The sequence below is a fragment of the Pseudomonas sp. MWU347 genome, assembly GCF_017947305.1.
Classification (GTDB): Bacteria; Pseudomonadota; Gammaproteobacteria; order Pseudomonadales; family Pseudomonadaceae; genus Aquipseudomonas; species Aquipseudomonas putida_A.
Genome location: NZ_JAFGZB010000009.1, coordinates 56,122 through 112,180, shown reverse-complemented (window position 1 = coordinate 112,180; position 56,059 = coordinate 56,122). Strand labels below are relative to the sequence as shown.

Genomic DNA, 56,059 nt, shown 5'->3' with positions numbered 1-56,059 from the left:
ATTTTGCTTTGGCTTGAGCCATGGTGGGACTTCCTTGTTTCAGAGTGGTCAGTGCGTTCGGACCGTGGCGATCTTCTGGCGAGATCGTCCTGTCGCTCGCGTTTCTTAAAGGCCCGACGAACCTGCCATGCCCGGCAAGCGCGGTGCCATTCGATTTCTCGATAGTCGCCCGCGCCGTCCCGGTAATACCGGTCATTCCCGGCAACGTTTTTATCTGTATATCCATACAGATAAAAGTTGCCCCAGGCGCGAACTCCGGCCATTCTGTGCACCTCCAGTGAACTGATTGACGACGGTGGTTATGCGGCTGTACCTCTGTGAAAAACCTTCCCAGGCCAAAGACATCGCGGCCGTGCTCGGCGCCAGACGTCGGGGCGACGGCTGCTGGCTGGGAACGGACGTCACGGTGACCTGGTGCATTGGCCATCTGCTGGAAACCGCACCGCCGGATGCCTACGACGCGCGCTACAAGCGCTGGGTGCTGGCGGATCTACCGATCATTCCGGACAAGTGGAAAATGACCGTCAAGCCGCGCACCGCCAGCCAGTACAAAGCGGTCAAGCGCCTGCTCGGCGAGGCCAGCGAACTGATCATCGCCACCGACGCCGACCGTGAGGGCGAAATGATCGCCCGGGAACTGGTCGAGCACTGCCGCTATCGCGGGCCGATCCGTCGCCTGTGGCTGTCGGCGCTGGATGAGGCGTCGATCCGCAAGGCCCTGGCCGCGCTGAAGCCGGGAGCGGAAACCTTCAGCCTGTACCACTCGGCGCTGGGGCGCTCGCGGGCCGACTGGCTGATCGGCATGAACATGAGTCGCCTGTTTACGCTATTGGGCCGGCAGTCCGGCTATCAGGGTGTGCTGCCGGTCGGCCGGGTGCAGACGCCGACACTGCGGCTGGTGGTGGACCGCGACCGCAGCATCGCCGACTTCGTGCCGGTGCCGTACTGGGCGATCGATGTGCAACTGCTGCACGACGGCACGCCGTTCACCGCGCAATGGCGTGCGCCCTCCGACGTTTGCGACGAGCAGGATCGCTGTCTGAATCAGGCGCTGGCCCAGCAGGCAGCCGCCGCTCTGAACAGCGCCGCCAGTGCGCGAGTGGTCAAACTGCGCACCGAACGCATGCGTGAAGTGGCACCGCTGCCATTCGATCTGGGCACCCTGCAGGAGGTCTGCTCGAAGAAACTCGGTCTCGGCGCCCAGGAAACTCTCGACATCGCCCAGGCCCTCTACGAAACCTACAAGGTCATCACCTACCCGCGCAGCGATTGCGGCTTTCTGCCGCTGAGCCAGCACAGCGAGGCGCCGGGGATACTGGCGGCACTGCGTCAGGCCGACCCGAGCCTTGATGTGTTGAACGGTCACCTCGACCCGCAGCGCCGCTCGCGGGCGTGGAACGACGCCAAGGTCAGCGCCCACCACGGCATCATCCCCACCGCCGCGGCGAAAAATCTCGAACGCCTGAGCGGCAAACACCGGGCGGTCTATACCCTGATTCGTGCGCGTTATCTGGCGCAATTTCTGCCCAACCATGAATACGATCGCACCCAGGCCGACTTCGATTGCGCCGGTGAAGCCTTGCGCGCCGTCGGCAAGCAGATCATCGAACCGGGCTGGAAGCGCGCCTTGCCCGAAGCCCTCGCCCCGGCCAAGGGCCGTGAAGCGCCAGCCCCGCAAACCCTGCCGGCGCTTAGCCAGGGTATCGATTGCGCCGTGGCCGGCGTGAACCTCAAGGATCTGTGGACCCAGCCGCCGAAGCCCTACACCGAGGGCGACCTGATCAAGGCGATGAAGAACGTCGCCAAACTGGTGGAAGATCCGCTGCTCAAACAGAAACTCAAGGACACCACCGGCATCGGCACCGAAGCGACACGCGCCTCAATCATTCAGGGCCTGCTGGATCGCGGCTATCTGGTGAAGAACGGCAAGGCGCTGGCCGCGACGCCGGCGGCCTTCAGCCTGATCGACGCCGTGCCCCGGGCGATTGCCGATCCCGGCACCACCGCCATCTGGGAACAGGCGCTGGACATGGTGCAGAGCGGCGAGATGAGCCTGGAGGAGTTCGTCACCAAACAGGCGGCGTGGATGAGCAAGCAGGTCACCCGGTGTTCTGCGCTGAGCCTGACCATCAGCGGCCCGCCACCGGCCGGCAAGGCTGCGGCGCCGTGGAAGAAAAAGCGTAAATCGACCCGAAGCAAAACTGCCAGCGCAGCCAAACGCACAGCGAAGTAATGATCAGTCCTGTGGTGGGGGACTCTGTGGTGAGGGACTCTGTGGTGAGGGACTCTGTGGTGAGGGACTCTGTGGTGAGGGGATTTATCCCCGATGGGCTGCGAAGCGGCCCCAGCTTTTACTTAAACAAGAGGACTGCTGCGCAATCCATCGGGGATAAATCCCCTCACCACAAGGTATGAGTCGACAATACTGAAGTCGCAATCTTCAGGAATTCCCCCCAATGCCCACTATCGAACTGCACCCCGCCCACCGCGACGAACTGCAAACCATCGAAAACCTCATGCAGTTCTACATGTACGACTTCAGCCAATGGCTACCACTGAAACTCGGCGAACATGGCTTCTTCAGCATTCAGCCGAAAGACGACTACTGGCGCAATCCAGCTACCCAACCGTTCCTGATCTGCGTCGACGGTGAACTGGCCGGCTTCGTGACCGTGGATGACGAAACCCACATCGACGGCGCCGAACACAACATCGGCTACTTTTTCCTCTCCCGACGCTATCGTGGCCAAGGCGTCGCGCAGTTTGTCGTCTCTGCCCTCTTGAGCCGTCTGCCCGGTCAATGGCAGATTTTCCACATCGACGCCAACCTGCCTGCGCAGCGCTTCTGGGCCAGGTTGATCCCCGAATTGACTGGCGGCGCATTCACCCGCCAACAGCGCGCCGTGGACGGTTACCCCTGCACCTTCTACGTCCTGCGCGCCCCCGCATCCGTTGCCTGAACGGATCTTTTCTCATTCCAAAACAGCTTTGTCCGACAATATGTAGTGAACAAAAATAATCACTACAAAACCGTTGACGGCACCGTTTTGCTTTTGCATGATGAAGACGTTCCCCGATCGGGAACATCGGTAACACGCTTGAGCAAGCTCGTCTGACCGCCGAGTTGTTTTTTCCGGATACACGCTGCCCACAAGGCAGATTGAAGAAGCTGACCTGGCCTGAACGTCCAGTACAAGGACGAGAAGCGCTGGCGAAAATTCTCAAGACGCTTGTGGTCGACCCTGAAAACGTCGTCAAGGAGCCTCCCGGTTTTCGCTGCTTCTCCTCGTTGTGACGCTATTGCGTAGCAGTTATTCAACACGACTACATGCAACAGATGCATGACCCCGTATTTCACACGGGCGACCGCTGACGTCCTGGTTTCGGTGCCAGGGATCAACTAACCGATGGGCTACCTGTATTAGCGAATCAACTTTGAAAGATCACCAGACTGGTCAAGGGGCAAACACCATGAATCTGAACAATCAACCTACTATCGAAGAACTGGCTCGTATGTTCGCTGCGCAAAAAGACAGCCACGACAGCCACATTCTCTGGATCAGCAAGTCGGGTCAGGTGCATATCGACTGCCTGTCGCCCCACGCTGGTGAAGAAGAATTCGACCGCAGCAACCAGAACCTGCTGGCCCGCCTGAAGATGTACCGCCGCGGCCACGGTTATGTCGGCAAGAAAGCTGCGGCCGACAAGGACTTCATCGGCAATGTGCTGCAGACGCTGAAACATGCGTGGGATTCGATGCAGAACAAGAATGAAGTTCGGGTGATTGACCGGTTCTACTGAGTTACAACTTCAATAAATAAAAGGGGCCTGCTTCCAACAGAAGCAGGCCCTTTTTATATCCGCAATTCACACACAATCCTGTGGGAGCGGGCTTGCTCGCGAATGGGCCGGGTCAGTCACCATCACCTCAACTGAGACACCGCATTCGCGAGCAAGCCCGCTCCCACAGGGGGGCTGTGTTGTTGGTCAGATTTTCGTTTGCAGGACCAGATTCACAAACGCCAGCGCCGCCGCACTGTGGTAATTATTCTGCCGCCGCAACAACGCCGCCCCACGCTGCGGCGCTTCGTTCTCGACGCTCAAGCGACGCAACGCCCGGTCTTCGCTGGCAATCGCTTTGGGCAACATCGTCGCCATCGGCGAATACCGCACCACTTCCAGCAACGTATTCACCGAGTTCACCTCGATCCGCACCTGCGGCGTGATCCCCTGCTGACGGAAATACTCATCGATCGATAACCGGGTGATGAAATCTGGCGCCAGCAAGGCGAAATCCAGTTGCGCAAGATCACGCGATGTCAGCACCGCACTGCTGTCGTACAGCGGATGCTCGCGCCCGACCATGATCCCCAGGGTTTCAGTAAACGCCGGAATACACTCGATGTCCGGGTGGCGCACCGGGGTAAAGGCAATCGCGATGTCCAGCGAATCGTCCGCCAGCCCCGCCTCGATGTCGTCCATCGACAACTCGAAAATCTGCAGATGGATACCCGGATAGCGTGCGGCGAAATCACGTACCAACGGCCCGACCAGATAGGCCATGAACGTCGGGGTCATGGCCAGCCGCAAGCGCCCACGCGACAGATCCTTAACGTCATGCAACGCCCGCTTGCCCGCTTCCAACTCCACCAGCACGCGCCGCGCACACTCAATGTAAGCCTCACCGGCATCGGTGGGTTTAACGGTGCGTGAAGTTCGATCAAAAAGGGCCACCCCCAGAGTTTCTTCGAGTTGGCGGATCTGTTGCGACAGAGTCGGCTGCGACACATGCAACGCCTCCGCCGCCCGGGTGAAGCCGCCGTGATCGGCAACGGCCAGCAGATATCGCAAATGTCGCAACAACATAGGATCACCATCTATAGGTAGAGCTTATGCAAAGCATTGTATATCGGTCTTGGACGCTATGGATCAATCGGCAGAAGATGGCTCCCACACAGCAAGCCAACCTTGAAAGGAGTGACACCATGCAACAGTCCCACGCCTACAACGATGCCAGCCTGGCCCTGACCACGCGCATTCTCGACATCAAGGCCCGCAAGAATTTGTCATGGCAGGATCTTGCCGATGGCACCGGCCTGAGCCTGGCCTACGTCACCGCTGCCCTGCTCGGCCAGCACCCGCTGCCACAAAACGCCGCGCAAGTGGTTGGCGACAAACTTGAACTGGACGCCGACGCCGTTGCCGCGCTGCAGATCATCCCGCTGCGTGGCAGCCTCAGCGGCGTGCCGACCGACCCGACCATCTACCGCTTCCACGAGATGATCCAGATCTACGGCACCACCCTCAAAGCCCTGGTCCACGAGCAGTTCGGCGACGGCATCATCAGCGCCATCAACTTCAAGCTCGACATCAAGAAAGTCGAAGACCCGGAAGGCGGCTCCCGCGCCGTGGTCACTCTCGACGGCAAGTTCCTGCCACTGCGTCCGTTCTGATCCACCCCGGCCCGCACCCCGTGTGCGGGCCCATCCAAACCTCAATTACCAAGTCGTCACCCCATCTGCCTGGAGGCTGCCCCATGCACAAAATTCTGTTGACCCTGACCCTGCTCGCCGGCCTTGCCGCGCAGGCCCAGGCTGATGAAGAGGCGATTGCCTACCGCTACGGCATGACTCTGGATATTGCTGAAATCGTGAACATCACCCCGGTCGCCGACGTCTGCGGCGTTGTACCGGTCGAGATGACCTACCTCGACAGCCACGGCGCAAAACACATTCTTCAATACAGCGAATTCGGCACCGGCTGTTCGAACTGAGAGGACAACACCATGAAAAACCTGATCGAAGGCTTTCTGAAGTTCCAGAACGAGGCGTTTCCGCAACGCACCGAGCTGTTCAAGCACTTGGCGACCACTCAAACCCCGGGCACCTTGTTCATCACCTGTTCCGACAGCCGCGTGGTGCCGGAACTGCTGACCCAGCAAGAACCCGGCGAGCTGTTCGTGATCCGTAACGCAGGCAATATCGTGCCGTCCTACAGCCCGCATCCGGGCGGGGTGTCGGCGACGGTGGAATACGCGGTGGCGGTGCTTGGGGTGACGGACATCGTGATCTGCGGCCACTCCGATTGCGGCGCGATGACCGCGATTGCCCAGTGCAAATGCATGGATCATCTGCCCGCCGTCAGCGGCTGGCTGCAACATGCCGAGTCGGCGAAAGTGGTGAACGAGGCGCGGCCGCACGCCAATGACGCGGCGAAATTGAGTTCGATGGTGCGGGAAAATGTGATCGCGCAACTGGCGAATATTCAGACCCACCCGAGCGTACGTCTGGCCCAGGAGAAGGGCCTGCTGAACCTGCATGGCTGGGTGTATGACATCGAGACCGGCTCGATCGATGCGCTGGCGGCGGATCGGCGCACGTTTGTGCCGTTGGCTGAGCAGCCAGCGACTTGCGCCATTCAGGCAAACACCAGCGCAGCCGCCTGATACAAATCCGCTGAGGTGAAGAGGAACTTGTGGCGAGGGGATTTATCCCCGATGGACTGCGCAGCAGGCCCGATCTCTTGGGGCCGCTTCGCGCCCCATCGGGGATAAATCCCCTCGCCACAGGGCCGGTGTGCATCAATCGGGATAAGGCGTTTTCAGCGTTTTACGCTGAGGTCGATCTGGGTCATACGGCTACGAACCGTAAACACCCCATCCCCCGAAAGAATCGCACTGCGCGCAAACAAGCGCCCGCTCTCCCAGTTCGAAAGCCCCAGTTCCGGCTTGTTCAGCGCGTACTGACCATCGACCCAACGGGTAATCCCGTTACCCACAAACGGTGCGTTCACCGCGTTGTAGAAGCGTTCCTGGGCAGCAGCATCCTCGCTGATCAACGACACCGTGAACTGCGGGCTGTAGCGGTTGAACAGTGTGATCGCCTGATCCAGCTCGTCGACGATCATCAGGCTGACTTCCGGGGTTTCTTCCCACTCCCACTCGCGGCCCAGCTCGGATTCAGCCAGCGCTTCGGCCAGGGCTTCGGTCTGATAACCCTCGGCGCGATAGACCTCGACTGTCGCGTTGTGCCACTCGGCCGGCAGGTAACTTTCGCTGCCTGCGACGATGTGCAATTTGCAGCCCTGACCGCGTGCGGTACCGGCCTGCTGCAGCGCATCGAGAAACAGCGGCACCAATTCGGCAGCACGCTCGCGGTGAATCAGGCAGACGTTCAGGGTGTTGCAGACTTTGCGATCCAGCGAATTACGCACCACGGTGGCGAAGCGCGTGGCGTCGGCGTCACGATCGGCAATCAGCCACGCGCCACCAGTGCCGTGCAGGCTGACCGCCGTGCCCGCCTGCTGGGCGATGCTGCCCAACTGGCTGACAGCGCGGCCCGAACCCCGGGCCACCGCCAGCGACAAACGCCGGTCGGCGAACATCGCCCAACCGGCGGCGTGATTGACGCTTTCCACCAGCGACACCGCGCCCGCCGGCAGACCGGCATCGGCCAGCGCCGGGTTCAGCGCGTGAGTGACGATCGCTTGCGCGGTGCCCAATGCATCGCTGCCGATGCGCAATACCGCGGTGTTACCGGTGCGCAGAACGCCGGCGGCATCGGCGAACACGTTCGGCCGCCCTTCAAACACGAACGCCACGATGCCCAGCGGCGACACCACTTGCTCGACCTTCCAGCCGTCGTGTTCGACGCTGCTGATGACCTTGCCGCGCGTGGCCGGCGCATCCCGCCAGGCGCGCAGACCGGCGATCATGTCGCGGCGCATGCGTTCGTCGGCGAGCAGTCGGGTGGTCGAGCGGCCACGGGCCTTGGCGCGTTCGATGTCGGCCAGGTTGGCGGCTTCGATCAGGTTCCAGCACTCCGCGGTTTCCAGGCGTTGCGCGAACAGATCGAAGAAGTGGCTGATGGCTTCGTCGGACACCGCCGAAAGCGCGCTGAACGCCGTTTGCGCACGCTCGATTGCCACCGCAGCCGCTTGTTGATCGACCACCGGAATCAGCAATAGCTCGCCACTCACCTGCTCGACCAGCAGATGGTCACCGGGCTGAAACCGCGCCGCCAGTTCGGGGCTGACCACGGTCACGCGGTTACCAGCGAAAGGGATCGGCGTGCCAGCGACTAGACGTTCGAGCGCAAGAGACATGAAGCGGATTCACCATATGAGGGGCGGCCGGAAAATGTAGCGGATTCTGCGCTGAAACACACCTTCTACAAACACCACCGAACCTGTGGGAGCGGGCTTGCTCGCGAAGGCGTCGGCACCATCAACATGGATATTGAATGTGCTGGCCTCTTCGCGAGCAAGCCCGCTCCCACAGGTTTCGTGGTGTTTGGAAGATCAGGTCAGAACACCGACCAGCCAATCCGCGAACTGAGCATCTCCAGCGCCGCCATCCCCGCCAGCGAGTTACCGGCAGCGTTGAGTTCCGGCGACCACACGCACACCGTGAACTGCCCCGGCACCACCGCGACGATCCCGCCGCCGACCCCGCTCTTGCCCGGCAGGCCTACGCGATAAGCGAAGTTGCCGGCCTCGTCGTACAGGCCGCTGGTGGCCATGATCGAGTTGACCTGCTGGGTCTGGCGCCGAGTGAGGATCTGTTCGCCGCTGTGCTTGCAGAAACCGTCGTTGGCGAGGAAGCAGAACGCCCGGGCCAGATCGATGCAGTTCATGCGCAGCGCGCAGTGGCTGAAGTAGCTGCGCAGCACCGCTTCGACGTCGTTGTGGAAGTTGCCGAACGATTGCATCAGGTACGCCATGGCCGCGTTGCGGGCGCGATGCTGGTATTCGGACTCGGCGACCTTGCCGTCGACGATCACCTGTGGATTGCCCGACAGGCGCCGCACGAAGTCGCGCATCGACAGGGCTGGCGCGGCGAAACGCGACTGGTTGATGTCGCAGATCACCAGCGCCCCGGCGTTGATGAACGGATTGCGCGGGCGCCCGCGTTCGAACTCCAGTTGCACCAGCGAGTTGAACGGCTGGCCGGACGGCTCGTGCCCCAGGCGCTCCCAGATCGCTTCGCCGGAATGCTCGATCGCCTGCACCAGACTGAACACCTTGGAAATACTCTGCACCGAGAACGGCGTCTCGGCGTCGCCGGCGCAATACATTTCGCCGTCGTTGCCATACACGGCGATGCCCAGCTGATTGGCCGGCACGGTGCCGAGGGCGGGAATGTAATCAGCCACTTTGCCCTGCCCGATCAGGGGCCGGACAGCGTCAAGAATCTCGTTCAACAGCGCTTGCATGCCGGGTTCCGAAGTCTCGCCCCATGGGATTGCGGGGACACTGGGGCTAGACGCTGCGCAAGCTTGCGGAATCACACAAACCCCTTTGTAGGAGTGAGCCTGCTCGCGATAGCGGTGTATTTGTGAAGTTGATCTTTCTGATACACCGCTATCGCGAGCAGGCTCACTCCTACAGGGTTGTATGTATGACTGCGATTCAGTGTGCGCCGTCGAGACCGGCCAGCAGCGCGCTGTCGCGGCTGTAGATATCCGGCGCGTAACGCACCTGCCCATCCTTGCCGACCTGTGCCGTCCAGTAGGTCATGAGGATCGGCACCGGTGCCGACAGGCGGAATTCGTGGGTGCTGCCGGTGGCGAGCAAGGTGTCGGTGCGGGTGCGTTCCGCCGGGGTCAGCAACAGGTCGCGCAGTTGCATCGGGTGCTCGACCCGCACACAGCCGGAGCTGAAGGCGCGCGGGCCTTTGTCGAACAGGGCCTTGCTCGGCGTATCGTGCAGGTACACCGCGAACGGGTTGGGAAAGCGGATCACCAGTTGCCCCAGCGGATTACGCGGCCCGGCCTCCTGGCGCAGCATGATGTTGCCGGGGTTGTCCCAGTCGATATCCGCCGCGGCCAACGGCTGGCCATGGGCGTCGAGGACTTGCAGGTTCTGCCGGCTGAGGAAGGTCTGATCCTTGCGGATCGCCGGCAGTTTGTCTTCTTTCCAGATGGTCGGCGGCACGGTCCAGGTTGGGTTCAGCGTCAGGCGCGTGACCCGGGATTTGAGCAATGGGGTCTGCCGTTCGGCGCGACCGACCTGGGTACGGGTCTGCCAGACCGGCACGCCGGCCTGATATAGGGTCAACTCGGCGGCAGCGACGTTGACCAGCAAACCGTCGGGCTCCATGTCCTGGGCCAGCCAGCGGAAACGTTCAAGGTTGACGCGCAATTGTTCGCGGCGCGTCAGCGGGCTGATGTTGAGCTCGGCAATCGTCCCCGGCCCGACTACCCCGTCGGCCTGCAACGAATGGTTGGCCTGAAAGCTCTTCACCGCTTCCACCAGCACGCCCTCATAGGCATTGCCGGGCGTACCGATGGCGTGAGTCAGGTAGCCTTCGTTGAACAGGCGTTGGGCCAGTTCCGGCACGCGTTTGTCTTCCATTGCCGGGCGCAGCAACGGGCCGTTGCCCACCGACTGCCAGTGCGGCAAGGCCTGCAGCCGCTGGCTGGCGTAGAGGTGGCGCAGGCTCTGGTATTGCGCCAGACGCGGACGCGCCAGATCGAACGCGGTCTTGATGTCGTGCAGACCGGGCACGGCGATCGCCAGCAATTCCGCCTGACGATCACGCGGGGTGTCATCGGAATGCCACAGCGGCTCGAAATGCGATTGCAGCAGACGACCGTAATGCAGGTCCTGCAGGGCTTGCAGATAAGAGCGGCTGATGTCGATATCGGCGCACAACTCGCCGTCCTGCGGCGGATTGGCCGCCACCGGGTAGCGCTTGGGATTGAGGCCATCATCGGCCAACAGCTGCAACTGCGCGCGCAAGGCCGGCAATCGCCCGGACTCGCTGGCCCACACCGGCAGCCAGTCCTGCTGCTGATAGAACGCTTGCAGTTGCGTCAGCGCCGCGCCACTCAGGTGCGCGGCAATCGCCGGGCACGCCTGGGGTAAACCGATCAGCACCGCTTGCAGCGGACTTTGTGGCTCGAGCGGCATTTCCGCCGGCGGCGTCGGCAGGGTCTGCAACGGTGGCAGCGGCTCATCGGCGCAAGCGACAAACGGCGCAGCGAGCAAACAAATGCTCAAGTAGCATGCGTACTTTTTGAACAACTGCTTTACTCCAATCCGTGGCCGTCTGAATGACGGTCAACCTTACATCAGGTGCGCTGAACAGTCAGGCTCGAAACAGGGGTCTGTCGGGTATGACTGGGAGTCAGGAGCCAAAGTGCCAAATAAGTAGCAAGTGAGGACACCTTATAAATGTTGACGTATTTGCGCCGACTTCTGCTGACCACCGCGACCCTCGTCGTCGTGAGCAGCCCAGCTTTCGCCGCCGGCAAACCATCGCCGGTTCTCTTCACCAGCCTCGCCCACGCCGCGCCGGAACTCAATCCCCAAGCGCTGAAAGGTGCCTTGAGCGCCATGCAATGCGCAGTGAACAATGGCGCGAGGCCCTCACGCCACCTGGCGATCATCGATTATTCGCAGCCCTCCACCGCCCGCCGGCTGTGGATCTTCGATCTGAACAGAAAGAAACTGGTGCTGCGCGATCTGGTCGCCCACGGTTCAAATTCCGGGGAAAATTTCGCTACCCAGTTCTCCAACCGCGAAGGCAGTTACCAATCCAGCCTCGGTCTGTTCCGCACCCAGGAAAGTTACGAGGGGACCCACGGTTATTCGCTGCGCATGGACGGTCTGGAACCGGGCTTCAATGACCTGGCCCGCGACCGCGCCATCGTGATCCACGCCGCCGACTACGTGAATCCGTTGTGGAGCAAGCGTCAGGGCCGTATCGGTCGCAGCCAGGGTTGCCCGGCGGTGCGCCCGCAAGTGGCGAAGCAGGTGATCGATAAACTCAAGGACGGCCAGTTCATGTTCTCCTGGTACCCGGACCAGCGCTGGCTGAAGTCCTCGCCGTACCTCAACTGCCAGCCGCAGCAAGTGGCGAGCATCTTGAGTACCCACGCCAGCTGACGATCAGGGCCACGACCATCAGCGCCGCCGCAACCCCGAACGTGTAGTGCAAGCCACTGCCGATGACCTCGGCCGGGGCTTGCGTCGGGTCACCCGTAGCGAAGGCGAACACCGCGCCCATGACCGCCGCGCCGGTGATCAGTCCGAGATTGCGTGACAGCCCGAGCAGGGCCGACACCACACCGCGCTGATCCTGACTGACCGTCGCCATCAACCCGGTATTGTTCGCCGCCTGGAACAACGCGTAACTGCTGGCAACCACAGCCATCGGCAGCAGATACGCCGGCAGACCGAGACTCATCGGCAACAACGCCAACAAACTGCAACCACCGGCCAACCCGAACAACGCCCCCGGCACCACCCGCCGCGCACCGAAGCGATCCACCAGACGCCCCGCCGGCACCCCGCCGCACGCCGCCAGCAGCGGCCCGACCGACAATGCCAGGCCGACCACGGTGCTGCCCAGTCCCAGGCCCCGGCTCAGGTAAAACGGCCCGACCACCAGCGTGGTCATCATCACCGTCGTTACCAACAACGTTAGCGCCAGGCTGCTGCTCAGACGCGCGTCGGCAAACAATGACAGGCGAATCAGCGGCGCCCTGGCGTTCATCTCGACCGCAACAAACACCCCTGCTCCGCACAGGCTGACCAGCAGCAACATCAATGTATGGCCGTCGAGCGTCATCGCCAGCGCGTAGGCGGCCAGCGTCAATACCAGCACCACGGTGCCGAGGTAATCAAACGCGACTGCCGATTTGGCCGGGCGATCCGCCGGCAGATATCGATAAACCAGCCACGCATTGAGCAGGCCCAACGGCACGTTGAGGACAAAGATCGACGGCCAGCCGACATGCGCGATCAGCAGACCACCCAGCGATGGCCCGAGGCTGGTGCCGGTGGCCGACATGGTTGCCAGCAAACCCATCGCGCTGCCCGCTCGCGCCTTGGGCACCGCATCCGCCACCAGCGCCACCGTCAAGGCGAACATGATCGCCGCGCCAAGGCCCTGCACGGCCCGCGCGCCGATCAACCAGCCCAGCCCCGGCGCCAGCGCACAGCACAGCGAAGCGCTGGTGAAAATGCCGATGCCGATCAGCAGCAGTCGTCGCCGCCCGAACACATCACCCAGACGCCCGACACTGACAATCAACGTGGTGACCGCCAGCAGGTAGGCCAGCACGATCCACTGCACCTGTTGAAACGTCGCATCGAACGCTGCAGCCAAGGTCGGTAATCCGGCATTGGCGATGCTGGTGTCCAGCGACGGCATCAACATCGACAGCGCCAGACTGGTCAGCGCCCAGCGGGCTTGAGGGGGCAAGGGGGATCCGGGCATCGGGCGCTCCTGGTGCAAAAGTCAGACGGCATAGCCTGCTTCTCGACAAGGCAAGGCGCAAGACGCATGCTTTGCACTTGATACCTGCATGGAACGCCATGTCATGAGCACACCGGATCTGAACCTGTTGATCACCCTCGACGTGTTGTTGCGCGAAGGCAGCGTCGCCCGCGCCGCGCACATTCTGCGGCTGAGCCCGTCGGCCATGAGTCGTGCCCTGGCCCGGCTGCGCGAAACCACTGGCGATCCGTTGCTGGTGCGCGCCGGCCGAGGTCTGGTGCCGACCCCGCGTGCGCTGGAATTGCGTGAGCGGGTCAGCGCTCTGGTGCAGGAAGCCGAGGCGGTGTTGCGCCCCGCCGAAGTGCTCGATCCCGGCCAGTTGCAGCGCACCTTCACCCTGCGCAACACCGACGGTTTTGTCGAAACCTTCGCCGCCGCGCTGCTCGCGCGCATCGCTGAAGAAGCACCCGGCGTGCGCCTGCGCTTTGTGCAGAAAGCCGACAAGGACAGCACGCCGCTGCGCGAAGGCCGGGTCGATCTGGAGACCGGCGTGGTCGACGACAGCACCGACCCGACGCTGCACAGCCGCATTCTGTTTGAGGATCACTGGATCGGTGTGGTGCGCGAAGGCCATCCGTTGAGCTCGGGCAAGATCAGCAGCAAACGCTTTGCCGGCGGCCAGCACATTCTGATCTCACGGCGCGGGCGCAGCAGCGGCCCGGTCGACGAAGCGTTGCTCGCCGCAGGTCTGACGCGGGATATCGTCACGTCATTCGGCGGCTTTTCGGCGGCGCTGACGCTGGTGCGCGAATCGGACCTGATCGCCACGGTTCCGGAGCGTCACACCAGCAAGCTGCGCATGGGCCTGCACAGCTTCGCCCTGCCCTTCAGGATGCCGCCGATCAGCGTGTCGATGCTCTGGCACCCGCGCATGGACGCCGACCCGGCGCACCGCTGGTTGCGCAATTGTGTACGAGAAGTCTGCGTCTAACGCGCATCGCCGCCAGCCGGTTTGTAGAACAGGAACTTTCCGACCGCGGCGGTCTTTTTGTATTCCCTGGCCCAGCTCGGATGCACCTGGCGATCATGGAAATACAGTGCGCCATGGGTGCGATCCGGCAACTGGCGGTTGAGCGCCTTGCCGGCGATGTCCTTGGCCAGGGTGTATTCGGCGTCTTCCTTGACCTGATCGGCCTTGCCATCGCACCACCAGGAAAACTGGCAGCTCTTGGTTTCCGAACCTTGTTTGACCACTTCGCACACGGTGCCGGGAAAGCCGTCGTGCCCCAGGCGATTCATCACCACATTGGCCACCGCCTCCATTTCCGGGGTGTCGCGGCCCTTGGCTTCCCAGTAGATACTGCGCGCCAGGCAGGTGATCGGATCGTCCAGCGGCGCGGTGCCGGCGGGGTCAACCGCCTGCACTTCAGTGGGGGTGATCGCTTCGGATTTGGGTGCTGGCGCCGCGCTGACTTTGTCGGCGGCCTTCTCTTCCAGCACCTGGGCTTTCTCTTCGGCCTTGGCCTTGATCGGGGTCTGATCGGTGGCGTTCACAACGCCGGCCATAAGGGTTAATGCGAAACAGCCAGCCAACCATTTCAATCCCATGTCAGTTCTTCCGGCAACGCCCGTTCCGGGCAAGGTGTTTCGTGGGGGAGACGCCCGGTTCCCGGGGCCTTCGGAGAGTGTAGACGGCAAATACCGACGTAACGTTCCGCAGAAAAAACCGCTCGATGAAGAAAAAGACATTGCACTGACCGGGGGCCTTTCGCGCATCATGAGCGCACTCAGCTCAAGGGAGATTTCCATGCGCTTCATGCCATCCGTCTTGCGTTTTGCCGCGCTGTCCGTGGGCCTGGCCGTGGCCGCCTCGGCCATGGCTGCCGACGAGTCGCAACTGATCGAGTCGATCAATGCCTACCGCAGCCAACCGCAGCGCTGCGGCAGCCAGGCGTCTAGTGAACTGCCACCGCTGTCGGCCGATCCACGGCTGAGACTGCCGGCCGCCGGTGCGGTCGATCTGCAACAGGCCATGGCCAGCGCCAGTTACCCGATGGTCAATGTGCAGGCGATCACCCTCAACGGCCCACGGGATGCAGCGTCGGCGATGAAGGCGATTGAGGAAAGTTTCTGTCAGGTGGTGCTGGACCCGCAGTTCGTCGATGTCGGTGTCAGCCGTGCTGATCGTGACTGGCGTATTGTGCTGGCGCGACCTCTACTGTCGGCGAAGCTCGGCGATGCGCAAAGCGAAGGCCAGAAGTTGCTCGAACAACTCAACGCCGCTCGCGCCCAACCGCGTCAATGCGGCGGCCAGGCCTTTGCCGCGGCCGGGCCACTGGCGTGGAACGCGAGCCTGGGCACGATCTCCCAGGATCACAGCCGCGACATGGCCAACAACAACTATTTCGACCACAAGGACCGCGACGGCCGCACACCCGGTGACCGCGCCGAACTGGCCGGCTACAGCGGCCAACTGGTCGGCGAAAACATCGCCGCCGGGCAAGACACCGTGCGCAAGGTCGTCGACGGCTGGCTCGCCAGCCCCGGCCACTGCGCCAACCTGATGAACCCGCAATACAAAGAACTCGGCGCCGCCTACGCGACCGACCCAAAGAGCAGCGCCGGGATTTACTGGACCGCGATGTTTGGGGCGCAGTAACAGCCCTTCAGAAAACACCGAAGATCCAATGTGGGAGTGGGCTTGCTCACGAAGGGGTCAGCACATTCAGCATCAATATCGACTGACCTGACGTCTTCGCGAGCAAGCCCGCTCCCACTGGGGATCGTCGGTGAATGAAGGATTTGCGGCTGGCCGCGATCAAGGGTGGGAGTGGGCTTGCTCACGAAGGGGTCAGCACATTCAGCATCAATGTCGACTGACCTGACGTCTTCGCGAGCAAGCCCGCTCCCACTGGGGATCGTCGGTGAATGAAGGATTTGCGGCTGGCCGCGATCAAGGGTGGGAGTGGGCTTACTCACGAAGGGGCCGGCGCATTCAGCATCAATGTCGACTGACCTGACGCTTTCGCGAGCAAGCCCGCTCCCACTGGGGATCGTCGGTGAATGAAGGATTTGCGGCTGGACGCTATCAAGTGTGGGAGTGGGCTTGCTCACGAAGAGGCCGGCGCATTCGGCATCAATGTCGGCTGACCTGACGCCTTCGCGAGCAAGCCCGCTCCCACTGGGGATCGTCGGTGAATGAAGGATTTGCGGCTGGCCGCGATCAAGGGTGGGAGTGGGCTTGCTCACGAAGGGGCCGGCGCATTCAGCATCAATGTTGGCTGACCTGACGTCTTCGCGAGCAAGCCCGCTCCCACAGGGATCGCATTTATTCTGAAGTAATGCGGTGAATGCGCATCCTGAGTTCAAACCCAGATCGCATCCCATAACGGATAGTCACCGAGTTTTTTTACCAGTCCGGCCCGCAGTGGATTAGCCACTACATAGCGGGCCAGTTTCACCAGGTCCTCCTCTCGACGTAATGCATGATCATGAAAACCGTGCTGCCAAAGGCTCCCGGTTCTACCGGCTGCTGTGTTCACTGAACGAGTACTCAGGGATTTGACCTGGCACATCAATTGTCCAAGTGTTCCCTTTTGCAACTGGATCAGCCAATGAAAATGATCCGGCATGACAACCCATGCCAATGTCTCGGCAAACCCCTCCTCCTGCGCCTGCCTGAACTGATGTACAACCAACCGGCCGAGCCTGTAATCCGTGAACACTGGCTCACGCCCTAAGGTATTGGCGGTTAGTAGGTAGATCTGATTTTCTTCGCAATGACGGCCGGTTCGCAGGCGATGTGATGAGTAACGTTTGGGCATTCCTTTGCCTTGTCCATGGTTGAATTCAGAAAAAGGCTAGATCAGCCATCACAGTGCGCCGAACATGTTTGTTGGCAGAATGTGTCTGCGCACCGGATCAACTGTGGGAGTGGGCTTGCTCACGAAGAGGTCGGCACACTCAGCATCAATGTCGGCTGACCTGACGCCTTCGCGAGCAAGCCCGCTCCCACTGGGGGATCGTCGGTGAATGAAGGGTTTGGGGCTGGCCGCGATCAAGGGTGGGAGTGGGCTTGCTCACGAAGGGGCCGGCACATTCAGCATCATTGTCGACTGACCTGACGCCTTCGCGAGTAAGCCCGCTCCCACTGGGGGATCGTCGGTGATGAAGGATTTGCGGCTGGCCGCGATCAAGGGTGGGAGTGGGCTTGCTCACGAAGAGGTCGGCACACTCAGCATCAATGTCGGCTGACCTGACGCCTTCGCGAGCAAGCCCGCTCCCACAAGGGATCGTCGGTGATGAAGGGTTTGGGGCTGGCAGCGATCAAGGGTGGGAGTGGGCTTGCTCACGAAAGGGCCGGCACATTCAGCATCAATGTCGACTGACCTGACGCCTTCGCGAGCGAGCCCGCTCCCACTGGGGGCATCAGTGATGTTCAGAATTGCGGGCACAAAAAAACCGGAGTCATGGCTCCGGTTTTTTTATTGTCAGTGGGTCCTCATTCCTGCTGCATACATCGCCAGTTTCAGCACACTCGCCACCACGGCGAGTGACACGACGCTGCCGAACCAGATCAGCAACAACCAGCCCAAACGCTGGTACCAGCGGGAGGATCTGACCTCACGCGAATCAATGGTAGCCATCGCCAATCCTCACTTTGCCGCGGAATACGTAGTAGCTCCAGAAGGTGTACATCAGGATCACCGGCAGGATGAACAGTGCGCCGATCAAGGCGAACAACTGGCTCGAAGGCGGAGACGCCGCCGCCCACAGGCTCACCGATGGCGGGATGATGTTTGGCCAGATGCTCAGCGCCAGGCCGATGTAACCGAGCAGCATCAACACCAAAGTGAACACGAACGGCCAGTGGGTGTGACGCTGACGCAAGGTACGCAGCAGCCCGAACAACGCCAGCAGTGCCAGCACCACCAACCCGGCGAACACCATCAAGTGCCCGCTGGTCGACCAGCGAGTGGCCAGCTCCGGGTGCAACTTCAGTGTCCACGCACCAATCACCACCACCATCGCCGTCAGCAACCACGCCAGCGGCCGGGTGAACAGACGCATCCGCGACTCGAGCATGCCTTCGGTCTTGACCAGCAACCAGGTGCTGCCCAGCAGCGCATACGCCACCACCAGACCGACGCCGCACACCAGCGGAAACGGCGCCAGCCAGTCCAGGCCGCCACCGGCAAACTGCCGATTCACCACGGGAATGCCCGATACGTACGCGCCGATCGCCACACCCTGGGAGAACGTCGCCAGCAGCGAACCGCCGATGAACGCCTTGTCCCACCAGTGACGCTTTTGCGCTGACGACTTGAAGCGAAACTCGAACGCCACGCCACGGAAAATCAGCCCGCAGAGCATCAGGATCAGCGGCAGGTACAACGCCTCCAGAATCACCCCGTAGGCCAGTGGAAACGCGCCATACAACGCCGCACCACCGAGCACCAGCCAGGTTTCGTTGCCGTCCCACACCGGGGCGACTGTGTTCATCATCACGTCGCGCTCCTGCTCATCCGGGATCAGCGGAAACAGGATGCCCAGGCCCAGATCGAAGCCGTCCATGATCACGTACATCATCACCCCGAAGGCGATGATCACACCCCAGATCAACGAGAGATCGATACCTTGAATACCCATGACTCAATGCTCCTTCATCGGGGCGGTAGCCGCCGAAATAGGCCGGCGCGGGGTCTGCAACTGATCGCCCCCCGGCGGATGTTCGTGATGGGGCTGCGGGCCCTTCTTCACCAGTTTCATCATGTAGCCGATGCCCACGGTGAACACCGAGCAGTAGATCACCACGAACAGCAACAGCGAGGTGCTCATCTGCGCCACCGAGTGGTGCGACGCGGCGTCATGGGTGCGCATCAAGCCGTAAACCACCCACGGCTGACGCCCGACTTCGGTGGTGATCCAGCCGGCCAGCAACGCGATCAACCCGCTCGGCCCCATCAGCAACACCAGACGCTGGAAGCCGCGATGCTGATAGAGCTTGCCGCCACGACGCAGCGCCAGACCGAGCACACCGACGAGGATCATCAACATGCCCAGCCCGGCCATCACGCGGAAGCTCCAGAAGATGATGGTCGAGTTCGGCCGATCCTCTTTCGGGAAGCTCTTGAGCGCCGGGATCTGCTTGTCGAGGCTGTGGGTCAGGATCAGGCTGCCGAGGTACGGGATTTCCAGCGCGTATTGGGTCTTCTCCGCCTGCATGTCGGGAATGCCGAACAGCACCAGCGGGGTCGGGCCGTTGTCGGCGTTTTCCCAGTGGCCTTCGATGGCGGCGATTTTTGCCGGTTGATGCTCCAGGGTGTTCAAGCCATGGGCGTCACCGACCACCGCCTGAATCGGTGCCACGATCAGCGCCATCCACAACGCCATGGAAAACATCCTGCGCACCGGCGCGGTATTGTTGCCGCGCAGCAAATGCCAGGCCGCCGACGAGCCAACGAAGAAGGCCGTGGCGACGAACGCGGCGATCGCCATGTGCGCCAGACGGAACGGAAACGACGGGTTGAACACGATCGCCAGCCAGTCCAGCGGCATCACCCGACCGTCGACAATTTCAAAGCCCTGCGGCGTCTGCATCCAGCTGTTGGACGCGAGAATCCAGAAGGTTGAAATCAGCGTGCCAATAGCGACCATCACCGTGGCAAAGAAGTGCAAGCCACGGCCGACGCGGTTCCAGCCGAACAGCATGACCCCGAGGAAACCGGCCTCGAGGAAAAATGCGGTCAGCACCTCATAGGTCAGCAACGGCCCGGTGATGCTCCCGGCGAAGTCGGAAAACCCGCTCCAGTTAGTGCCGAACTGGTACGCCATGACCAGCCCCGAGACCACGCCCATGCCGAAGTTGACGGCAAAGATCTTCGACCAGAAGTGGTAGAGATCGCGGTAGGTGTCGTCACGGGTTTTCAGCCACAGGCCTTCGAGTACCGCGAGGAAACTCGCCAGGCCGATGGTGATCGCCGGGAAGATAATGTGGAACGAAACCGTGAACGCGAATTGAATTCGCGCCAGGTCCAGTGCCTCCATGTTGAGCATGATGATGTCCTCATCCAGGCTGAAAAGCGGCAGCACGTCGCCGGGCCACCGCCAGGCGCGAACGCCTGCAGCCAGTCAAATTGCCAAGGTTTTTATAAGTAGCGGGTCAGGCCAGCGATGACGGGATCAGGTTGCTGACCTTGGCCGCTTCGAGGCGAATCGCGACGAATTTCGAGGTCGGCGTGTAGGTCCGGTCGCCGTAGCTTTCCAGCGGCACCAGCGGGTTGGTTTCCGGGTAGTACGCCGCCGCCTGACCGGGCGGAATGTCGTAGGCGATCAGGGTGAACCCGCTGACCCGGCGCTCGCGCTTGTCATCCCACAGCGCCACCAGATCGACCTTCTGCCCCGGTTCGAAACCGAGACGCTGGATGTCCTGCTCGTTGGCGAAGATCACGTCGCGCATGCCGTAGACCCCGCGATAACGGTCGTCGAGGCCGTACAGCGTGGTGTTGTACTGATCGTGGGAACGCATGGTCTGCAGGATCAGATCCGGCTTGACCGGCAGGTTGCGCACGCCTTCGCTGATCAGGTGTTCCGGCAGCACGCACGGGGTGAACTGGGCTTTGCCGGACTCGGTGTTCCAGACCCGATCCGAGGCATCGTTGCCGAGGTGGAAGCCGCCCGGAGTCAGCAGTTTTTCGTTAAAGTTCTCGAAGCCCGGAATCACATCGCCGATCAAATTGCGAATGCGCCCGTAATCGCCCACGACCCACTCCCAGTCGATTGGATGCTTGCCCAAGGTCGCGGCGGCAATCCCGGCAATGATCGCCGGCTCGGACTTCAAGTGCGCCGACTTCGGTTTCAACTGACCGAACGACAAGTGCACCATGCTGAAGGTGTCTTCCACGGTCACGCCTTGCGGGCCTTCGGCCTGGATGTCGATGTCGGTGCGGCCGAGGCACGGCAGGATCAACGCGTCGCGCCCGGTGACCAGATGGCTGCGGTTGAGCTTGGTTGAAATGTGCACGGTCAGGTCGAGTTTGCGCATTGCTTCGTGGGTGCGCGGGGTGTCCGGCGTGGCTTGGGCAAAATTGCCGCCCAGACCGATAAACACTTTGGCTTCGCCACGCTCCATCGCACCGATCGCCATCACCGTGTTGTGGCCGTGCATGCGCGGCACTTTGAAGTTGAAGCGTTTTTCCAGGGCGTCCATCAACTCCTTCGGCGCCAGTTCATTGATGCCCATGGTGCGGTCGCCCTGCACGTTACTGTGACCACGCACCGGCGACAGACCGGCGCCCGGACGGCCAACGTTGCCGCGCAGCAGTTGCAGGTTGATGACTTCCTGCAGGGTCGGCACCGAGTGCACATGTTGGGTCAGGCCCATGGCCCAGCACATGATCACGCTCTTGGCGCGGCCATACATGCGCGCGGCCAGTTCGATGTCGTGCAGCGGCACGCCGGATTGCTCGAGGATGTGCTCCCAAGTCGTGGCGTCGACTTCTGCCAGGTAGCTGTCCAGACCCGAAGTGTGCTCCGCGATAAACGCATGGTCGAACACCGGTTCGCCACCGCTAGCCTGGGCTTCACGCTCCCACTGCAGAAGGAATTTGACCATGCCGCGAATCATCGCCATGTCGCCACCCAGCGCCGGGCGGAAGTACGCGGTGTTGGTCGCTTCCCAACCGTTGCTGAGCATCTCGATCGGGTTCTGCGGGTTCTGGAAACGTTCCAGGCCACGCTCTTTCAGCGGGTTGATGCACACCACTTGCGCGCCACGTTTCACCGCTTCACGCAGCGGTTCGAGCATGCGTGGGTGGTTGGTGCCGGGGTTCTGGCCGATGACGAAAATCGCGTCGGCATGATGCAGATCCTCGTAGACCACGGTGCCCTTGCCCACGCCCAGCGTCTCGCCCATGCTCACCGCACTGGCTTCGTGGCACATGTTCGAGCAGTCGGGAAAGTTGTTGGTGCCGTAGGCGCGGACGAACAACTGATAGAGAAACGCCGCTTCGTTGCTGGCCCGGCCCGAGGTATAGAACTCGGCCTCGTGCGGCGATTTCAGACCCTTGAGGTGTTCGGCGATCAGCGCGAACGCATCTTCCCAGGTGGTTTCCACATAGCGGTCGACCCGCGCGTCGTAACGCATCGGGTGGGTCAGACGGCCCTGATATTCCAGCCAGTAGTCGCTCTGCTCGGCCAGGCTCGATACCGTGTACTTGTTGAAGAACGCCGGGTCGACCAAACGCCCGGTGGCCTCCCAGTTCACCGCTTTGGCGCCGTTCTCGCAGAACTTGAGCATGCTCGCACCGGGTGCTTCACCCCAGGCACAGCCCGGGCAGTCGAAGCCGCCGTTCTGATTGGTCTTGAGCATGGCGCGGATGTTTTTCAGGGCGTTTTCACTGCCCAGCCAGCTTTTGGTCAGGCTGATCACAGCCCCCCAACCGGCAGCGGCACCCTTGTAAGGTTTGTAACGGTCGACTTGTGACATGGGACATCTCCATGACGATGCACACAGGCATGAACCTGATCTTGGTTAAACAGCGACGGCCGACTTTGCACAGCAATAAAGTGGTCGTTTCAGTTGCCGGAGCAAGGATATGAACCGTTACAAAACATTGTCTAATCGCTATTTATGACCACATTATCGAAACCCTCTATCACGGCGAAAAACCCTTTATTTACGGGGTGTTGCGAAACTAAAGCGGTAACTTTCCAGAGAAAATAATTGATCATCGACGCGCTCAATCAAGCAGTCATAAACAGTGATTGGACGAGATCTGAAGTTGCCCATAATCTGCGCTAACCGGTTCCGTCCATGCGGACTACCCACTTCTGCGAGGCTGTCATGTCAGAGCGTGTCTTGATCGATGGTTACAACCGCCGCGTCGACTATCTGCGCATGTCGGTCACCGACCGCTGCGACTTCCGCTGCGTGTATTGCATGGCCGAGGACATGCAGTTTCTGCCACGCCAGCAAGTGCTGACGCTGGAGGAGATCTATCAACTGGCGCAGAGCTTCGTGGCGCTGGGCACGCGCAAGATTCGCCTGACCGGCGGCGAGCCGCTGATTCGTCCGGGCGTGGTCAAGCTGTGCGAGCAGATCGCCGCCCTGCCCGGCCTGCGTGAACTGTGCATGACCACCAATGGCTCGCAGCTGGGCAAACTCGCCGCGCCGCTGTTCGACGCCGGGGTCAAGCGACTGAACATCAGCCTCGACAGCCTCGACCCGGATCGTTTCAAGCAAATGACCCGCACCGGTGATCTGGCACAGGTGATCAGCGGCATCGATGCGGCGCGCAAGGCCGGTTTCACCCGAACCAAACTCAACGTGGTGGTGATGCAGGGGCGCAACGATCAGGAGATCAACGATCTGGTGAGCTTTGCCATCGACCGCCAGCTCGACGTCTCCTTCATCGAGGAAATGCCGCTGGGGATCATCAGCGAACACAGCCGCGCCGAGACGTTTTTCTCCAGCGCCCAGGTGCGCGAAAAAATCGCCAAGCGCTACACCCTGATCGACTCCGCCGAGTCGACCCAGGGCCCGTCGCGCTACTGGCGGCTGGCCGAGGCGCCAGACATTCGTCTGGGCTTTATCTCGCCGCACAGCCACAATTTCTGCGGTACTTGCAACCGGGTGCGGCTGACTGTCGAGGGGCGCCTGCTACTGTGTCTGGGTAACGAGCATTCGGTGGATCTGAAAGCCGTGCTGCGCGCTCATCCGGGGCAACCAGAGCGGCTGGAGAAGGCCATCATCGAAGCGATGAAACTCAAGCCGTATCGGCACAATTTCGAAGTGAACGACGACGTTCAGGTCGTGCGCTTCATGAACATGACCGGCGGCTGAGCCGCCCTCACCCTGCGTAACCGGGATCGCCCAGCATGATCATCAGACCCAAGGTCAACCAATTCGCCATCCTCTTCACCCTCAAGGGTTCGATTGCCAAACGCATCGCCCTGCGCACCCTGATGGTCACCCTGCTGGCTTCTGCCATCGTGCTGATTGAAATGCTCCACCCGAGCAACTTCACCAAGGTCAACGCCACGCCGTTCACCTTGCTCGGGCTGTCACTGTCGATCTTCATGAATTTTCGCAACAACGCCTGCTACGACCGCTGGTATGAAGCGCGCAAGGCCTGGGGCGATGTGCTGGTGCACATCCGTTCGGTGATTCGCGAAACCCATGTCATCCGCGAATCGGCGCAGCGCAAGCCGTTGCTGCTCAACCTCTGCGGGTTTGCTCATGCGCTGAATGCGCGATTGCGCCGGGAAAGCGAAGCGGCGGCCAGCAGCAAGTGGATCACCCCGCAACACGATGCGCGGGTGCCGGACTACAGTGGACGGATTCTGCAGCAGGTCGGCCAGCAATGTTCGGATCTGCATCAAAGCGGTGAACTGACTGAGTGGCGCTACATGCTCTTGGCCAATCACCTGACCAGCCTGACCCAGGCGCAAGCGGTGTGCGAGCGAATCAAGAACACCCCGCTGCCCTTCCCCTACACCCTGCTGCTGCACCGCACGATTTACCTGTTCTGCATCCTGCTGCCGTTCGCCATGGCCGAACCGCTGGGCTGGCTGACCCCGCTGTTCACGGCGATTGTCAGCTACACGTTCTTTGGTCTGGATGCGATTGCCGATGAACTGGAAGACCCGTTCGGCCGCGACGAAAACGATTTGGCGACTGACTCGCTGGTGCGCACCATCGAGCGTGACATTCTCAGCGAACTGGGCGAAACCGACCTGCCGCCGATGTTGCTGCCGGTGGACTATGTGCTGAGCTGAGCTCGTTCCCTCTGTAGGAGTGAGCCTGCTCGCGATAGCGGTCGACCAGTCAGTGAAGATATTGACTGTGCCGCCGCCTTCGCGAGCAGGCTCGCTCCTACAGGTTCCAGGTACACCCCGCAGAATGGCTGATCATCCCACATTCGGATGTGTGTCGGGGTCAGAACAGTTCGCTGAAGGGAATGAAACGCAGAGGATCGCCAATGCCGTGGGTGCTGTTTTCCGGCACCTCCACCAGCCCATCGGCCCAGGTCGCTCCGAGCAAAACGCCGGAACTCTGGTTCGGATACAACACCGCGCGCCCCGCCTCCAGCCGCACCCGCAGATACTCTCGACGGCTGCCAGCCTTGTTCCAGGCGAACCCGGCATTCACCGTGAAGCTCAACGGCATGACCTCTTCCACGCCCTGAATGCGCAGCAGATACGGTCGCGCCAGCAGGCCAAAAGTCACCAGCGCCGAGGTCGGATTGCCCGGCAGGCCAATCACCGGCACCGTGCCGAAATGGCCCACGGTCAGCGGTTTGCCAGGCTTGATCGCCAGCTTCCACAGCAGCGGTTTGCCGTCCTCACGCAGCACCTGCCCGAGGCAATCGGCATCGCCGGCAGACACCCCGCCGGTGGTCAGGATCAGGTCAGCCGCCACTTGCAGTTGCTCAAGCTTGAGCCGCGTCTGCGCCGGACGATCCGGCAGGATCCCGGCGTCGATCACCTCGCAGCCCAGTTCCTTCAGCCAGTGGCCGAGCAGCACACGGTTGCTGTTGTAGATGCTGCCGGGACGCAGCGGCAAGCCCGGCTCGACCAGTTCGTCACCGGTGGACAGCAGCGCCACGCGCGGGCGACGCACCACGTGCAGTTGCGCCAGCCCCTGCCCGGCCGCGACCGCCAGTTCGAACGGCCCGAGGCGTTTGCCGGCGCGCAGCAGGATGTCGCCGACGCGGTTTTCCTGACCCTGCGCGCGAATGTTCTGCCCCGCCTTCAACGGCTGCAAAAAACGCACGCGGCCGTCCTCCAGCACTTCGACGTTCTCCTGCATCTCGATGCAGGTAGCGCCGGGCGGCAACGGTGCGCCGGTAAAGATCCGCGCGCAGGTGCCGGGCAATAGCGCGTCCGGTGCCAGACCGGCGTAGACCTTTTGCGACACCTTCAGCGGCTGACGATGCAGATCGGCCAGGTTCAACGCATAACCGTCCATGGCACTGTTCGGCCACGGCGGCAAGTCGAGCGAGGCGACCAGATCACTGGCCAGTACCCGCCCACGTGCCTCGTCGAGCGGCAGAATTTCGCTATCGGCCAGACGTTGCTCATTGGCCATGCCGAGCAATTGGTCGAGGGCGTCCTCGACCGGCATCAACCCTGCCTTGCTCATCCGCGCGGCCCACAGGCAGCGACTGATTTGAGGTGCGGCACAAAGTTGCACGGGCGGTGGCGGTTATCCAGTTGCTCGGCGAGGATACCTTCCCACGCTGTGCGACAGGCACCGGTCGAACCCGGCAGGCAGCACACCAGTGTGCCGTTGGACAGCCCGGCCAGCGCGCGGCTTTGCACAGTCGACGTGCCGATATCGAGAATCGAAATGGCGCGGAACAACTCGCCAAACCCGTCGATCTGCTTGTCGAACAGACAGGCCACCGCTTCCGGCGTGCTGTCGCGCCCGGTGAAACCAGTGCCGCCGGTGATCAGCACCACCTGAATGCTGTCGTCGGCAATCCAGTGCGCGACCTGGGCGCGGATCTTGTACAGGTCATCCTTGAGCAGATTGCGCTCGCTCAGGGTATGGCCGGCCTCCAGCAAGCGGCTGACCAGCAATTGGCCGGACGTGTCGCTCGCGTAATCGCGAGTATCGCTGACGGTCAGTACGGCTATGTTCAGGGGGACAAACAGGGCATCCGCTTTCGCACTCATGGGAATCTCCGGCAGTAGTCAATCAGATTGCCGAGCAGCCTAAGTGCCACTTATGAGTACTGTCTAATCACTCTGGCCAACCACATTATCGAGCTGCTCTATCGGCGCCGTTGACCTCGGCCAAAGCGTTTGAAACCATGGGCGATAGAGCTGATCGATAGGCTTTTCAATGCTTCCGATTGGACGCAAACACGGTCAAATGAGATCGTCGCACCTCGCGTTTTCCGTGCGCTGCGCGCATCTGCGTCAATACTCCATTCAATTTCTCAACGAGCAGGTGCCTTCGTGGACATCAAACAACTCAAGTTCCTGATCGCACTGGACGAAACCCGACACTTCGGCCAGGCCGCCGCCCGCTGCCACATCACCCAGCCGACCCTGTCGATGCGCCTGCGCAATCTGGAAGATGAGCTGGATCTGGTGCTGGTCAATCGCGGTCAGCGCTTCGAGGGTTTCACGCAGGCCGGCGAACGGGTGCTGGCCTGGGCGCGCACACTGCTGGCCGCGCATGACGGTCTTTTCGCCGAAGCGGCGGCCTGCCGCGGGCAACTGGTCGGTAGCTTGCGCCTGGGTCTGGTGCCGCTGAGCAACTTCAACCCGGTCAATTACATTCAGAGTTTGTCCGGGACCTATCCGGAGCTGAAATTCAGCCTGTCGTCGGGGAGTTCCGACGAGATCATCGCCGGTTTGGGCAACAACCAATTGGATCTGGGCGTGTGCTACCTCGACCACGTCAACCCGAACTATTTCGATTTTTTCGAGATCGGCGAAACCCGCGTCGGTCTGCTTTACGACAACCGTCACTACCATTTCGAAGGCTCGGAAATGAGCTGGGAAGACGCCGCCGAACTGCCGCTGGGGATGATCACCACCGGCATGCATTACCGCAAATCCATCGACCTGAGCTTCCGCAGTCGCGGGCTCAATCCGCAGCCGATCATGGAAAGTGATTCGACCTATCAATTGCTGCAGGCGATTCACCAGGGCTTCTGCTGCTCGATCATGCCACTGGACAGCGGGCTGGAAGAGCCGATCGAACACCTGTCGTTCATGCAACTGCCGGATGCCAGCGTGCTGGCGCCGCTGGGGCTGGTAATGCGCAAGACCGAGCCGCGTTCGGCGATTGCCGAGAAGTGTTTTGCCGAGGCGCGGAAAATGTTTGGGGGTGAGGTGCCGGTTATTTGAGTGACTATCCAGACATTGCTGTTGGACGCCTGGCCGCCTTCGCGAGCAAGCCCGCTCCCACAGGTTGAATGCATTTCAAATGTGGGAGCGGGCTTGCCCGCCAAGAGGCCCGGACAGCCACACACATTTCGGATATGACAGCGGTGATCGACCCACCCAATCACCAGATCAGAACAAGCGATTGGACTCACTTTTGACTCCCCCGTAGCCTGAACTCACTTCAGCGCTTCGGGACTTTTCAAGATGCAGTGCCAAGTTGCAACAACCGCCGAACCGGGGGATGCCAATGCCCCCGCACCGCAACCGTCACAGGTGGCGTTTCGCGAATACCTGCAAGACGCCCCGCTCTCTCACGCCGCCCTGGCCGCGGAAATTGCTCTGGCGATCACCTTCAATGGCCTGAGTCAGGCGGTGATGATGGTCTCGCCCGGCAACCTCGAAGACTTCATCCGGGGCTTCAGCCTGAGCAACGCGATCATCGACAGCGTCGACGAGATCTACGACATCCGCCTGAACCATTTCGATCAGGCCTGTCAGGCCGAGGTGCAGATATCCAGTCGCGCGTTCTGGGCGCTGAAAGATCATCGTCGGCAAATGGCCGGCACCAGCGGCTGCGGCATCTGTGGCGTCGAGGCGCTGGAGCAGGCGTTGCCGCAACTGCAGATTCTGCAACCCTGCGCCCTGCCGCCGGCCGCGCATTTTGACGGTATCCGCCAACGCATCGAACAGGCTCAGCAACTGGCCCGCAGCAGCGGCGCCCTGCACGCGGCGCTGTACTTCGATGCCAGCGGTGAGGCGCTGTTGTGCCGCGAAGACATTGGCCGGCACAACGCCCTCGACAAGCTGATCGGCGCGATGCAAATCGCTGACGTCGATGTGCGGCAGGGCTTCGTGGTGGTCACCAGCCGTTGCAGCCTGGAGCTGATCCACAAGGCCGTGCGCGCCCGCCTCGGCACCCTCGTCAGCCTGTCCGCCCCCACCGCATTGACCGTGCGCTGGGCGCTCAAGCATCACCTGAATCTGATCCACGTTCCGCACCGTAACGCCCCCCGAATCTACAGCCCGATCCAGGAGCTTTCGCCATGAGCAACACCCTCACCCACCTCGACGATCAGGGCCGCGCCAACATGGTCGACGTCTGCGACAAAGCCGCGACTCGCCGCGAAGCCACGGCGCAGGCCTGGGTGCAGATGCGCCCGGAAACGCTGCAGATGATCCAGGCCAACGGTCACCCCAAGGGCGACGTTTTCGCCGTGGCGCGCATCGCCGGAATCCAGGCGGCCAAACGCACCCACGAACTGATCCCGCTGTGTCATGCGCTGCTGCTCAGCTCGATTAACGTTGAACTCAAGGCCTGCGAACCGGACCGCGTGCAGATCACTAGCACCTGCCGCCTCACCGGCCAGACCGGCGTCGAACTCGAAGCCCTGACCGCCGCCAGCGTCGCCGCATTGACGATCTATGACATGTGCAAAGCGGTGGACCGGGCCATGGTCATCGGCGACATCCGCCTGCTCAGCAAACAGGGCGGCCGCTCCGGACATTTTCAATGGGAGGACGCGCAATGATCCTGATCAACTACTTCGCCAGCTACCGTGACCGCCTCAATCTGGGCGGTGAAAAAATCCCTTTGAGCGACAACCTGACCTGCATCGAAGACGTGCGGCAATTGCTCATGGCCCGCGGCGAGGAATGGCGCGAAGTGCTTGGCGCCGGCAACCTGATGTGTGCGTTGAACCAAGAGCTGTGCCAACCGAGCGCGGCGATCGAAGACTTCGACGAGATCGCGTTTTTCCCACCGGTCACCGGGGGCTGAGCATGACGGTTCGAGTTCAGTACAAAAGCTTCGACGTCGGCCAGTTGACCGCCGACCTGCATGCGCGCAATCCACGGGTTGGCGCGGTGGTGAATTTCATCGGTTATGTGCGTGATCTGAATATTGGCCAGAGCGTGAACGAGCTGTTTCTCGAGCACTATCCGGGCATGACCGAAAAGGCCCTCGAACAGATTGCCGACGAGGCGCGCCAGCGCTGGCCGCTGCTGGGTGTGGAGATTGTGCATCGGGTCGGCGCGCTGGCGGTCAGCGAGCCGATCGTGTTTGTTGGCGTCAGCAGCAAGCACCGGCACATGGCGTTCGAAGCCTGCGCGTTCATCATGGATGTGCTCAAGACCCGCGCGCCGTTCTGGAAGCGTGAGAGCACAGCGCAGGGTTCGCATTGGGTCGAGGCGCGGGAGAGTGACCAGAATGCGGCGCTGCGCTGGAGTCTGGCGCATACCTGAAGATCAAGAGCCCCTCACCCTAGCCCTCTCCCCGAGGGAGAGGGGACTGATTGGGGGATATTGAAGAAATTCACCAAATTGAAAGATTGGTTCTGAATCCATAATCGACTCGATCTCTCAGGTCGATGGATGACGCCAGACACCTCGGTCGGCCCCCTCTCCCTCTGGGAGAGGGCTGGGGTGAGGGTTGAAAGTCTGATTAGATAGCCACTCCGCCAGGATTAAACTCCGGAGTTTCGTTTGAGCACAGCGCCCAACAACCTGCCCCGCCCCGCTCCCGTCACCCTGCGCCAGGCCTGGCGCTTCTGGCTCAAGCTCGGCTGCATCGGTTTCGGTGGCCCGGCCGGGCAGATCGCGATCATGCATCAGGAACTGGTCGAGCGCAGGCGCTGGATCTCCGAGCGGCGCTTTCTGCATGCACTCAACTACTGCATGTTGCTGCCCGGCCCCGAAGCCCAGCAACTGGCGACCTATATTGGCTGGCTGTTGCATCGCACCTGGGGCGGGGTGATCGCCGGGGCGCTGTTCGTGCTGCCGTCGCTGTTCATCCTGATTGCGCTGTCGTGGCTGTACATCGCGTTCGGTGATGTGCCGGTGGTGGCCGGGATCTTCTACGGAATCAAACCGGCGGTGACCGCGATCGTCTTGCACGCCGCGCACCGTATCGGCTCGCGGGCGCTGAAAAACAGTTGGCTGTGGGCGATCGCCGGGGCGTCATTCGTGGCGATTTTTGCCTTCAATCTGCCGTTCCCGCTGATCGTCCTCGGTGCAGCGTTGCTCGGCTATTTTGGCGGGCGACTGGCGCCGCAGCGCTTTAACAATGGCGGGCAGCGCGGCAGTGCCAAATCCTTCGGCCCGGCGCTGATCGATGACGACACACCGACACCTGAGCATGCGCGATTCAGCCTGCCGAAACTGTGGCGTCTGCTGCTGGTTGGCGCAGCGCTGTGGTGTTTACCGATGGGCCTGCTGACCGCGCTGTTCGGCTGGGATGGCACCTTCACGCAAATGGGCTGGTTCTTCACCAAGGCCGCATTGCTGACCTTCGGCGGCGCTTACGCGGTGTTGCCCTACGTCTATCAGGGCGCGGTCGGGCACTATGGCTGGCTGACGCCGACGCAGATGATCGACGGCCTCGCCCTCGGCGAAACCACGCCCGGACCGTTGATCATGGTGGTGGCGTTTGTCGGTTTCATCGGCGGTTACGTGCAACCGGCGTTCGGCGCGGAACATGCGTTCGCCGCGGGCGCACTGGCGGCGACGCTGGTGACCTGGTTCACCTTCCTGCCCTCGTTCCTGTTCATCCTCGCTGGCGGGCCGTTGGTGGAATCAACGCACAACGAACTGAAGTTCACCGCACCGCTGACCGCGATCACTGCAGCGGTGGTCGGGGTGATTCTGAACCTGGCGTGTTTCTTCGCCTATCACGTGTTCTGGCCGAACGGTTTTGCCGGGCACGCGGATCTGTTTTCGATCGGGCTGGCGCTGCTGGCGGCGTTGGCGCTGTTCATTTTCAAACGCGGGGTGATCGAAGTGTTGATCGTTTGCGCCCTTGCCGGGCTGGGCTTGCACCTGCTGCGCTGAAGCCCGGCCTGCGAATCTCCCGTTTACACGCCCGCGAATTCCCCCTTACTATCCGGGCACACCGGTCGGCGGGCCTGCCCCGCCACCGACGTTTTCCGCCAACGGAAACACGCGTTATGAGCACGTCACCACAACAACCAGAAAGGTTGAACGTCTCCGCTGTGTGCGCCCTCTGTCACAGGGGCCGCGCATGAATCGCATCGTCAATCTCCCCATGGCCCTGCGCCGTTCCAAGCTGCGTCACTCCGCACGCCCGCCGGATATCGCCTGCTGACTCTCTCAGTCAACAAAAACGATGGATGCATGACTGTAGTGAGGGGATTTATCCCCGATGGACTGCGCAGCAGTCCTCACAGGTTCTGTGTCACGTCTGACTGATCTCCATTTGATATCCCTGCCGGGACGCCCTACATGCGTCCGGCCCGATCCTGCGCGCCCATGCGGCGCCATCGTGAGTGATTGACCATGAAATTCGCAGCCATCGAAGACGCACGCCTGTTCCTGGAACAGAATCCCGATATCGACATGATCGAGCTGTTCATCCTCGACGCCAACGGCGTACCGCGCGGCAAGTTGTTGCACCGCGAGGAACTGCTGGCGGTCTACGAAAGCGGTCGCCCGCTGCCCAGCACCATTCTCGGCCTGACCGTGCAGGGCGAAGACGTGGAAAACTCCGGGCTGGTGTGGGACGTCGGCGACATCGACTGCCGCGCCTACCCGCTCGAAGGCAGTCTGGTGCGCCTGCCGTGGCGGCAGATTCCGACCGCAGCGGTGCAGGTCAGCATGCACCCGAGCGAGGGAATGCCGGCGAGCATCGCCGACCCGCGTCATCTACTGATCAAGGTGATCGACGGCCTCAAGGCCGAGGGTTTTCACCCGGTGATGGCGTGCGAGCTGGAGTTCTATCTGCTCGACGCCAAACGCGATCACAACGGTCGCCCGCAACCGGCGCTGGACGCCGACGGTGGCCGACCGCGACACACCCAGGTCTACGGTTTGCGTGAACTGGAGCAGATCGAACCGTTCCTCGCCGACCTCTACGGCGCCTGCAAACTGCACGGTATTCCGGCGCGCACGGCGATCTCGGAATACGCCCCGGGCCAGGTGGAAATCACCCTCGAACACGGCGACGCGTTGCTCGCGATGGATCAGGCGGTGCGCTACAAACGCCTGGTCAAAGCGGTGGCGCACAAGCACGGCATGCGGGCGACGTTCATGGCCAAGCCGTTCGATGATCTGGCCGGTACCGGCATGCACATGCACGTCAGCCTCGCCGATGCCGAAGGGCGCAATCTGTTTGCTTCCGAAGACCCGGCCGGTACCCCGCTGCTGCGCACCGCGATTGGCGGCATGCTCGCCTCGCTGCTCGATTCGCTGCTGCTGTTCTGCCCCAACGCCAACTCCTACCGCCGCTTCCAGGCCAACAGCTATGCGCCTTTGGCGCCGACCTGGGGCGTCGACAACCGCACCGTCAGCCTGCGCGTACCGGGCGGCCCGGCCAACACCCGGCACATCGAACACCGCATCTGCGGCGCCGACGCCAACCCGTATCTGGCGGCGGCAGCGATCCTTGCCGGGATCCATCGTGGCATCCGCGAGGATCTGGATCCGGGCGCACCGGTCGAGGGCAACGGCTATGCACAAGCCAAGGAATTACTGCCGACCGATTGGCTGACCTCGCTGCAGGCGCTGGAGAATTCGGTGTGGGCACGGGATGCCCTGGGACAGGAATTTCTCGGGGTGTATCTGGCGGTGAAGCGTGCCGAGTACCGGCAGTTCATGGCCGAGGTGGGTGAACAGGATTGGCGCTGGTATCTGACCGAAGCCTGAAGCCTCACACCATCCCCCCTGTGGGAGCGGGCTTGCTCGCGAAGGCGTCGGCACAGTCAATATTTCAGTGACTGACCCACCGCATTCGCGAGCAAGCCCGCTCCCACAGGGGATTGCACCCTGACTCCCGAATTTTGTGTGGACACCGACATGACCCAACGCTGCAATTCCTACTACACCGCCACCCTCAACCAGGACACCGACTACCCGACCCTGCAGGGCCGGCATCAGGTCGATGTGGTGATCATCGGCGGCGGTTTCACTGGCGTCGCCACCGCCGTCGAACTCGCCGAAAAAGGCCTGAAAGTCGCCATCGTCGAGAGCCACAAGATCGGCTGGGGCGCCACCGGACGCAATGGCGGACAAGTCACCGGCAGCCTCTCCGGCGACGGTGCAATGCGCAAACAGATGCGCCCGAAACTCGGTGATGAAGTCGACGATTTCATCTGGCATCTGCGCTGGCGCGGTCATCAAATCATCCGGCAGCGGGTCGAGAAGTACGGCATCCAGTGCGACCTCAAACACGGCCATCTGCACGCCGCCTACAAGCCAAGTCACATGGACGGTTTGCGCCAGGATTACGAGGAAGCCGTGCGCCGCGGCCTGGGTGATGAAGTCAGTCTGCTCGACCGCAGCCAAGTGCGCGACCTGCTGCAAAGCGACCTCTACCACGGCGCAATCAAGAACACCCGCAATATGCATCTGCACCCGCTCAACCTGTGCATTGGCGAAGCGCGGGCGGCGGAAAGTCTTGGTGCCTTGATCTTCGAGAACAGTGAGGTGCTGGAGATCATTCACGGCAAGACGCCAGGCGTGCGCACCGCCCACGGCCAGATCGACGCCAATCAAGTGATGCTCGCCGGCGACGTCTATCACAAGCTCGAACCGGGCCAGCTCAAGGGCAAGATTTTCCCGGCCATGGGTGGCATCGTCACCACCGCGCCGCTGGGCGATCTGGCGCGGCAGATCAACCCCGAAGACCTGGCGGTGTACGACTGCCGTTTCGTCCTCGACTACTACCGGCTCACGGCCGACGGGCGCCTGCTGTTCGGCGGCGGCGCCAATTACAGTGGCAAGGATTCACGGGACATCGCCGCCGAGCTGCGCCCGTGCATCGAGCAGACCTTCCCGGCGCTCAAAGGGGTGCAGATCGACTACCAGTGGAGCTGCGCGATGGGCATCGTGATCAACCGCATCCCGCAACTGGGCAAGCTCTCGGACAACGTCTGGTATTGCCAGGGTTATTCCGGACACGGCATCGCCACCACCCACATCATGGGCGAAATCATGAGCCGCGCGATCACCGGGCAGATGGAACAGTTCGACACCTTTGCGCAGTGCCAGCATATTCGGGTGCCGATGGGGGATTTGCTGGGCAATCCGCTGCTGGCGGCGGGGATGTGGTATTACCAGATGCTTGAAAAGTTGCGTTGACCGCACCGGCCCCATCGCGAGCAGGCTCACTCCTACAAGGGAAACGCGTTCCAAATGTGAGAGCGAGGCTGCTCGCGAAGAGGCCAGCAGCCTCACTACAAATCTCACTCCGGCAACTGCTCCACCATTGAAATGCATTCCAAATGTGGGAGCGGGCTTGCTCGCGAAGGCGCCAGCAGCCTCACTACAAATCTCAATCAGGCAACTGCCCCCCCATTGAAATGCATTCCAAATGTGGGAGCGGGCTTGCTCGCGAAGGCTCCAGCCGCCTCACTATACAAATCTCAGTCCGGCAACTGCCCCCCCCATTGAAATGCATTCCAAATGTGGGAGCGGGCTTGCTCGCGAAGGCGCCAGCAGCCTCACTACAAATCTCAATCAGGCAACTGCTCCACCACAATCCCCAATCGCCGATAATCCTCGACACTGCCCGACGCCACATGCCGCTCGGTTATCAGCGTATGCAGGCGCGTGCACGACGCCACCACAAACGGCTCCACCGCGCCGAGCTTGTCCGCCGTGGTCACCGCAATCACCCGCGCCGCGCTGTCGAGCAGCGCCTGCTTCACCGGCACTTCATCAAAATGCAGCGAGGTGATGCCCACCTCCGGGTGAATCGCACAGACGCCGGTAAACGCCAGATCCGCCTTGATCCCGGCCAGCATGCGCACCGCCTCGTGCCCACTGGCCGACATCGTGCGGGGGTTCAGTTGCCCACCCGCCAGAATCACTTTCACGCCCTCGTATTCCGACAAGGCAATCGCCGTCATCGGCGCGGCGGTCACCGCAGTGATCTGGATATCCGCGCGCAACGAGCGCGCCACCTGCAACGCGGTCGAACCGGAATCGAACAGCACAATCTGCCCGTCCTCGACCTTTTGCGCCGCCAACTGCGCCAGCCGCACTTTTACCTCATCGGTCTCTTCCAGCCGGGTGAAGTAATCCTTGCCGCTGTCCTTGGGCCTCGGCAACGCCCCGCCATGCACGCGCTGCACCAGTCCGGCGTGGTCCAGTTCGGCCAAGTCGCGGCGGATGGTGTCTTCAGACACAGCGAAGTGCTGGCTCAACTCGGAGGCCATGACCTTGCCGTCGCGTTCGAGGATCAGGAGGATTTTCTGCCGGCGCAGGGATGGCAGTTCGGTGACCGAATGATCGTGCATGGTTTTGCCTGTTTATGCTTGTAGTTGCAGGTTTTGCCGAGACTAGCGAAAGCTTTGGGCAAACACAAACCGGCGGGTATCAATTGTTTCGATCATTGGAATCAACATGCCGAATTTTTTCTTTGCATTCAGCCTGTTCAGAATGGCCTCACTTTAAAAAGGCTCAGGATGAACAGCTGATGAATCTCAATTTTGCGTTTGCGTGCATGATCGTGGTGTCTTTTGCGATTGCGCTGGGCCACGCCTGATCCGTCACACCGACGCCGCCAGATGCTCACGCAACCATTTGTGTGCCGGATCGCGATGCGCGCGCTCGCCCCAGAACATCGCCATTTCGTAGCCCGGCACCGGCAACGGCGCATCGACTACCTGCAACGCCGGGTTGTCGCGAACCAAGCGTGACGGCAGCATCGCCACCAGATCGGTACTCGCCAGCACCGACATCACCATCAGAAAATGCGGCACCGACAGCACCACTTTGCGCGCCAGGCCGACCTCGGCCAGCGCCTTGTCGGTCACCCCGAAAAAGCCCCCGCCCTCGCGCGACACCATCACGTGTTCCAGCGCACAGAACTGTTCGCGAGTCGGCTTACGCTTCAACCCCGGATGCCCGACACGCCCGGCCAACACGTAATGCTCGGTGAACAGCACCCGTTGATGCAGATCCAGCGGCGCCTCTTCGGTGATGTGCAGCGCCAGGTCAAACACGCCCTGCTCCGCTTGCCTGGCCAACTGCGCCGGCATCAGATCGAGCACTGCCAACCGCGTGCCCGGAGCCTGAAGGCGCAAACCGCTGAGCGCTGGCAGCACCACTGTCGATTCGCCGTAATCCGTCGCCGCGACTTTCCAGACATGCCTGGCCTGCGCCGGATCGAACGCGCTGGCCGGCGCCACCGCGCGCTCCAGTGCTTCCAGCGCCTCGCGCAACGGCTCGCGCAATTCATCGGCCCGCGCCGTCGGCCGCATGCCCCGTGGCCCGGGCAGCAACAGCGGATCGCCGAAGATTTCGCGCAGCTTGGCCAGATGCACGCTCACCGACGGCTGCGACAGACTCAACCGCTCTGCGGCGCGGGTTACATTGTGTTCTGCCAACAACACGTCTAGGGTCAACAGCAAGTTGATATCCAGACGTCGTAAATTATTCATGGCTATACCTGACATATCAGACATTCATTTCCAATATACCGATCAAGGATTGATCCTGCCTGCATTCAACCAAGGAGTTGCCACATGAATGTGCTACTGGTCTACGCCCACCCCGAACCTACTTCGCTCAACGGCTCGCTCAGGGACTTCACCGTCCGGCGTCTGCAAGCCGCCGGCCACACCGTGCAGGTCTCCGACCTGTATGCGATGAACTGGAAGACCACGATCGACGCCGATGACGCCCCTGGTCGCGATGAAAGCCGACCATTCCACGCTTCGATCGATTCGAAACTGGCTTACCAACAGGGCCGGCAGTCCGCCGACATCGCCCGCGAGCAGGAAAAACTGTTGTGGGCCGACGCGCTGATCCTGCAATTCCCGCTGTGGTGGTTCACCATGCCGGCGATCCTCAAAGGCTGGGTCGAGCGCGTGTATGCCTACGGATTTGCCTACGGTGTCGGCGAACACTCCGATGCGCGCTGGGGCGAGCGCTACGGCGAAGGCAAGATGAAAGGCAAACGCGCGATGCTGCTGGTCACCACCGGAGGCTGGGATTCTCACTACAGCCCGCGCGGGATCAACGGGCCGATTGATGATTTGCTGTTTCCGATTCAGCACGGCGTGCTGTTCTACCCCGGTTTCGACGTGGTGCCGCCCTTCCTGGTGTACCGCGCCAGCCGCATGGATCAAGCGCGGTTTGCCGAGACCTGCGAGGCACTGGGCACGCGTCTGGATGAATTGTGGAGCACGCGGCCGATAGCGTATCGGCAGCAGAATGCCGGGGATTACGAGATTCCGGCGTTGACGCTCAAGGATGATATTGCTCCGGGTGAGGAAGGCTTCGCCGCCCACACTCGGTAAAGATCACTGAACCTTTGTGGCGAGGGAGCTTGCTCCCGCTCGGCGACGCAGTCGTCGCAAAACCTGCGATTTCGGTACACCTGAAACACCGCGGCATCGGGGTTTGGGGCCGCTGCGCAACCCAGCGGGAGCAAGCTCCCTCGCCACAGGGGGATGTGCTTCAGACTTCCTCCCGCGCCCGCCGCACCTGCACCAACAACGCCGGCGCAAAGTGCAGCAAGACCATCCGCGCCAGGTGGTGAGTCAGGATGAACACCACATTCAGACCACCGGCGAAGGCGACAATCGCAATCGTCTCGATCGCCCCCGGCATGTACGCCAGCCACAGCGACAGCGGATCACTGCCCAGCCAGCGCGCCGCCACTTCGGCAAACGCCGCCGCGACCACGATCATCAAGCCGACCGACACCAGCGCCGTCCGCCCGTGCCGCCCCAATTCCGCAAGACCGAGTCCCTGAAAGCGCGAGCCGATCCGCACGCCAAGAATCAGCGCCGCCAGATTCAGGCTCCAGTCCGGCATGTGAAAGCCGTGCAGCCATCCCGATTTCACAAACACCGCCGTCAGCAGAATCGCCGTCAACATGAACGGCGCCGGCACGCCGATCACCAACAGCAGTCGCCCGATGACGATGCTCAAGCCGATCAGCGCCAGCACGGTCAACGCCATACCCGTGCTCAACGGAGCGCTTTCAACCACCGCCACCGATGCCTGCCCGGGAATCAAAAAGCTCACCAGCACCGTGATCAACAGCAAGCGCATCAGGTGCACGATGATGACTTTGCTCGAAGCCTTTTCCGACTCCAGCAAATCGAACACCGCCGCCAATGCACCGGGGTACACCGCCAACAGCGCATCGGTACGGTTCCAGCCAGCGCCGCGGGTCAGCCACCATCCGGCGAGGGCGATCTGTACCGTCAGGCATAGAAGCAGAACGCCGAGGCTTGGCAACATCGCCGAAGCCGTCGCACTGTCCCACGCTTCGAACATCAGCCCGGTGGCGATGCCCAGCGTGACCTGGATGTAGCCCAGGCCATACGGGGTTGCGGGGGCAAAACCGCTGCGCGTGGTGACCAATGCGGTGACGAGGATCGCCCCCAGCAAGAGGCCATGAGGAACACCGCTGACCTGCAATGCAGCGCCAATGGCGGCAGCGATCAACAAACACAGAATCGATTTCATATTCTTCGCCTTCCTGGCTATTTCCCTGAGGTATTCCACTCCCCTGTAGGAGCTGCCGAAGGCTGCGATCTTTTGACTTTGATTTTTAGAAGCAAGATCAAAAGATCGCAGCCTTCGGCAGCTCCTACAGGGGGGATTCGTTTTTACGTGCGCAACCGCCCGATCGCCCGCCGATACTTTTCGACCCGTTCCAGATCCTCCCAACTTGGCGAGGCAATGCGCGACAGGTCGCTGTTCTCCTCCAGATCCGCCAGTTTCACCACCCGGCCAATCGGGTTCTGCGCCGCGCGCTCGACGAAATCCTCGTAGGATTCGCCCGGCACTTTGGTCACCGACTCAATCGCCGTCAGCACCTCTTCGCTGAAGCCTTCCTTACGCAAATCATTGAGGCTGATACCGCAATCCTCGACCACATCGTGCAGCACGGCGACGATGCTTTCTTCCAGCGTGCTCATGCGCAACATGACTTTCAGCGGATGCAGAATGTACGGCGCACCGCCCTTGTCGACCTGCCCGGCATGGGCGGTGGCGGCGATGGCGATAGCGCGTTCGAGGGTCTGGGTCATGGGAGTCTCTGTGGGTTAAACGCCGTATCGGCCGCCGACGTGGATGTTGCGTTTGAGCCAGTTGCGGATCGCTTCAAGCCGTCCGGTTGGCTTCGCAGGCCCGGAATGACGTTGAAGAATCAGCGAGACCACGGTGGACTGATCGGCATTTGGATGGGCATCGATCAACTCGGCAACCCACGCGCAGTCAGCCTTCCTCAGGTGTTCACGCCACTCGCCCGGCCAAGCATCCAGCTCATCCAGCGCCAACCACCGCGCACCGCCATGCTCCATATGCCCGCCAGACATCGACTGCTCGAAACAGAAAGGCGAGTCTGGCTTTGCAGGGTCAATGTGAAACAGATAGATGTCGTGAAAGGGATGCTGCGAGGGGAGCGCGTTATTGCGGCTGCCGATTTCGATCATGGGCAATGTTCCAATCCTTGGGCGCTTAATGTTTCCGATTGTTTCGCAGTGTACGCCACACGAGCAAATCAAAAACCCGATGGAACCTCCCTCCTCCACGCCATCTCGAAACTATAAAGCGCCAAAAGCTTCGATCAGACCCGGCGCTCCTGAAGAGGAAACCCCGATGAACATTCGCTTCCTGCTTCTAATCGCCACGTTCGCCGTCATCCCCACCTGCGTCATGGCCGAAGGCTGCGACGTTCAGACCCAATCCTCCAGCGCTTCGGTGCCAGCGGTGGAAACCCACAGCTGCTACGAATACGAAGGCATGCCCGTCAGCTCCATCGACTGGTCGTGCAGCAATGAAAGCAAAGACATGCTCAACAGTAAGAAAACCAAGGTCGACCACTGTGCCGACCACTATCAGGCCACCTGTATCGCCACGATCACCCAGGAATCCCTGGCCAACCCGCACTCCACCAGCAAAGACAAAAACGCCAAGGCGCTGAACATCCCCGATAACGCCCAAGTGACCACGTATTACTACGACGTGGATCATCTGGCCCAGGCGCGAATTGATTGTGAGAATGGTGGGGGCCAATGGAAGGCAAAGTAAGCGTTTGATATCTGTGTTTGCGACAGGCAAAGAAAAGCCCGGCTCTAAAGACCGGGCTTTTTAGTACGCAATATCCGTTAACCACCGCCGTTACCCCCACTGCTGCTACCCGACGGTTGACCCGCAGGGCTGGGCTTGGAGGCAGAAGGCACCGGCCCATTGTCGGTCTTGCCACCCCCACCACTCTTGGGCAGGGAATTGGCATCCGGTTCGGCATGGGTGGCAGGGGACGCCGGGTCGCGCGTCTGGCTGTTGCCGTCGTTGGCCGTCGGGGTCGGCGTCTCGCCGGCGGCAATCGCGTACAGCGAACTGCCAGACAGCAACGCCGCGAGGGTAAACACCGCGATTTTATGGTTCAGCATGGTGGCTCTTCCTCTGCGTGGGGAGTTACAGCATTGGAAGAAGGTGTGTGGTGAAGGTGCGGTGTGTCGGACGAATGGTTATCGCCCAGTCATTTCGCGCAGTTTCGATATCTGAAAACTTCGTAGGAAAACACTTCATGTGGCGAGGGAGCTTGCTCCCGCTGGGCTGCGAAGCGGCCCCAAAACCGAATAGTCCGTTTTGCTAGCGGTACCGTCGAGTCAGCGAACGTGAAGCTTTATAACTGATTAAAAGGTGAGTTATTAATTTTTCATTCAAAAACCTGTCAGCAATGACAGGTTAGAAAAAACGGCTATTGCGATAACCTATGTTTTCGGCAAGATCAATATTTATCGTTCAGGAGATTATCCATGAGTGCGTTATATGCCTACTACAATAAGTCCGACGAGTTTTCTGCCAATCGCATAATAAAAGTTGGACTCATGAAAGGGGCTGAGGCTATGTATTTTAAAGGTGAGAGCGTTTCATGCATGGAGGAAATAAAAGAGGGTTGGTATTACGATGAAAAAAGCCGAAAGTTCATGACTGAGCAAGAATTTGATAACAGTCGCGAAAAATACAGAATTTCACCTGCTCCCTCGGCAGCCCCGACAATAACGTCAGCAAAAGACAGCCTAGGATCAGGGCCTACCAGATCGTATTAAGACTTCGCTAGAGTTTGGACGAGAAAAAACAATGCTTTCGAGGCTATTGGCTCATACAAAAAATCACTTTATACGCCTCCAAAAATGCACCACTGGCTCTCTGGAGTTCAGCGGTGCACTTTCAGCAAAAATGCTCAAGCACTATGAATTGAATTAAATTTCAAAGTAAAACAAATCAAAAATTCGCCGGCGTATTAGCACTAATAATCTCCGCCTCATCCGCCCCGATATTCCGGAACTTGTGCGGCAGCGTCGTCGGAAAATAATACCCATCCCCCGCACTCAACACGCTCACCTGCCCATCCACGGTCAACTCCACCGTGCCACGGGTCACCAACCCACACTCCTCACCTTCCGCATGCACGATCGGCTCTTCCCCGGAGCTCGCGCCCGGAGCGTACTGCTCGCGCAGCAGGCGCATCTGGCGGCTTGGGACGGAGGCGCCGATGAGCAGCAGGCGCAGGCCGTGGCGACCCAGATCGGGTTGTTCGTTGGCGCGGAAGACGTATTGGTGTTCACGCGGGGGCTGGTCGAAGGTGAAGAAGTCGGCCAGGGACATCGGGATGCCTTCGAGCAGCTTTTTCAGCGAGCTGACGGAGGGGCTGACGCGATTCTGTTCGATCAGGGAGATGGTGGCATTGGTCACGCCGCTACGCCGGGCCAGCTCGCGCTGGGAGAGTTTGTAGCTTTCGCGTACTAGTTTGAGTCGAGAACCCGTATCCATGACAGCCTTATGTGAGTAGTACTTAAGGGCAATGGGGGTGGGTGGCGGGTGCCGCGCAAGGCGCGGATCACGTTGCTCCCGTGTCCCGGAACCGTGAAAGGCGGCTATTAAATCACGTTTGCCGGTGTTGCTCAGCAGGTTCGATGGACGGTGCGGTAAAAGTCCTTCTGGCCTTGGTAATACCGCCACTGTGGGAGCGGGCTTGCTCGCGAAAGCGCTGTGTCAGACAACATGTGCGTTGGCTGAACAGGCCCCTTCGCGAGCAAGCCCGCTCCCACAGTTGGATCTGTTTTGTGTCATTTAGCTTGGTAGCGGTTGTCAGGCCGCCATCGGCGGTATTGCTACAGCATTAAAAAAACCGGCGGGGTCTTGGGGACCGCCGCCGGGGAGGTAACTAGATGCCGAAGCGGTCGCGCAGCGAGTAGTAGACGGCGCCGAGGGCGGTCAACGGGGCGGAGAAGGTGCGGCCGCCGATCATTGGCATGTGCGGGAGTGAGGCGAAGGCGTCGAAGCGTTCGGCGTCGCCACGGATCATTTCCGAAATCAGTTTGCCGGCCAGGTGCGAGCAAGTGACGCCGTGGCCGCTGTAGCCTTGCATGTAGTAGGCGTTTTTCTCGATGCGGCCGAATTGCGGCATGCGTGACATGGTCAGCAGGAAGTTGCCGGTCCAGCGGTAGTCGATTTTCACGTCCTTGAGCTGCGGGAAGGTCTTGAGGATCTTCGGGCGGATCAGTTGTTCGATGTCGTCCGGTTCCCGCGCGCCGTAGACAACACCGCCGCCGTACAGCAGACGGTTGTCGGCCGTGAGACGGTAGTAATCCAGCAGGTAGTTGCAGTCTTCGACGCAATAGTTGTTGGTGATCAGGCTGCGCGCCTGCTTCTCGGTCAGCGGTTCGGTGACGACGATCTGCGAGCCGCACGGCATGCTTTTCGCGGTCACGCGGTTGTCCAGACCTTGCGGCAGATAGGCGTTGCCGGCGATCAGCAGGTACTTGGCGCGCACCTGGCCTTTGGCAGTACGCACGACGTTCGGCTCGCCGTACTTGATCTCCACGGCTGCCGACTGCTCGTAGATTTTGCCGCCCAGACGCACGATGGCCGCGGCTTCACCGAGGGCCAGGTTCAGCGGATGCACGTGGCCGCCCTGCAGATCCAGCAGGCCGCCAACGTAGGCGTCAGAGCCGATTTCGCGACGGATGTCGGCAGCGTCGAGCATCTTCAGGTTCTTGTTGCCGTAACGTTCCCAGCTGCGCTTCTGCTCGGCCAGGCCGTTGAGTTGTTTCTTGTTCATCGCCGCGAAGATCCCGCCCGGGCGGTAGTCGCATTTGATGTCGTATTCCTTGATCCGCGAACGGATGATATCGGCGCCTTCGAAGATCATGCTGCCGAGGATTTCCGCCGTCTTGTCGCCGTAGCGTTCTTCGATCACATCGACGTCGCGGCTGTAGGAGTTGACCAGTTGCCCGCCGTTGCGACCGCTGGCGCCGTATCCGACTTTCGCCGCTTCCAGCACCGTGACTTTATAACCGGCCTCGCTCAGAAACAGCGCCGAGGACAGGCCGGTGTAGCCGGCGCCGATGATGCAGACATCGCACTCGACCGACTCTTCAAGAATCGGGAAGTCGATGACTTCGTTGCGGGTGGCGGCGTAGTAGCTGTTGACGTGTTGTTGCTTCATTTTATTGTTCTCCGAGGGTCGCCCTTAGGAGCGACCACCGTTGTAAAAGAGTTAGAGCTTGATCCAGGTCGCTTTCAGCTCGGTGTACTTGTCGAACGCGTGCAGCGATTTGTCGCGACCGTTGCCCGACTGTTTGAAGCCACCGAACGGCGCGGTCATGTCGCCGCCGTCGTACTGATTGACCCAGACGCTGCCGGCGCGCAGGCCACGGGCGAAGGTGTGCGCCTTGCTCAGGTTGCTGGTCCAGACGCCGGCGGCGAGACCGAAGATGCTGTCGTTGGCGATCTGCAGCGCTTCTTCAACGGTGTCGAAGGTGATCAGTGACAGCACCGGGCCGAAGATTTCTTCGCGGGCGATGGTCATGGCGTTGGTCACGCCGTCGAAGATCGCCGGTTGCACGTAGAGGCCACCGGTTTCTTCGAGGGCGCGCTGGCCGCCGGCGATCAACTCGGCGCCCTGCTCGCGACCGATGCTGATGTAGCGCAGCACGTTGTCCAGTTGACGCTGATCAACCACCGCGCCGACGGTGGTCGCAGGATCCAGTGCGTGCCCCGGTTTCCACGCTTGCAGCGCTTCCACCAGCAGCGGGATGAATTGCTCGCGGATCGAACGCTCGACCAACAGGCGCGAACCGGCAGTGCACACTTCGCCCTGGTTGAAGGCGATCGCACCGGCCGCAGCCTGGGCGGCCGCGCGCAAGTCCGGAGCGTCGGCAAACACCACGTTCGGGCTCTTGCCACCGGCTTCGAGCCAGACGCGTTTCATGTTGCTCTGGCCGGCATAAATCATCAGTTGTTTGGCAATCGCCGTGGAGCCGGTGAAGGCCAGCACGTCGACGTCCATGTGCAGCGCCAGCGCCTTGCCGACGGTGTGGCCGAAGCCCGGCAACACGTTAAACACGCCTTTCGGGATGCCCGCGTCCAGTGCCAGTTGCGCGATGCGGATCGCGGTCAGTGGCGACTTTTCCGAAGGCTTGAGAATGAACGAGTTGCCCGCGGCCAGGGCCGGGGCGAATTTCCAGCTGGCCATGATCAGCGGGAAGTTCCACGGCACGATCGCGGCGACTACGCCGGATGGCTCGCGGGTCACCAGACCGAGTTGATCGTGCGGCGTGGCGGCAACTTCATCGTAGATCTTGTCGATGGCCTCGGCGCTCCAGCGGATCGCATTGGCGGTCGCCGGGATGTCGATGCTCATCGAGTCGCTGATCGGTTTACCCATGTCGAGGGTTTCCAGCAGCGCCAGTTCTTCCTGGTGTTGCAGGATCAGATCGGCGAAGCGGATCAGGATGCGTTTGCGCTCGGCCGGGGCTTTGTTGGCCCACACGCCGGAGTTGAACGATTGGCGCGCGACTTCGACGGCGAGGTTGGCGTCGGCTTCATCGGTGCTGGCCACGGAGGCGAGAAAACGGCCGTCGACGGGGCTCAGGCATTCAAAGGTGGCGCCGCTGATCGCCGGGCGATATTCACCGTTGATGAACGCGCGGGATTCGATGCTCAGGGACTGGAAGCGTTGTTCCCAGTCGTTGCGTGTGGTTGTCATTGTTGTGGCTCGACAAGGGGGAATTGGGGGTGTCGTGTCTGGCTTGAGATAGCTGCCCTCTCCTTAGCCCTCTCCCTGAGGTAGAGGGGACCGACCGAGTTGTCTCGGGAGTTGCGCCGACCTGAATGACCGAGTCGATTATGGATTCGGTAAAGCAGGTTCAGGTCGCAGGATTTCCCAAGCATCCCCGGGTCAGTCCCCTCTCCCTCCGGGAGAGGGTTAGGGTGAGGAGCTCTTGGCTTTTGAGGGCCGAAACCATCACACCGTATGCAGATACCAGTTGTACTCAAGGTCGGAAATCGAGTTCTCGAACTCGGCCAGCTCGCTTTCCTTGCACGCGACGAACACGTCGATGTACATCGGGTCGATGTACTTGGCCATGACTTCGCTGTCGTCCAGCTCGCGCAGTGCGTCGCGCAGGTTGTTCGGCAGGCTCTGTTCGTTCTGCTCGTAGCTGTTGCCTTCAACCGGCGCGCCCGGCTCGATCTGGTTGGTCAGGCCGTGGTGAATACCGGCCAGTACCGAAGCCATCAGCAGGTACGGGTTGGCGTCGGCACCGGCCACGCGATGCTCGATGCGCACGGCGTCGGCCGAACCGGTTGGCACACGGACTGCAACAGTGCGGTTGTCGATGCCCCAGCTCGGCGAGTTCGGCACGTAGAACTGCGCGCCGAAGCGGCGGTACGAGTTGACGTTCGGGCACAGGAACGCCATTTGCGCAGGCAGGGTCTCCAGCACACCGCCGATCGCGTGTCGCAGCGCGGCGTTCTGCTCGGGATCCTCGCTGGCGAAGATGTTGTTGCCTTCTTTGTCCAGGATCGAAATGTGCACGTGCAGACCGTTGCCCGCCTGGCCCGGATACGGCTTGGCCATGAAGGTGGTGTCCATCTCGTGGTCGTAGGCGATGTTCTTCACCAGACGCTTGAGCAGCACCGCGTAGTCGCAGGCCTTGATCGGGTCGGAGACGTGATGCAGGTTGACTTCGAATTGCGCCGGGGCGCTTTCCTTGACGATGGCGTCAGCCGGAATGCCCTGCTCTTTCGCGCCTTCCAGAATGTCCTGGAGGCAGTCGACGTATTCGTCGAGGTCGTCGATCAGATACACCTGAGTCGACACCGGGCGCTTGCCGGAGACCGGCGAACGTGGCGACTGCGGACGGCCGTTCACGTTGTCCTGGTCGATCAGGTAGAACTCCAGTTCGAACGCGGCGCAGATGGTCAGGCCCAGTTCATCGAACTTGCGCACCACGTTGGCCAGCACTTCACGCGGATCGGCGAAGAACGGCTCGCCCTCGATCTCGTGCATGGTCATCAGCAACTGTGCGGTTGGGCGCTTCTGCCACGGCTCGATGCTCAGGGTGCCCGGGATCGGGTAGCAGATGCGGTCGGCGTCGCCGATGTCCAGGCCCAGGCCGGTGCTTTCCACCGTGGAGCCATTGATGTCGAGGGCGAAGAGCGAGGCCGGCAGGTTGATGCCTTTCTCGTAAACCTTGTGAAGACTGGTGCGCTCGATGCGCTTGCCGCGCACCACACCGTTCATGTCTGCAATCAGAAGGTCGACGTACAAAACCTCAGGATGTTTCTTAAGGAATGCGTTTGCTTCGTTGAGTTGAACGGCACGCAGAGGGACCGACATGATGCACCTATTTAGCTGTTAATTATTATGTTCACCGCTGTTTCGCCGAGCCAGTCAATCCGAAAGGCAAAGTGAAGTCAATAGCGAACACCTGGCCGTTCAGCGTTTATTTTTCGGGCTTTTTTTAACACTCACGTGCCAATGCAGGCGCCGCAAGGCCTGGAATCATGAAGATTGGATGAACGGCGTTTAGAATTTTTTACATGGCAGTTGTTAATTAAAATCAACGAGGCTAAGCTCCGGAAAAGCTCGTTCAAGTGTCAAACTTCGAGGTGAATAAAAATGGCATTCAAGCCATTGATCGGCGTTACTGCGTGCGTCAAACAGATTGGCCTGCACCCCTATCACATCAGCGGCGACAAGTACGTACGTGCTGTCAGCGTTGGCGCTCAGGGTCTTCCAGTGGTCATTCCTTCCCTTGGCAAACTGACTGAAATCGAAGACCTGCTCGGTCAGCTCGACGGTCTGTTGCTGACCGGCTCACCCTCGAACGTGGAGCCCTTCCACTATCAAGGCCCGGCCAGCGAACCCGGTACGGATCACGATCCGGCGCGGGACGCCACTACCCTTCCTTTATTGCGTGCAGCCATTGCGGCGGGCGTTCCGGTACTCGGCATTTGCCGTGGCTTCCAGGAAATGAACGTGGCGTTCGGCGGCAGCCTGCACCAGAAAGTGCATGAGCTGCCGGGCATGCTCGATCACCGTGAAGCAGACAGCCCGGACGTGGCCGTGCAGTACGCACCGGCGCATGCCGTGAGCGTGCTGGCGGGCGGTGTGTTCGAAGCGCTGGCGTTGCCGGGCGAGTTCCAGGTCAACTCGATTCACAGCCAGGGCATCGACCGCCTCGCGCCCGGCCTGCGTGCCGAAGCGGTGGCGCCGGATGGCCTGATCGAGGCGATCTCGGTCGAGCACAGCCCGACCTTCGCCCTCGGCGTGCAATGGCACCCGGAATGGCAGGTGCTGGACAACCCGAACTACCTGAAGATTTTCCAGGCATTCGGCGCGGCCTGCCGGCAACGGGCAGCGCGACGCAACCAGCGCTGACTCAACCCAGGATTTCAAAACTGTTTACTGCCCCCACGGGGTCGGCGGTTGCGCGTGTGCGCATCCGTCATCCGTGAAAACAACAAACCGTAATAACAACAAGTACGACCCAGGCAGCCAGGAAGGCGGCGCCGAACAAGCCCTCGGCAGCGCAAGGTCAGTTAAGCATGCGCAATTCCCCCTGTAGGAGTGAGCCTGCTCGCGATAGCAATAGACCAGTCAACAGAGATGTCGACTGACATGGCCTCATCGCGAGCAGGCTCACTCCTACAGGGGATATGTAATGACTGAAATTGCGCTTACAGGCTTGCAATCCACTTAAGCCCGGCCACGTTGGCCGAGCGAACGAAACCTGTTGGGAGTTTCACATGGCAAACGCCTCCAGCACTTACCGGAAGGCACTTGAAGGCCACCAGCAACCGAAAAAGGTTCTGGTGAAAGTCGATCGTGTCACCAAGAAGTTCGACGAAACCACGGCCGTGGATGATGTGTCCCTGGAGATCCATCAGGGCGAAATTTTCGCCCTGCTCGGCGGCTCCGGTTCGGGCAAATCGACCCTGCTGCGCATGCTCGCCGGTTTCGAGCGGCCAACTGAAGGGCGGATTCTGCTCGACGGTGTGGACATCACCGACATGCCGCCGTACGAGCGGCCGATCAACATGATGTTCCAGTCCTACGCGCTGTTCCCGCACATGACTGTGGCGCAGAACATCGCCTTCGGCCTCAAGCAGGACCGTTTGCCGGCCAGCGAAATCGACGCCCGCGTCGAAGAGATGCTGCGCCTGGTGCACATGACCCAATACGCCAAACGCAAACCCCATCAGTTGTCCGGCGGTCAGCGCCAGCGCGTCGCCCTTGCCCGCTCCCTGGCGAAACGTCCAAAGCTGTTGCTGCTCGACGAGCCGATGGGCGCGCTGGATAAAAAGCTGCGCTCGCAGATGCAACTGGAACTGGTCGAGATCATCGAGCGCGTCGGCGTGACCTGCGTGATGGTGACCCACGACCAGGAAGAGGCCATGACCATGGCCGAGCGCATCGCGATCATGCATCTGGGCTGGATCGCCCAGATCGGCAGCCCGGTGGACATCTATGAAGCACCGGTCAGCCGCATGGTCTGCGAATTCATCGGCAACGTGAACGCCTTCGACGGCACCGTGGTGGAAGACCTTGAAGGTCACGCGATCATCCACAGCCCGGATCTGCAGCAGAAGATCTACGTCGGCCACGGCGTCAGCACTTCGGTGCAAGACAAGTCGATCACCTACGCGATCCGCCCGGAAAAAATGCTCGTCAGCACGCTCAAGCCAGAGACCCGCTACAACTGGTCCGAAGGCAAGGTGCATGACATCGCCTACCTCGGCGGCCACTCGGTGTTCTACGTCGAACTGCCCGGCGGCAAGATCGTCCAGTCGTTCATGGCCAACGCCGAACGCCGTGGCGCGCGTCCGACCTGGGACGACAAGGTCTACGTGTGGTGGGAAGACGACAGCGGCGTGGTACTGCGCTCATGAGAACCTTCAATCAGCAATTCCTGCGCCTGGTGCCCAGCGGGCGAAAGTTCGTCATCGGCATCCCGTTCATCTGGCTGTTCCTGTTCTTCATGCTGCCGTTCTTCCTGGTGATGAAGATCAGCTTCTCGGAGGCTGCGCTGTCGATCCCGCCGTACTCGGAGATCTACACCTACGCCGAACAGAAATTCCAGCTGATGCTCAACATCGGCAACTACACCATGCTCGGCGAAGACGAGCTGTACCTGTCGGCCTACCTCGGTTCGCTGAAGGTCGCGGCGCTGAGCACGCTGATGTGCCTGGTGATCGGTTTCCCGATGGCCTACGCAATCACCAAGGCGAGCAAGGAAGCGCAAAACGTCCTGCTGCTGTTGATCATGATGCCGACCTGGACCGCGATCCTGATCCGCGTGTATGCGTGGATGGGCATCCTCAGCAACAACGGTCTGCTCAATGCGTTTCTGATGTGGACCGGGCTCACCGACCACCCGATCGAGATCCTCAACACCAACACCGCGGTGTATATCGGCGTGGTCTACGCCTATCTGCCATTCATGGTGCTGCCGCTGTACGCCAACCTGGTGAAGCACGACGGCAGCCTGCTGGAAGCCGCGTCGGATCTGGGGTCGAGCAACTTCAACAACTTCTGGAAAATCACCGTACCGCTGGCCAAGAACGGCATCATCGCCGGTTGCATGCTGGTGTTCATTCCAGTGGTCGGCGAGTTCGTGATTCCGGAACTGCTGGGTGGCCCGGAGACGCTGATGATCGGTCGCGTGCTGTGGCAAGAGTTCTTCAATAACCGCGACTGGCCGGTGGCGTCTGCGCTGGCGGTGGTGATGCTGTTGATCCTGATTGTGCCGATTCTGCTGTTCAACCGCAGCCAGGCCAAAGAGATGGAGGCACGGGGATGAAACGCTTCGGTTTTTCCAAGTTCATGTTGATCTTCGGCTTGATGTTCATCTATCTGCCGATGCTGATTCTGGTGATCTACTCGTTCAACGCCTCAAAACTGGTGACGGTGTGGGGCGGCTGGTCGGTGAAGTGGTACGTCGGCCTGCTCGACAACACGCAACTGATGGGCTCGGTGGTGCGCTCGCTGGAAATCGCCTGCTACACCGCGATTGCCGCCGTCGCACTGGGCACCCTCGCCGCCTTCGTCCTGACGCGAGTGACGCGCTTCAAGGGTCGCACGCTGTTTGGCGGTCTGGTGACGGCGCCGTTGGTGATGCCTGAGGTGATCACCGGTCTGTCGCTGCTGCTGCTGTTCGTGGCGATGGCGCAGTTGATCGGCTGGCCGCAGGAACGTGGCATCGTCACGATCTGGATCGCCCACACCACGTTTTGTGCCGCCTATGTGGCGGTGGTAGTCTCCGCCCGCTTGCGTGAGCTGGATCTGTCGATCGAAGAAGCTGCGATGGATCTGGGGGCCAAGCCGTTCAAGGTGTTTTTCCTGATCACCATTCCAATGATCGCGCCGTCGCTGGCAGCGGGCGGAATGATGTCGTTCGCCCTGTCGCTGGATGACCTGGTGCTGGCGAGCTTCGTCTCCGGCCCGGGTTCGACCACGCTGCCGATGGAAGTGTTCTCGGCGGTGCGTCTGGGCGTGAAGCCTGAGATCAACGCCGTGGCCAGCCTGATTCTGCTCGCGGTGTCGCTGGTGACCTTCCTCGTCTGGTACTTCGGCCGCAAGGCAGAAGCCAACCGCAAGAAGGCGATTCAGGAAGCGATGGATCAGACGGCGAATGAGGCGTGGCAGCCTCAGCGCGCAGCCACCGCCTAAGCAACACCGATGAACACTGTGGCGAGGGGATTCATCCCCGATGGGTCGCGAAGCGGCCCCAAGCCAAGCACTTGCGGTGTAACAGGAACACCGCATGCAATGGTTTGGCGACTGCTTCGCAGCCGATCGGGGATAAATCCCCTCACCACAGCAAGCTCCCTCGCCACAGGTTTTACGTACACCCGGTTTGTGTTTTTGAATAAAAAGAATGGAGTTTCACCGATGAAAATGTTTGGCAGGACTCTGCTGACACTGTCCTTAATGGGCGCAATCGCCACGGGCGTCCAGGCCAACGACAAGGTGCTGCGTGTTTACAACTGGTCCGATTACATCGCGCCGGACACCGTCAAGAAGTTCGAAGACGAGACCGGCATCCAGGTGACCTACGACGTGTTCGACAGCAACGAGACCCTCGAGGCGCGTTTGCTGGCGGGCAAATCCGGTTACGACATTGTCGTGCCGTCCAACAGTTTCCTGGCCAAGCAGATCAAGGCCGGGGTCTATCAGCCGCTCGACAAATCCAAGCTGTCGAACTGGAAGAATCTCAACCCGGTGCTGCTGAAAAACGCCTCCGCCAGTGATCCGGACAACGCTCACGCGTTCCCGTACATGTGGGGCTCGATCGGCATCGGTTTCAACCCGGCCAAGGTCAAGGAAGTGCTCGGCGCCAAGGCCCCGACCAACTCCTGGGACTTGCTGTTCAAACCGGAAAACGCCGAGAAACTGAAGGCGTGCGGCATCAGCTTCCTCGACTCGCCGACCGAAATGATCCCGGCCGCCCTGCACTACCTGGGCTACCCGGTGAACGACAAGGACAAGGCGCACATCCTCGAAGCCGAAGCGCTGTTCATGAAGATCCGCCCGTACGTGGCGTACTTCCATTCCTCGAAGTACATCTCGGACCTGGCCAACGGCAATATCTGCGTGGCGGTCGGTTACTCCGGTGACGTGCTGCAGGCCAAGGCCCGCGCGGTGGAAGCCGGCAACAAAGTGCAGATCGACTACAGCATTCCGAAGGAAGGCGCCGGCAGTTTCTACGACATGGTCGCGATCCCGCGCGATGCGGCGAACGTCGAGAACGCCTACCTGTTCATGAACTTCCTGATGCGCCCGGACATCATCGCCGAGATCACCAACAGCAACGGCTACAGCAACGCCAACTCGGCGGCGACGCCACTGGTGGACGAAGCGATCCGCAATGACCCGGGTTCGTATCCATCGCAGGCGGTAATGGCGACGCTGTATGCGGTGCCGGATCAGCCGATTGCCACCCAGCGGATCATGACCCGCGGCTGGACCCGGGTGAAGCTCGGTAAATAACCGAATAACCCTGTGGGAGCGGGCTTGCTCGCGAAAGCGCAGTGTCAGGCACAGATGAATTGACTGACCTGACGCCTTCGTGAGCAAGCCCACTCCCACAGGAGATAGGTGTCAGCTTGAAAGTTTACGGTTTCCCGTTCACGCAGCGCCTTACCACCGCTGCACCCTGCAATGAACGGCCTCACCTGGCTCCCTCGGCTCAGGTGAATTTCAGGCGCCCTCGGGCGCCTTTTTTTCTGCGCTCAATTCAGTGGCCAATCCTGCAGAATCCGGTAGCGACCCTTGTGCGATTCGAACAAGGCAAAGCGCTCGGCGCGCAGGAAAAACTCCGGCGGCGTAGTGGCCTCCGGCGCCTCTGTTCGATAGTCACGGGCCAGGGTCAGGTGCGGGCGAAACTCGCGTGGTGATTCTTCGAAGCCGAACGGCAGCATCGCCTGCTCCAGCGCATACACCAGACGCAACAGGGCCGGCGGCGCCTGCTCCGGCGCCAGCGACAGGATCCCCGCCCGATGCCAGACCTGCAGGCGATCCAGCGCAATCTTCAATGGCTCACCCGGCGTGCGCACCTTGCCGGCGGCCTCGCAAACTTCATTGATCTGCGCCAGCGGCACAGCACCGAGAAACAGCAGCGTCAGGTGAAAGTTATCCGCCGGCACCGGTTTACCGGCGCGCAACCCCAGCTCGCCACGCCACTGAGCAATGGCCTTGCGCTGCGCCGGTGGGCAGTCGAGGGCGAAAAACAATCGCTTGAACGGTTCATCCCTGCGCGCATCATCGGTCATGGGCCAACTCCTTCGCTCGTCGATCAGCCGATTCTACACAGGCTTCTCTGACGACTGGCGACACCCGGCTATAGTTCAAGGATTGCCATCGAACCGGAGGTCGCCATGCGCGAGATCCTCAGCAAAGAACCGTGGTGGGCCCGGCCACCCAGCCCAGGGCAGGATGAAACCGAGCTGGAATGGGGCTGGCTGGTGCATTACAGCGAAGGTGAACCGCGTTTCGAATTCGTCCGCGAACGGCCAACGGAAGAGCAAATCCGCCACCGCAAAAGCTGCCGAATCACCCCCTCTCCAGAGTGACCACAGGCCATTGTGGGAGCGGGCTTGCTCGCGAAAGCGGTGGGTCAGCCATGAAGATAGTGGCAGTGCCGACCCCTTCGCGAGCAAGCCCGCTCCCACAGGGTTTCGCAGGATGACGACAATCGTGGGCACACCACAACTCCAGGGTGGGAGCGGGCTTGCTCGCGAAAGCGGCGGGTCAGCCATGAAGATAGTGGCAGTGCCGACCCCTTCGCGAGCAAGCCCGCTCCCACAATGGATTTGCGCTGGTCTTCAGGATTCAAGAAGGTTCTTGAAGCCCCCAAAGATCATCCGCTGCCCATCAAACCCCATCGGGTTGACGTCCGGTTGCATGCGCGGGTCGTCCATCATCTTTGCCATGCCGGCATCGCGGGTGGCTTTGTCGGGCCAGATCAGCCAGCCGGACGACACCGTCTCGCCGTCCTTGAGTTTTACCGCCATCGGGAATGACGTGACTTTGCCGTCCGGCACGTCATCGCCCCAGCACTGAACCACCTCCTTCGCTCCGTATTCCTTGAACAGTTTCGCGGCGATCTCACAGTGTTTTTTGTACTGTTCGCGATTGGCATTCGGCACGGGTGCTACAAAAATATCGATGTAAGCCATGATCACTCTCCTTGCACGTTGGGTTCAATCTGCCGGGTAGTCGATTGCGGCGGCTGCCATTCGTCACGATTCACGCCCTGCCCGACCGACGGTTGTTCGCCCCCGCCAAGGCTGCCCTCGACCTGCCCGGCGATATGCAGGGTTCCGGCCATGACCCCGGTGGTCGGGTTCTGCAGCAATTTCGCCCAGGCCTTGTCGAACGTGCTGCCCAGGCTGCTGCGAATCAGCGCTTCGCTGTCGGGCCGGTCGTTGGCCTGGATGATCGCGCGGATGCCCGCCACACCGATCGAGATCACCCCGCCGACCAACTTGCCCGCCGCAGCCGCCACCGCACTGGCCGCTCCGCGCGGAGCCATTTCCGCCTCCATCCGCTGGCTGGCGCGTTTGGCCACGGGGGCCATGCCGGCGTCGGTCGAAGCGATGCCCTTGCTGCCGCCTTCGGTGTGGATCTTGTCGATCAACGCGGCATACGCCGGCAAGGTGTTCAGCGGCTCGGTGCTGATGACCTGATAGAGCGACGCATCCCGCGCCGGCGGCGGCCCGAGGGCAATCGCCGGGACCTTTTGCAGACGCCCGTTGAGCTGGGCCACCGGCACACCGTAACGCTGGGCGATGAGCGGCATCTGCTGGGCCATCAGTTGCGCGTAGAACGCCGTGGCCTGCCCGAGGATCGCATCCGGATCGATCTCCACCGCCACCGGTTCCAGCACTCTTTCCTGATATTGCTCAAGCAGATAGCTCGCCAGGCGCTTGGCCGACGCATCCTGCTCGCCGCCGGCACTGATGGTGTACCAACTGACCTTCATCGACAGCCATTCCTGGGTCCAGTAGCTGCTGAACCACGGAATGAAATTTTCTTCAGTTTGCTGATAGACGCGAGTGCGCCAATGTTCCATCGAGCCACGGGCAAATACTTTGACTTGCTCGGTGGATTGCTGCGAGGCGCTGACGATGTCGCGATCGATCTGCTGCCAGGTC

The 56,059-nt window shown here is 61.1% G+C and carries 55 protein-coding genes (2 of these 55 running past the window's edge); 28 read left to right on the top strand and 27 right to left on the bottom strand.

The window, feature by feature from the left end:
* Positions 1-22, bottom strand: the 5' end (the start) of a protein-coding gene (locus KCG87_RS19745) for a serralysin family metalloprotease (RefSeq protein ID WP_098964423.1). It extends 1,385 nt beyond the left edge of the window; the window shows 22 of its 1,407 coding nt (coding positions 1-22); it begins with the start codon at positions 20-22; its stop codon lies beyond the left edge, outside the window.
* A gap of 279 nt (positions 23-301) precedes the next feature.
* Between KCG87_RS19745 and KCG87_RS19740 the strand changes: the two genes are divergently transcribed.
* The 3 genes from KCG87_RS19740 (at position 302) to KCG87_RS19730 (ending at position 3,801) form a co-directional block, all read left to right on the top strand.
* On the top strand, positions 302-2,233 hold the full coding sequence (locus KCG87_RS19740; RefSeq protein ID WP_210558708.1) for a DNA topoisomerase III: 1,932 nt from the start codon (positions 302-304) through the stop codon (positions 2,231-2,233).
* Positions 2,234-2,456: 223 nt separating this feature from the next.
* Positions 2,457-2,960 (top strand): GNAT family N-acetyltransferase, encoded by a 504-nt coding sequence (locus KCG87_RS19735; protein WP_134786704.1) that lies wholly within the window; start codon positions 2,457-2,459, stop codon positions 2,958-2,960.
* 511 nt (positions 2,961-3,471) lie between these two features.
* A complete protein-coding gene (locus KCG87_RS19730; protein WP_210558707.1) occupies positions 3,472-3,801 on the top strand; it encodes a hypothetical protein in 330 nt (109 codons plus the stop codon).
* A 186-nt stretch (positions 3,802-3,987) separates the two neighbouring features.
* On the opposite strand, the gene cynR is transcribed toward KCG87_RS19730, so the two are convergent.
* Positions 3,988-4,866 carry a transcriptional regulator CynR gene (cynR, locus tag KCG87_RS19725; RefSeq protein ID WP_210558706.1) on the bottom strand — a complete coding sequence of 293 codons (879 nt, stop codon included), beginning with the start codon at positions 4,864-4,866 and terminating at the stop codon, positions 3,988-3,990.
* A gap of 119 nt (positions 4,867-4,985) precedes the next feature.
* Here cynR and cynS point away from each other — a divergent pair, with 119 nt between their 5' ends.
* From cynS to KCG87_RS19710, 3 genes are all read left to right on the top strand, one after another.
* Positions 4,986-5,453, top strand: a complete 468-nt coding sequence (gene cynS, locus KCG87_RS19720; RefSeq protein WP_047597616.1) for a cyanase — start codon at positions 4,986-4,988, stop codon at positions 5,451-5,453.
* A gap of 83 nt (positions 5,454-5,536) precedes the next feature.
* Positions 5,537-5,773: a DUF2790 domain-containing protein gene (locus KCG87_RS19715; RefSeq protein WP_097090279.1), complete on the top strand. Its 237-nt coding sequence runs from the start codon at positions 5,537-5,539 to the stop codon at positions 5,771-5,773.
* Positions 5,774-5,785: 12 nt separating this feature from the next.
* A complete protein-coding gene (locus KCG87_RS19710; RefSeq protein WP_135296091.1) occupies positions 5,786-6,445 on the top strand; it encodes a carbonic anhydrase in 660 nt (219 codons plus the stop codon).
* A 155-nt stretch (positions 6,446-6,600) separates the two neighbouring features.
* Here the strand turns inward: KCG87_RS19710 and KCG87_RS19705 are convergent, their stop codons facing one another.
* From KCG87_RS19705 to KCG87_RS19695, 3 genes are all read right to left on the bottom strand, one after another.
* Positions 6,601-8,103 (bottom strand): aldehyde dehydrogenase family protein, encoded by a 1,503-nt coding sequence (locus KCG87_RS19705; protein ID WP_210558705.1) that lies wholly within the window; start codon positions 8,101-8,103, stop codon positions 6,601-6,603.
* 200 nt (positions 8,104-8,303) lie between these two features.
* Positions 8,304-9,212, bottom strand: a complete 909-nt coding sequence (gene glsB / locus KCG87_RS19700) for a glutaminase B (RefSeq protein ID WP_003226050.1) — start codon at positions 9,210-9,212, stop codon at positions 8,304-8,306.
* 196 nt (positions 9,213-9,408) lie between these two features.
* On the bottom strand, positions 9,409-11,025 hold the full coding sequence (locus KCG87_RS19695) for a L,D-transpeptidase family protein (RefSeq protein WP_134786707.1): 1,617 nt from the start codon (positions 11,023-11,025) through the stop codon (positions 9,409-9,411).
* 150 nt (positions 11,026-11,175) lie between these two features.
* Between KCG87_RS19695 and KCG87_RS19690 the strand changes: the two genes are divergently transcribed.
* Positions 11,176-11,889, top strand: a complete 714-nt coding sequence (locus KCG87_RS19690; protein WP_027611721.1) for a murein L,D-transpeptidase catalytic domain family protein — start codon at positions 11,176-11,178, stop codon at positions 11,887-11,889.
* Here the strand turns inward: KCG87_RS19690 and KCG87_RS19685 are convergent.
* On the bottom strand, positions 11,837-13,225 hold the full coding sequence (locus KCG87_RS19685; RefSeq protein ID WP_210558704.1) for an MFS transporter: 1,389 nt from the start codon (positions 13,223-13,225) through the stop codon (positions 11,837-11,839). The two genes, KCG87_RS19690 and KCG87_RS19685, sit on opposite strands and share 53 nt — an antisense overlap.
* 103 nt (positions 13,226-13,328) lie before the next feature.
* Between KCG87_RS19685 and KCG87_RS19680 the strand changes: the two genes are divergently transcribed.
* Positions 13,329-14,216 carry a LysR family transcriptional regulator gene (locus KCG87_RS19680; protein ID WP_027611719.1) on the top strand — a complete coding sequence of 296 codons (888 nt, stop codon included), beginning with the start codon at positions 13,329-13,331 and terminating at the stop codon, positions 14,214-14,216.
* Here the strand turns inward: KCG87_RS19680 and KCG87_RS19675 are convergent.
* A complete protein-coding gene (locus tag KCG87_RS19675; protein WP_098964440.1) occupies positions 14,213-14,833 on the bottom strand; it encodes a cell wall hydrolase in 621 nt (206 codons plus the stop codon). The genes KCG87_RS19680 and KCG87_RS19675 overlap by 4 nt on opposite strands.
* Positions 14,834-15,032: 199 nt before the next feature.
* Between KCG87_RS19675 and KCG87_RS19670 the strand changes: the two genes are divergently transcribed.
* Entirely contained in the window at positions 15,033-15,884 is an 852-nt protein-coding gene (locus KCG87_RS19670; RefSeq protein WP_098964441.1) for a CAP domain-containing protein, read from the top strand.
* Between the two features lie 706 nt (positions 15,885-16,590).
* Here KCG87_RS19670 and KCG87_RS19665 read toward each other — a convergent pair.
* The 5 genes from KCG87_RS19665 to KCG87_RS19645 form a co-directional block, all read right to left on the bottom strand.
* Positions 16,591-17,049, bottom strand: coding sequence for a transposase (locus tag KCG87_RS19665; protein ID WP_098964443.1), 459 nt, complete (start codon positions 17,047-17,049; stop codon positions 16,591-16,593).
* 666 nt (positions 17,050-17,715) lie between these two features.
* Entirely contained in the window at positions 17,716-17,871 is a 156-nt protein-coding gene (locus KCG87_RS19660; protein ID WP_098964444.1) for a DUF2474 family protein, read from the bottom strand.
* Positions 17,858-18,874: a cytochrome d ubiquinol oxidase subunit II gene (cydB, locus tag KCG87_RS19655; protein WP_096796447.1), complete on the bottom strand. Its 1,017-nt coding sequence runs from the start codon at positions 18,872-18,874 to the stop codon at positions 17,858-17,860. The genes KCG87_RS19660 and cydB overlap by 14 nt, the downstream gene beginning before the upstream one ends.
* Before the next feature lie 3 nt (positions 18,875-18,877).
* The gene (locus KCG87_RS19650; RefSeq protein WP_210558806.1) at positions 18,878-20,281 is read right to left on the bottom strand and encodes a cytochrome ubiquinol oxidase subunit I; all 1,404 of its coding nucleotides are present in this window, start codon (positions 20,279-20,281) and stop codon (positions 18,878-18,880) included.
* A gap of 106 nt (positions 20,282-20,387) precedes the next feature.
* Positions 20,388-22,712, bottom strand: coding sequence for an FdhF/YdeP family oxidoreductase (locus tag KCG87_RS19645; protein ID WP_210558703.1), 2,325 nt, complete (start codon positions 22,710-22,712; stop codon positions 20,388-20,390).
* A 357-nt stretch (positions 22,713-23,069) separates the two neighbouring features.
* Between KCG87_RS19645 and moaA the strand changes: the two genes are divergently transcribed.
* Entirely contained in the window at positions 23,070-24,068 is a 999-nt protein-coding gene (gene moaA / locus KCG87_RS19640) for a GTP 3',8-cyclase MoaA (protein ID WP_134786714.1), read from the top strand.
* Between the two features lie 35 nt (positions 24,069-24,103).
* Positions 24,104-25,003, top strand: a complete 900-nt coding sequence (locus KCG87_RS19635; protein ID WP_098964447.1) for a bestrophin family protein — start codon at positions 24,104-24,106, stop codon at positions 25,001-25,003.
* A gap of 160 nt (positions 25,004-25,163) precedes the next feature.
* On the opposite strand, the gene glp is transcribed toward KCG87_RS19635, so the two are convergent.
* Both glp and moaB read right to left on the bottom strand, forming a co-directional pair.
* Positions 25,164-26,369 carry a gephyrin-like molybdotransferase Glp gene (gene glp / locus KCG87_RS19630; RefSeq protein WP_098964449.1) on the bottom strand — a complete coding sequence of 402 codons (1,206 nt, stop codon included), beginning with the start codon at positions 26,367-26,369 and terminating at the stop codon, positions 25,164-25,166.
* Positions 26,366-26,905, bottom strand: a complete 540-nt coding sequence (gene moaB / locus KCG87_RS19625; RefSeq protein WP_098964450.1) for a molybdenum cofactor biosynthesis protein B — start codon at positions 26,903-26,905, stop codon at positions 26,366-26,368. Before moaB ends, glp begins: the two co-directional genes overlap by 4 nt.
* A 285-nt stretch (positions 26,906-27,190) precedes the next feature.
* On the opposite strand from moaB, the gene KCG87_RS19620 reads away from it, so the two are divergent.
* The 8 genes from KCG87_RS19620 (at position 27,191) to KCG87_RS19585 (ending at position 35,218) form a co-directional block, all read left to right on the top strand.
* A complete protein-coding gene (locus KCG87_RS19620) occupies positions 27,191-28,090 on the top strand; it encodes a LysR family transcriptional regulator (protein WP_210558702.1) in 900 nt (299 codons plus the stop codon).
* 243 nt (positions 28,091-28,333) lie between these two features.
* A complete protein-coding gene (gene fdhD, locus KCG87_RS19615; protein ID WP_210558701.1) occupies positions 28,334-29,176 on the top strand; it encodes a formate dehydrogenase accessory sulfurtransferase FdhD in 843 nt (280 codons plus the stop codon).
* Positions 29,173-29,658 carry a cyclic pyranopterin monophosphate synthase MoaC gene (gene moaC / locus KCG87_RS19610; protein WP_210558700.1) on the top strand — a complete coding sequence of 162 codons (486 nt, stop codon included), beginning with the start codon at positions 29,173-29,175 and terminating at the stop codon, positions 29,656-29,658. Before fdhD ends, moaC begins: the two co-directional genes overlap by 4 nt.
* Positions 29,655-29,906 carry a MoaD/ThiS family protein gene (locus tag KCG87_RS19605; protein ID WP_003226078.1) on the top strand — a complete coding sequence of 84 codons (252 nt, stop codon included), beginning with the start codon at positions 29,655-29,657 and terminating at the stop codon, positions 29,904-29,906. Before moaC ends, KCG87_RS19605 begins: the two co-directional genes overlap by 4 nt.
* Positions 29,907-29,908: 2 nt before the next feature.
* The gene (gene moaE, locus KCG87_RS19600) at positions 29,909-30,370 is read left to right on the top strand and encodes a molybdopterin synthase catalytic subunit MoaE (protein WP_210558699.1); all 462 of its coding nucleotides are present in this window, start codon (positions 29,909-29,911) and stop codon (positions 30,368-30,370) included.
* A 240-nt stretch (positions 30,371-30,610) separates the two neighbouring features.
* Positions 30,611-31,954 (top strand): chromate efflux transporter, encoded by a 1,344-nt coding sequence (chrA, locus tag KCG87_RS19595; RefSeq protein WP_210558698.1) that lies wholly within the window; start codon positions 30,611-30,613, stop codon positions 31,952-31,954.
* Between the two features lie 465 nt (positions 31,955-32,419).
* Positions 32,420-33,784, top strand: a complete 1,365-nt coding sequence (locus tag KCG87_RS19590) for a glutamine synthetase family protein (RefSeq protein ID WP_134786719.1) — start codon at positions 32,420-32,422, stop codon at positions 33,782-33,784.
* 150 nt (positions 33,785-33,934) lie between these two features.
* Positions 33,935-35,218 carry an FAD-binding oxidoreductase gene (locus KCG87_RS19585; protein WP_210558697.1) on the top strand — a complete coding sequence of 428 codons (1,284 nt, stop codon included), beginning with the start codon at positions 33,935-33,937 and terminating at the stop codon, positions 35,216-35,218.
* A gap of 374 nt (positions 35,219-35,592) precedes the next feature.
* On the opposite strand, the gene KCG87_RS19580 is transcribed toward KCG87_RS19585, so the two are convergent.
* Together KCG87_RS19580 and KCG87_RS19575 are read right to left on the bottom strand one after the other, a co-directional pair.
* Positions 35,593-36,378, bottom strand: coding sequence for a DeoR/GlpR family DNA-binding transcription regulator (locus KCG87_RS19580; protein ID WP_210558696.1), 786 nt, complete (start codon positions 36,376-36,378; stop codon positions 35,593-35,595).
* A gap of 252 nt (positions 36,379-36,630) precedes the next feature.
* A complete protein-coding gene (locus KCG87_RS19575; protein ID WP_177416196.1) occupies positions 36,631-37,524 on the bottom strand; it encodes a LysR family transcriptional regulator in 894 nt (297 codons plus the stop codon).
* Positions 37,525-37,608: 84 nt separating this feature from the next.
* Between KCG87_RS19575 and KCG87_RS19570 the strand changes: the two genes are divergently transcribed.
* Entirely contained in the window at positions 37,609-38,385 is a 777-nt protein-coding gene (locus tag KCG87_RS19570; RefSeq protein ID WP_210558695.1) for an NAD(P)H-dependent oxidoreductase, read from the top strand.
* A 160-nt stretch (positions 38,386-38,545) separates the two neighbouring features.
* Here KCG87_RS19570 and KCG87_RS19565 read toward each other — a convergent pair whose 3' ends face one another.
* From KCG87_RS19565 to KCG87_RS19555, 3 genes are all read right to left on the bottom strand, one after another.
* Entirely contained in the window at positions 38,546-39,565 is a 1,020-nt protein-coding gene (locus KCG87_RS19565) for an AbrB family transcriptional regulator (RefSeq protein WP_210558694.1), read from the bottom strand.
* Positions 39,566-39,708: 143 nt separating this feature from the next.
* Positions 39,709-40,131, bottom strand: a complete 423-nt coding sequence (locus tag KCG87_RS19560) for an HD domain-containing protein (RefSeq protein ID WP_134786725.1) — start codon at positions 40,129-40,131, stop codon at positions 39,709-39,711.
* Between the two features lie 15 nt (positions 40,132-40,146).
* Positions 40,147-40,536 carry a hypothetical protein gene (locus KCG87_RS19555; RefSeq protein WP_098964469.1) on the bottom strand — a complete coding sequence of 130 codons (390 nt, stop codon included), beginning with the start codon at positions 40,534-40,536 and terminating at the stop codon, positions 40,147-40,149.
* Positions 40,537-40,702: 166 nt separating this feature from the next.
* Between KCG87_RS19555 and KCG87_RS19550 the strand changes: the two genes are divergently transcribed.
* A complete protein-coding gene (locus KCG87_RS19550; protein ID WP_098964471.1) occupies positions 40,703-41,134 on the top strand; it encodes a hypothetical protein in 432 nt (143 codons plus the stop codon).
* Between the two features lie 77 nt (positions 41,135-41,211).
* Here KCG87_RS19550 and KCG87_RS19545 read toward each other — a convergent pair whose 3' ends face one another.
* Positions 41,212-41,496 (bottom strand): hypothetical protein, encoded by a 285-nt coding sequence (locus tag KCG87_RS19545; RefSeq protein WP_210558693.1) that lies wholly within the window; start codon positions 41,494-41,496, stop codon positions 41,212-41,214.
* Positions 41,497-41,865: 369 nt separating this feature from the next.
* Here KCG87_RS19545 and KCG87_RS19540 point away from each other — a divergent pair, with 369 nt between their 5' ends.
* Positions 41,866-42,159, top strand: a complete 294-nt coding sequence (locus KCG87_RS19540) for a hypothetical protein (protein ID WP_210558692.1) — start codon at positions 41,866-41,868, stop codon at positions 42,157-42,159.
* 175 nt (positions 42,160-42,334) lie between these two features.
* Here the strand turns inward: KCG87_RS19540 and KCG87_RS19535 are convergent, their stop codons facing one another.
* The 4 genes from KCG87_RS19535 to KCG87_RS19520 all read right to left on the bottom strand — a co-directional run bounded on the left by KCG87_RS19535 (position 42,335) and on the right by KCG87_RS19520 (position 47,738).
* The gene (locus tag KCG87_RS19535) at positions 42,335-42,883 is read right to left on the bottom strand and encodes a cupin domain-containing protein (protein WP_011333561.1); all 549 of its coding nucleotides are present in this window, start codon (positions 42,881-42,883) and stop codon (positions 42,335-42,337) included.
* A gap of 394 nt (positions 42,884-43,277) precedes the next feature.
* Entirely contained in the window at positions 43,278-44,561 is a 1,284-nt protein-coding gene (locus KCG87_RS19530; RefSeq protein ID WP_134786729.1) for an FAD-binding oxidoreductase, read from the bottom strand.
* Positions 44,562-44,612: 51 nt separating this feature from the next.
* A complete protein-coding gene (locus tag KCG87_RS19525; protein WP_134786730.1) occupies positions 44,613-46,103 on the bottom strand; it encodes an aldehyde dehydrogenase in 1,491 nt (496 codons plus the stop codon).
* Positions 46,104-46,361: 258 nt separating this feature from the next.
* Positions 46,362-47,738, bottom strand: coding sequence for a glutamine synthetase family protein (locus KCG87_RS19520; RefSeq protein WP_027611689.1), 1,377 nt, complete (start codon positions 47,736-47,738; stop codon positions 46,362-46,364).
* Positions 47,739-48,020: 282 nt separating this feature from the next.
* Here KCG87_RS19520 and KCG87_RS19515 point away from each other — a divergent pair, with 282 nt between their 5' ends.
* The 5 genes from KCG87_RS19515 to KCG87_RS19495 all read left to right on the top strand — a co-directional run bounded on the left by KCG87_RS19515 (position 48,021) and on the right by KCG87_RS19495 (position 53,393).
* Entirely contained in the window at positions 48,021-48,782 is a 762-nt protein-coding gene (locus KCG87_RS19515) for a gamma-glutamyl-gamma-aminobutyrate hydrolase family protein (RefSeq protein ID WP_097088867.1), read from the top strand.
* 368 nt (positions 48,783-49,150) lie between these two features.
* On the top strand, positions 49,151-50,293 hold the full coding sequence (gene potA, locus KCG87_RS19510; protein WP_041073459.1) for a polyamine ABC transporter ATP-binding protein: 1,143 nt from the start codon (positions 49,151-49,153) through the stop codon (positions 50,291-50,293).
* A 29-nt stretch (positions 50,294-50,322) separates the two neighbouring features.
* The gene (locus KCG87_RS19505; RefSeq protein WP_171061872.1) at positions 50,323-51,204 is read left to right on the top strand and encodes an ABC transporter permease subunit; all 882 of its coding nucleotides are present in this window, start codon (positions 50,323-50,325) and stop codon (positions 51,202-51,204) included.
* The gene (locus tag KCG87_RS19500) at positions 51,201-52,073 is read left to right on the top strand and encodes an ABC transporter permease subunit (protein WP_103367711.1); all 873 of its coding nucleotides are present in this window, start codon (positions 51,201-51,203) and stop codon (positions 52,071-52,073) included. Before KCG87_RS19505 ends, KCG87_RS19500 begins: the two co-directional genes overlap by 4 nt.
* Positions 52,074-52,295: 222 nt before the next feature.
* A complete protein-coding gene (locus KCG87_RS19495; RefSeq protein ID WP_210558691.1) occupies positions 52,296-53,393 on the top strand; it encodes a polyamine ABC transporter substrate-binding protein in 1,098 nt (365 codons plus the stop codon).
* A gap of 242 nt (positions 53,394-53,635) precedes the next feature.
* Here the strand turns inward: KCG87_RS19495 and thpR are convergent, their stop codons facing one another.
* Entirely contained in the window at positions 53,636-54,175 is a 540-nt protein-coding gene (gene thpR / locus KCG87_RS19490; RefSeq protein ID WP_210558690.1) for an RNA 2',3'-cyclic phosphodiesterase, read from the bottom strand.
* A gap of 105 nt (positions 54,176-54,280) precedes the next feature.
* On the opposite strand from thpR, the gene KCG87_RS19485 reads away from it, so the two are divergent.
* Positions 54,281-54,475, top strand: coding sequence for a hypothetical protein (locus KCG87_RS19485; protein WP_210558689.1), 195 nt, complete (start codon positions 54,281-54,283; stop codon positions 54,473-54,475).
* 252 nt (positions 54,476-54,727) lie between these two features.
* Here the strand turns inward: KCG87_RS19485 and KCG87_RS19480 are convergent, their stop codons facing one another.
* Together KCG87_RS19480 and KCG87_RS19475 are read right to left on the bottom strand one after the other, a co-directional pair.
* Positions 54,728-55,081, bottom strand: a complete 354-nt coding sequence (locus KCG87_RS19480; protein WP_134786733.1) for a DUF1428 domain-containing protein — start codon at positions 55,079-55,081, stop codon at positions 54,728-54,730.
* 2 nt (positions 55,082-55,083) lie between these two features.
* Positions 55,084-56,059, bottom strand: partial view of a hypothetical protein gene (locus KCG87_RS19475; protein WP_210558688.1) — the 3' portion only. The gene runs 104 nt beyond the window's last position; only the last 976 of its 1,080 coding nucleotides appear in the window; the start codon falls outside the window, past its right edge; the stop codon is at positions 55,084-55,086.

Excerpts from the sequence above, each read along its gene's own strand:
- moaA (WP_134786714.1), top strand. The coding sequence starts at position 23,070 with ATGTCAGAGCGTGTCTTGATCGATGGTTACAACCGCCGCGTCGACTAT.
- thpR (WP_210558690.1), bottom strand. The coding sequence starts at position 54,175 with ATGACCGATGATGCGCGCAGGGATGAACCGTTCAAGCGATTGTTTTTC.
- cydB (WP_096796447.1), bottom strand. The coding sequence starts at position 18,874 with ATGGGTATTCAAGGTATCGATCTCTCGTTGATCTGGGGTGTGATCATC.
- moaC (WP_210558700.1), top strand. The coding sequence starts at position 29,173 with ATGAGCAACACCCTCACCCACCTCGACGATCAGGGCCGCGCCAACATG.
- cynS (WP_047597616.1), top strand. The coding sequence starts at position 4,986 with ATGCAACAGTCCCACGCCTACAACGATGCCAGCCTGGCCCTGACCACG.
- KCG87_RS19540 (WP_210558692.1), top strand. The coding sequence starts at position 41,866 with ATGAGTGCGTTATATGCCTACTACAATAAGTCCGACGAGTTTTCTGCC.
- fdhD (WP_210558701.1), top strand. The coding sequence starts at position 28,334 with ATGCAGTGCCAAGTTGCAACAACCGCCGAACCGGGGGATGCCAATGCC.
- glp (WP_098964449.1), bottom strand. The coding sequence starts at position 26,369 with ATGAGCAAGGCAGGGTTGATGCCGGTCGAGGACGCCCTCGACCAATTG.
- KCG87_RS19730 (WP_210558707.1), top strand. The coding sequence starts at position 3,472 with ATGAATCTGAACAATCAACCTACTATCGAAGAACTGGCTCGTATGTTC.
- KCG87_RS19735 (WP_134786704.1), top strand. The coding sequence starts at position 2,457 with ATGCCCACTATCGAACTGCACCCCGCCCACCGCGACGAACTGCAAACC.
- KCG87_RS19675 (WP_098964440.1), bottom strand. The coding sequence starts at position 14,833 with ATGGGATTGAAATGGTTGGCTGGCTGTTTCGCATTAACCCTTATGGCC.
- KCG87_RS19705 (WP_210558705.1), bottom strand. The coding sequence starts at position 8,103 with ATGTCTCTTGCGCTCGAACGTCTAGTCGCTGGCACGCCGATCCCTTTC.
- KCG87_RS19740 (WP_210558708.1), top strand. The coding sequence starts at position 302 with ATGCGGCTGTACCTCTGTGAAAAACCTTCCCAGGCCAAAGACATCGCG.
- KCG87_RS19520 (WP_027611689.1), bottom strand. The coding sequence starts at position 47,738 with ATGTCGGTCCCTCTGCGTGCCGTTCAACTCAACGAAGCAAACGCATTC.
- moaE (WP_210558699.1), top strand. The coding sequence starts at position 29,909 with ATGACGGTTCGAGTTCAGTACAAAAGCTTCGACGTCGGCCAGTTGACC.
- KCG87_RS19495 (WP_210558691.1), top strand. The coding sequence starts at position 52,296 with ATGAAAATGTTTGGCAGGACTCTGCTGACACTGTCCTTAATGGGCGCA.
- KCG87_RS19480 (WP_134786733.1), bottom strand. The coding sequence starts at position 55,081 with ATGGCTTACATCGATATTTTTGTAGCACCCGTGCCGAATGCCAATCGC.
- KCG87_RS19660 (WP_098964444.1), bottom strand. The coding sequence starts at position 17,871 with ATGGCTACCATTGATTCGCGTGAGGTCAGATCCTCCCGCTGGTACCAG.
- KCG87_RS19545 (WP_210558693.1), bottom strand. The coding sequence starts at position 41,496 with ATGCTGAACCATAAAATCGCGGTGTTTACCCTCGCGGCGTTGCTGTCT.
- KCG87_RS19500 (WP_103367711.1), top strand. The coding sequence starts at position 51,201 with ATGAAACGCTTCGGTTTTTCCAAGTTCATGTTGATCTTCGGCTTGATG.
- KCG87_RS19685 (WP_210558704.1), bottom strand. The coding sequence starts at position 13,225 with ATGCCCGGATCCCCCTTGCCCCCTCAAGCCCGCTGGGCGCTGACCAGT.
- KCG87_RS19590 (WP_134786719.1), top strand. The coding sequence starts at position 32,420 with ATGAAATTCGCAGCCATCGAAGACGCACGCCTGTTCCTGGAACAGAAT.
- KCG87_RS19515 (WP_097088867.1), top strand. The coding sequence starts at position 48,021 with ATGGCATTCAAGCCATTGATCGGCGTTACTGCGTGCGTCAAACAGATT.
- KCG87_RS19690 (WP_027611721.1), top strand. The coding sequence starts at position 11,176 with ATGTTGACGTATTTGCGCCGACTTCTGCTGACCACCGCGACCCTCGTC.
- glsB (WP_003226050.1), bottom strand. The coding sequence starts at position 9,212 with ATGCAAGCGCTGTTGAACGAGATTCTTGACGCTGTCCGGCCCCTGATC.
- KCG87_RS19585 (WP_210558697.1), top strand. The coding sequence starts at position 33,935 with ATGACCCAACGCTGCAATTCCTACTACACCGCCACCCTCAACCAGGAC.
- KCG87_RS19645 (WP_210558703.1), bottom strand. The coding sequence starts at position 22,712 with ATGTCACAAGTCGACCGTTACAAACCTTACAAGGGTGCCGCTGCCGGT.
- KCG87_RS19715 (WP_097090279.1), top strand. The coding sequence starts at position 5,537 with ATGCACAAAATTCTGTTGACCCTGACCCTGCTCGCCGGCCTTGCCGCG.
- KCG87_RS19570 (WP_210558695.1), top strand. The coding sequence starts at position 37,609 with ATGAATGTGCTACTGGTCTACGCCCACCCCGAACCTACTTCGCTCAAC.
- KCG87_RS19665 (WP_098964443.1), bottom strand. The coding sequence starts at position 17,049 with ATGCCCAAACGTTACTCATCACATCGCCTGCGAACCGGCCGTCATTGC.
- KCG87_RS19670 (WP_098964441.1), top strand. The coding sequence starts at position 15,033 with ATGCGCTTCATGCCATCCGTCTTGCGTTTTGCCGCGCTGTCCGTGGGC.
- KCG87_RS19710 (WP_135296091.1), top strand. The coding sequence starts at position 5,786 with ATGAAAAACCTGATCGAAGGCTTTCTGAAGTTCCAGAACGAGGCGTTT.
- KCG87_RS19560 (WP_134786725.1), bottom strand. The coding sequence starts at position 40,131 with ATGACCCAGACCCTCGAACGCGCTATCGCCATCGCCGCCACCGCCCAT.
- KCG87_RS19605 (WP_003226078.1), top strand. The coding sequence starts at position 29,655 with ATGATCCTGATCAACTACTTCGCCAGCTACCGTGACCGCCTCAATCTG.
- KCG87_RS19485 (WP_210558689.1), top strand. The coding sequence starts at position 54,281 with ATGCGCGAGATCCTCAGCAAAGAACCGTGGTGGGCCCGGCCACCCAGC.
- KCG87_RS19575 (WP_177416196.1), bottom strand. The coding sequence starts at position 37,524 with ATGAATAATTTACGACGTCTGGATATCAACTTGCTGTTGACCCTAGAC.
- moaB (WP_098964450.1), bottom strand. The coding sequence starts at position 26,905 with ATGAGTGCGAAAGCGGATGCCCTGTTTGTCCCCCTGAACATAGCCGTA.
- KCG87_RS19525 (WP_134786730.1), bottom strand. The coding sequence starts at position 46,103 with ATGACAACCACACGCAACGACTGGGAACAACGCTTCCAGTCCCTGAGC.
- KCG87_RS19635 (WP_098964447.1), top strand. The coding sequence starts at position 24,104 with ATGATCATCAGACCCAAGGTCAACCAATTCGCCATCCTCTTCACCCTC.
- KCG87_RS19565 (WP_210558694.1), bottom strand. The coding sequence starts at position 39,565 with ATGAAATCGATTCTGTGTTTGTTGATCGCTGCCGCCATTGGCGCTGCA.
- potA (WP_041073459.1), top strand. The coding sequence starts at position 49,151 with ATGGCAAACGCCTCCAGCACTTACCGGAAGGCACTTGAAGGCCACCAG.
- KCG87_RS19550 (WP_098964471.1), top strand. The coding sequence starts at position 40,703 with ATGAACATTCGCTTCCTGCTTCTAATCGCCACGTTCGCCGTCATCCCC.
- KCG87_RS19535 (WP_011333561.1), bottom strand. The coding sequence starts at position 42,883 with ATGGATACGGGTTCTCGACTCAAACTAGTACGCGAAAGCTACAAACTC.
- KCG87_RS19680 (WP_027611719.1), top strand. The coding sequence starts at position 13,329 with ATGAGCACACCGGATCTGAACCTGTTGATCACCCTCGACGTGTTGTTG.
- KCG87_RS19580 (WP_210558696.1), bottom strand. The coding sequence starts at position 36,378 with ATGCACGATCATTCGGTCACCGAACTGCCATCCCTGCGCCGGCAGAAA.
- KCG87_RS19555 (WP_098964469.1), bottom strand. The coding sequence starts at position 40,536 with ATGATCGAAATCGGCAGCCGCAATAACGCGCTCCCCTCGCAGCATCCC.
- KCG87_RS19530 (WP_134786729.1), bottom strand. The coding sequence starts at position 44,561 with ATGAAGCAACAACACGTCAACAGCTACTACGCCGCCACCCGCAACGAA.
- cynR (WP_210558706.1), bottom strand. The coding sequence starts at position 4,866 with ATGTTGTTGCGACATTTGCGATATCTGCTGGCCGTTGCCGATCACGGC.
- KCG87_RS19650 (WP_210558806.1), bottom strand. The coding sequence starts at position 20,281 with ATGCTCAACATGGAGGCACTGGACCTGGCGCGAATTCAATTCGCGTTC.